Consider the following 55,234-nt stretch of genomic DNA (forward strand, 5'->3'; position numbering starts at 1 on the left):
GAGGGTGGCCGTCACACGCCGTTCTTCAAGGGTTACCGCCCGCAGTTCTACTTCCGTACCACCGACGTGACCGGCGCTTGCGAGCTGCCCGAAGGCGTTGAGATGGTGATGCCGGGCGATAACGTGCAGATGGTTGCCACGCTGATCGCGCCGATCGCGATGGAAGAAGGCCTGCGCTTCGCCATCCGCGAAGGCGGCCGCACCGTGGGTGCCGGCGTCGTAGCCAAGATCATCGAGTAATTCGAGATCGAATTAGGCTCCCACACGGCCGCCGCAGCGGATTCAATCCGCGACAAATTTGCCTGGAGCAAATTTGGACGGCCGCAGGCCGGCCCGCAGGGCGGAGGGCAGGAAGCCCGAAGCAACGCGGCCGCACCGTGGGTGCTGGCGTCGTAGCCAAGATCATCGAGTAATTCGAGATCGAATAAGGCTCCCACACGGCCGCCGTAGCGGATTCAATCCGCGACAAATTTGCCTGGAGCAAATTTGGCCGGCCGCAGGCCGGCCCGCAGGGCGGAGGGCAGGAAGCCCGAAGCAACGCGGCCGCACCGTGGGTGCTGGCGTCGTAGCCAAGATCATCGAGTAAGTCTCGGCGATCACAAGCAGTACCGAAAAGCCCGGCCATGCGCCGGGCTTTTTATTGGGGACGGATACCTATTTCCCGCTCAATTTGGTGGAAATACGTATCCGTCCCGAATGGCACAGACTTAAGTGAAAAACAGGGTATTTTGCCCTCTGTAGGGTCGAATTCATTCGACCAATAAAGGCGCTCACGGCATCAATGGCCGAATAAATTCGGCCCTACAACGGTTAAGAAAGTGCCATTCGGGCCGGATACCTATTCCCCACTCAGTTCGACGGGAATTAGGTATCCGCTCTTTTTTTGTCCGTAAAAACCGAAAGTTAGCTGCTAGTTTTTGCGATTTTTATTCTGTCCGATAGAACTATCATGGTCTCAACTCCAACGACTTGAGGACCAAACCATGAAGCAAGTACTAGTACTGAACTCCAGCCTGAACGGCGCACAGGGTAACTCCAGCCGCCTGGCCAGCCAGTTTGTCTCTGCGCTGCGGCAGCGCGGCGAGATCGAAGTCACCGAGCGCGACCTGGCCAATTCGGACCTGCCGCACCTGGGCGCCGAGGAAATGCGGGCCTGGGCGACGCCGGCGGATGAGCGCGATGCGCGGCAGGGCGAGTTGGCGAAAATCTCCGATGATTTGATTGGCGAACTGCAACTGGCCGATACCCTGGTGGTTGGCATGCCCTTGTACAACTTCGGTATACCGTCGGTATTCAAAGCCTGGATAGACCGCATCGCCCGGGCCGGCATTACCTTCAAATACACCGAGTCCGGCCCGCAGGGCTTGCTGCAGGGCAAGAAAGTCTATGTACTGGCGGCCCGCGGCGGTGTGTATGCCGGGACCGATACGGATACCCAAAGCCAGTACCTGAAGAATGTGTTCGCCTTTGTCGGCTTGAGCGATGTCGAATTCATCTACGCCGAAGGGCTGGCCATGGGCGACAAGGCTGCCGAGCTTGCCTGGGCGCAGGCCGATGAGAAGATCGGTGAACTGATGAACAGTCAGGCGGCATAAGCCACCTTAATCGGGGACGGATACCTATTTCCGCCAGGGGCCGGAATAGGTATCCGTCCCCGTTTGCTTTTTGACTCAACGCGAAAAAGCCGGATATACTCCGCGCCCTGCATCAGGTGCCTGTTCGTTCGTCCCTCGCCGGGACGTTCTGGGACAGGGTAAACGGGAAGTAAGGTGCGTCGCGGCAATTCACTGGCCGCCGCCGACAATGCCTTCGCTGCCCCCGCAACGGTCCGGAGTGCTCCGTGAGCGCTTCCAAGCCCGAAACCGGCCTGGTAGTGAGCCCCATCCGTCTGGATGGTCATCACGCGCAGAGCTACGACGGCGAAGCGGCGGGCTTCTCGGGTTGGTGCATATTGCCCCGGTGTGTCTGTGGCACCGGTACGCCCCTCCCTCATCCTCTCCATTTCGCCGTCGGGCTGATTACTTGAACAGTAATGCGGTGAAGAAGCGGAGGGCTTCGTAAGCTGGCAGCAGCCGTCGACTCAGGCGGGGCTATGGCCTGTGTTTCTCCTCCCTCTTACGCACTGCCGACAACGCGTATGAGGATCGTCATGTCACACTTGCAGCAGAATATTGCCCGGCAGCGCCTGGCGGTCGCGGTTGCGGCTGCCCTGGCGGCTGTTCCGGCCCTCGCCCAGCAGGGCGGTATGAAAGTGGCCCAGCAAGCCGAAATGGAAGAGCTTGAAGTGCGCGCGGCGTCGCTGGATCGCCGCGGCCTGGCGCTGGATTCCGCCAACGGCGCGGGCGGTCGTCTCGGCCTGTCCGCGATGGACACCCCCGCGAGTGTGGAAATCGTCAGCAAGGAGGCCATCGCGCTCAAGGGCGATTTTTCCGGCAATGCCGCGGTGACCCGTGCAACCGGTTTCGCGTCCAGCGCCAGCCCGGGCAACGGCGGTTCCTCTACCTCGGTGCGCGGCTTCAACGGCCATGGCTCCGTGGTCACCACCTACGATGGCACCCGCCTGTATGTCGGTTCGGGGACCGTGAATTTTCCCGCCGACACCTGGACCGTGGAGCGAGTGGAGGTACTGCGCGGCCCCGGTTCGGTGATTAACGGCGTGGGCGCCATTGGCGCCACCCTGAACTACGTGCCCAAGCGCCCGGAGTTCGAGCCTATCACTACAGAGTTCGACGTCACCGGCGGCAGCAACGACCTGAGGCGGTTTGCCGTCGGTAGCGGCGGCGCGCTGGGCGATAGCGTCGCCTTCCGCCTGGATGTGGTCAATCACCGCAGTGACGGCTATGTGGACCGCGCCGAGGAGGATCGCACCGCCGTGGCCGGGGCGCTGTTGTTCCGCCCCACGGACGACCTCGATATTCGCCTGAGCGTCGATTTCGCCGACACCGAAGACGCGCCCTACTGGGGAGCGCCCCTGGTTGACGGCGAGGTCCCGGGGGACATTCGCCGCAACAATTACAACGTCGCGGACGCCATCGTCGCCTACCAGGACCTGTGGCCGCGCCTGAATCTGAACTGGCGCATCAACGACAATCTGGAACTGCGCAGCGACACTTTCTATATGGACTCCGAACGCCAGTGGCGCAATGTGGAGTCCTACGACTACAACGCCGCGAGCGGCGAGGTGGATCGCTCTTTCTACCTGGAAATCCTGCACGACCAGGAGCAGCTGGGTAACCGCAGCGACCTGTTGTGGCGCGGCAGTATCGCCGGCATGGAAAACCGGTTGAGCGTGGGTGCCGAAGTCAATGTCATTAACTTCAGCCACCTCAATAACTCTCCCTACGCGGGCGGCAGCAGCGTGGACCTCGACAAGCCCGTGCCAGGTCGATGGGCCGATGGCGTGGGCAGCGAAACCACGGCGGATTTCGATACCGAGACCACCCAGGGGGCCGTTTTCGTCGACAACGTACTGGCGCTCTCCGAGCAGTGGCAGTTGGTGGCCGGTTTGCGTTACGACCGGATCGACTACGAGCGCGACGACCGCGCCCGCAGCAACGGCCAGGCAGCGGGTTCCATCGACTCCGAGCTGTCCGGCAGCAGCTGGCGCCTGGGGGCGGTATACCAGCCCAACGACTACACCAGCCTGTACGCCCAGGCCAGCACCGCGATGGATTCGATCCAGTCGATCCTCAGCGCCAGTAATCCCGACCTGGACCTCGCCGAGGGCGAGCAGCTGGAGCTGGGCATCAAGCAGCAGTTCATGGACGGCCGCCTGCAGTACACCGTGGCGCTGTACGACATCACCAAGCATGACTTGGTCAGTGCCGACCCGGGCGGCGTGCAACGCCAGATCGGCGAACAGTCCTCCCGCGGAGTTGAGTTCGAGCTGTTCTGGCTGCCGCTGGACACCCTCAGCGTGGACCTGAACATGGCCTTCACCGACCCCGAGTACGAGGAGTTTGTCAGCGGTGACAGCGACTACAGCGGCAACACCCCGCGCAATGTGCCCGAGCGGACCGCCAACCTGTGGCTGACCTGGCAGGCGATGCCGGCATGGACCGTGTCCGGTGGCCTGCGCTACGTCGGCGAGCGCTATCTCAATGACGCCAATAGCGCCGAGCTGCCCGATTACACGGTGTGGGACGCCACCTTGCAGTGGCAGGTGAACGACCAGCTGCGCGTGAGTCTGCGCGGCAAGAACCTGTCGGACAGCGAGGATTATGTACTGGCGCCCTATGGCAACCAGTGGATTCTCGGCGACGGGCGCACCGCGGAAGTCGGCCTGAACTACCGCTTCTAAGGTGTGCCGGCGCCGGGGTGTCGCCCCGGCGCCGCGATTGAACCGTGAAAATCAAACGCTGGATATACCTGACACACCGCTGGCTGGGGATCGGCATGTGCCTGTTGATGGCCATGTGGTTCTTCACCGGCGTGGTTATGATGTACGTCGGTTTCCCGGCACTGTCCGTGTCGGAGCGACTGCAGGGGCTGCCGGTGCTGGAACCCGCGCAACTGCGGGTGCCGGTTTCGCGCCTGCTCGAGCGCCTGCCACCGGAAGGGGAGGTTGTTTCACTGCGCCTGACCACGGTGCTGGAACGCCCGGCTTACGTGTTGCTCGACGGTTCCGGGAACCGGCATGTGCTGTTTGCCGACAATGGCGAATGGTTGGGCGAGGTCGGTGCCCGGCAGGCCCTGCGCGCGGCGGCGCAGTTCGCCGCGAGCCACGGCCTTGCCCTGGCGCCGGGAGCGCGGGCGGAGTCACTTGCGATGGACCAGTGGACCGTGTCCAGTAGCCTGCACGGCCACCGCCCCCTGTACCGGGTGCCCTTGGCCGATGCCGCCGGCACCGAGCTCTATGTCTCCTCGCGCACCGCCGAGGTGGTGCGTGACACCACCAGCCGCGAGCGTGTTTGGAACTGGTTGGGAGCCAACCTGCACTGGCTCTATCCCATGCAGCTGCGCCGCCACCCCACGCTGTGGCACTGGGTGATCGTGGTGCTCTCCATCATTGGCCTGGTGTCCATCGTCACCGGGGGAATCGTCGGTGTCCAGCGCCTGCGCATCCGCCGGCGCTATCGCGGTCGCGACATCACCCCCTATCGGGGGATGATGAAGTGGCATCACATCCTGGGGCTGGTGACCCTGGTGTTCCTGCTCACTTTTATGCTCAGCGGCCTGTTGTCGATGAACCCCTTTGGGGTGTTCTCCGCGCGCCAGCCCGGGGTGGATGTGAAGCGGGCGCTGACCGGTGGCACCACCGTCGCCGACCACCGGCGCGACGTTCCCGCGATGGCCCACCTTCACGGCGCGCTGTCCCGGGGGGAGCCGGTCAGGGAGGTGCGCTGGCTGCGACTCGGCGGCCGGGGCTATCAGGTGCTTATAGCCGATGCCCACCGTTACCGGGCGCTGTTGCCGCCCGACTGGCCGGCTGACGCGACACCGGCGGATCTGGCGCGCCGCGCCATTACCGCGTCACTGCCGCCCGGCGCGGTGGTCGATGCGCGTGAACTCCAACATTACGACAACTACTACTACTCACACCACCAGCGCTGGCGGCCGCTGCCGGTGTTGCGCATGCGCACATCGGGGCCACTGGGCAGCTGGTTTTATATCGATGCATCCACGGGGGAATTACTGCAATGGACTACTACCAAAAATCGCGTGCAACGCTGGCTGTACCACGGCTTGCACAGCCTGGACTTCGCTTTCCTGATCAACCGGCGCCCCTTGTGGGACGCTGTGGTGATCGCTCTGAGCGCGCTCGGAATGGCCTTGTCGGGAAGCAGCGTGATCGTCGCCTGGCGGCGCCTGCGGCCGCGCCGCGCCCCCTGATCGCCGCACTGGCGGCGGCACTGGCGACTGCCTTCGCGCTGCCCGCGCAGGCGTCCGAGGCCCCGCGGGAGGAGTTGGTGGTGACCGCCACCCGCACGCCGGTGAAGGCGGCGGACGCCCTGTCCTCGGTGACCGTGGTGTCGCGGGATGAGATCGCCGAGCTGCAACCCCTGGACCTGGTGGATATCATGCGCAAGCAGCCGGGCATGGATATCAGCCAGAGCGGCGGTCCGGGCTCCAGCGCCAGTCTGTTTCTGCGCGGCAGCGCCAGCGACCACACGCTGTTTTTGGTGGACGGCCAGCGCATCGGCAGCGCCACCCTCGGCAGCACCAGCTTCCAGTTCCTCAACCCCGAGCAGATTGAACGCATCGAGGTGGTGCGCGGCGCCCACTCCAGCCTGTACGGCTCGGACGCCATCGGCGGCGTGGTGCAGGTATTCACGCGCGACGGCAGCGGCGCGCCGGGTAGCTATGTCAGCACCACCGCCGGCAGTCACAACCAGTACCAACTCGCCGCGGGGGCCAACGGCACCAGCGGCGCGTGGCGCTATGGCCTTAACGCCTCCTACCTGGAGACCGACGGCATCGACAATCTGGAGGACGACAGCGGCAACAACGGCGACGACGACGGCTACCGCAACAAGTCCCTCAACGGCAGCCTCGGCTACCGCTTCGCCAACGATGCCGACATCAGCCTGCGCTATCTGGCGGTGGGGACCCGCAACGAATACGACGACGCCTACAACTCCGACCACAGGCCCTACAGCGACGGCTGGATGCAAAACATCAACCTGCGCGGTCGCCTGCCGGTCACCGAGGCCTGGCTGTCCACCCTGTCGCTGGGGCGCTCGACCGACGACACCGACAACTACGACGGCGTCAGCGGTACCAACACCGGCCACTTCCGCACCACGCGGGAACAGCTGTTCTGGCAGAACGACGTCACCTTTGCCGACGAGCAGGTGCTCACCCTCGCCTACGAGTACTACGACGACGGGGTCGACGCCAGTTCCCTGTACCAGGGCGCCGATGGGCGGCCGGTCAGCAACCGCAGCAACGAGGCCTGGATGGCGGAGCTGCAATTGCACTGGTCGCGACTGGACGCGGTACTGGGCGCGCGCACCGACGACAACGAGGAATTCGGCGAACAGACCACCGGCAGCATCGCGCTGGGCCTGGACATCGACGGCGCGCACCGGCTCACCGCCAGCTGGGCGGAGGGCTTCAAGGCGCCGACCTTCAACGACCTGTACTGGCCCGCGAGCGCCTACACCGCCGGCAATCCCGACCTGGTGCCGGAGACCTCGGAAAACCGTGAACTCGGTATCCGCGGCGATTACCGCCGCTGGCAGTGGTCGTTGACCTACTTCGAGAATGACGTCGAGAACCTGATCAACTGGGCTCCCGGGGAGGATTTCGTTTACCGGCCCTATAACGTCGCCGACGCCCGCATCCGCGGCGGCGAATTCATCTCCACGGCGCGGTGGGGCGAGTGGCGGCTCGAGGCCTCCTATACCTATGTCGAGGCGCGGGACGACGGCAGCGATACCCTGCTGCCCAATCGCGCGCGGTCCAATTTCGTGGCCAATCTCGATCGCGGCCTCGGCCGCTGGCAGCTGGGTCTCTCGCTCAAGGCCCAGGACAAGCGTTACTCCAACGCGTCCAACAGCGAGTCCCTGCCGGGCTACGCCACGGTCGGCGTGCGCGCCCACTACGAACTGGCCGAGGGGCTGCGGCTGAAGGCGCGGGTCGACAACCTGTTGGACAAGGACTACCAGCTCAATGCGGGCTACAACCAGGACGGCGTGAATTTTCAGCTGGGCCTGAGTTACAGCCTGTAGTGGCGCGCGGGCAGGCAGTGGAGGCCCGGCGGGGCGGGAGGGGCTGGCAGTGAGTTTGTCGCTGCTCCTCGCCCTGTTGCTCGATACCGCGCTGGGAGAGCCCCGGCGCTGGCATCCGCTGGCGGGCTTTGGCGCCCTGGCCGGTGCCCTGGAGCGACGCTGGAACCGGCCCGGGGTGGCGGCGCGCGCGCGGGTGTGGCGGGGCGCGTTGGCGTGGCTGCTGCTGGTGGTGCCGCCCAGCGCGGCGCTGTGGTGGTTGCTTGCGGCGCTCGCGCCACTGCCGTCCGCCGCCGTGGGGGTCGTGGTGCTCTATCTGTGTGTGGGCAACCGCAGTCTTGCCGAGCACGCGGGGGCGGTGAAGTTGGCCCTGGTGGAAGGCGATTTGCCGCGGGCGCGCAGATCGGTGGCGATGTTGGTGAGCCGGGAAACGGGCGCCCTCGATGAACGCGGCGTCAGCCGCGCCGCCGTGGAATCGGTGTTGGAGAACGGCAGCGACGCGGTGATCGCACCGCTGTTCTGGTTCGCCGTGGGCGGCGCGCCAGCCGCGCTGGCCCACCGCCTCGTCAATACCCTGGACGCCTGCTGGGGCTACCGCAACGACCGCTATTGCCACTTCGGACGGGTGGCGGCGCGGGCGGACGATGCGCTCAACTGGCTGCCCGCGCGCTGTTGCGCGCTGCTCTATGCCTTGGCGGGCCGGTTCCGCCCGGCGCTGCGCTGTTGGCTGCGCCAGGGGCGGCGGGCCGCCAGCCCCAATGCGGGGCCGGTAATGAGCGCCGGCGCCGGCGCCCTGGCCATCTGGGTCGGGGGGCCGGCGGTGTACCACGGCAAGCTGGAGCCCCGGCCGGTGCTGGGGCTCGGGCGCGAGGCCGAACCCGCGGATATCGCCCAGGCGGTTTACCTGCTGTGGCGCGCCACCGCGCTGTTTGTGCTGCTCGCCTGTGCGCTGCATTGGATTGCTGGGGGTGGCGGATGGCCCTGACGCATGGCGGCAACCTCAACGCGGCGATGGCGCGCTTCGGTGGCCGGCGCGAGCAGTGGCTCGATCTGTCCACCGGCATCAGTCCCCGGAGCTGGCCGGTGCCGCCGGTGCCGGAAGCCGTGTGGCAGCGTTTGCCGGAGGCGGACGACGACCTGGTCGCCGCCGCCGCCGGCTATTACGGCTGCGATGAACGCGGCGTGCTGCCGGTGCCGGGTTCCCAGCACGCCATCGCCCTGCTGCCGAGCCTGTGGCCGCGGGACGCGGTGGCCCTGCCCCGCTGGGGCTACGAGGAGCACCGCGCCGCCTGGGAGGCGGCGGGGCACCGTTGCACGTTCTACCGCGACCTGGCCGAGCTGGAAGCCCGGGTTGCCGACGAGGCCGTGCATTACGCGGTGGTCATCAATCCCAACAACCCCCTGGGTGAGCTGTTCGACCCGGCCTCGCTGCTGGCACTGGCGAGTGCGCTGGGCGAGCGCGGCGGGCGCCTGTTGGTGGACGAGGCCTTCATCGATCACGGCTCGGGCGACAGCCTGATCCCGGTCGCGCACCCGGCGGTGGTGGTGCTGCGTTCGGTGGGCAAGTTCTTTGGCCTGGCGGGGCTGCGGCTCGGTTTTGCGCTGGCGCCGAGGCGCGAAATCGCCGCGCTGGCGGCGGCCACCAATCCCTGGGCGGTGAGTCACCCGGCGCGCTGGATTGGCGCCGCGGCGCTGGCGGATACCCGCTGGCAGGCGCGGCAGCGGCTGTGGATCGAGGAAGTGGGGAACCGCTGGCGGCGGGATATCCAGGCGCTCTTGCCGGGGCGCGCGGTGCGCGGCGCCGGTCTGTTCGCCAGCGTGTCGCTGCCGGCCAAAACCGCCCTGGGACTGCAGGTGGCCGCGGCCGGGCAGGCCCTGTGGCTGCGGGTCTACGGCCCCCGGGGCGACGAGGCGGTGGTGCGTTTCGGCCTGCCGCCGCCGGGGCGGGAGCGGGATGCCCGCGAGCGCCTGCGGCGGGCGGTGGGGAATTGCGAGGATTTACGGGAATTGGGATTGGGACAATGAAAACAGTCACACGCACTTTGGCGGCAAGCGGATACAGACAGTGGCGATGGGTGCTGGCGCTGTTGCTGGTGCTGGTATCCGGGCGCGGATTCGCCGCCAGCCTGTTCGCGGTGGTCTCCGACCGCTCGGCGGCGGAGCTCGCCGCCGGCGCCGCGCTCTTCGACCGGCGTCATCCCGGGCACAAACTGGTGATGCGCACCACCAGCCAGCTGGACGAGCTCGGCGATGCCGAGCTGGCCGGGTACTGGCGCGCCGCCGACGCCGTGCTGCTGGCGGCGGCCTTTGGCGACAGTGTGGTGCCGCGACTCCAGCGCCTGGCCGCCGCCGCGCCGCTGGCGGCCGATACCCCCCTGCTGGTGGTCAATTCCGACCGGCAACTGCTGCCCCTCAGCCAGCTCGACGGGCGGCGGCCCATGGCGCGCCTGGACAAGGCTTCGCTGGACACTCTCACCAGCAACCCCGGCGCCGGCGACGATCCGGCGGCCCACTACACCAGCCTGGGCGAGCGCTTTCCGCAACAAGCGGCCTGGCTGGCTGGCCACGCCTATTGGAACAGCCGCGGCAGCGAGAACAGCGCCGGCCTGATCGCCTGGCTGCTGGCCCGCAGCGGCGCGGCGGTCGAGGTGCCCGCGCCTATCTACCGCGAAGCGCTGCGCTACTACCGGCACGGCCGCGTGGTGAAGGCCGGCGAATTGGGCCTGCGGGCCGGGACGCCCGCGGTGGCCCTGCTGGATACGGATGCCGGTGACCAGATGGGCAATCGCGGCCTGCTGGACACCCTTTGCCAGCGCCTGGAAGCGGCGGGGGCGCAGTGTTTCGCGGTGCTGGCGCGCTGGGGCGCGGCCAGTCTCACCGCGGTGGAGTCCCTGCCTGACATCAGTGCCCCCGCGGAGCTGGGCGCCATCGTCAGCCTGCAGGGCTTCGTGGTCGGCGGCGGCGACGGCTGGGAAGCCGTGGCCGCGGCGCTGGAGGGGTTGGATGTGCCGGTGTTGTCCGCCATTCGCCTGGCGACCCGCACCGAGGCCGAGTGGCGGCTGTCCGGCGATGGCATTCCGGTGGGAGAGGTCCATTACCGGGTGGGCATGCCGGAGTTCCAGGGCGTGAGCCAGCCGCTGGTGGTTGCCGCCGCCGAGGCGCCGAGCATCGACCCGCTGACCGGCCTGCGGCTCGCCGTGACCCGCCCCCTTCAGGGCGAGGTGGGGCGCCTGGTGCGCCGTATCGACAACTGGCTGGCCCTGCGGCGCAAGGCCAATGGCGACAAGCGGGTGGCCATCGTCTACTACAACCATCCCCCGGGGCGGCACAATATCGGCGCAGACAACCTCGATGTGCCGGCCTCCCTGTGGCATATCCTGAAACGCCTGCAGACGGCTGGCTACGATACCGGCGAGCTGCCGGCCACGCCGGACGCCCTGCTGGAGCAGATCCAGCAACGCGGCATCAATCTGCCGGAAAACGGCGAGGCGCTGCGGCGCATGGCGCCACTGGTGGCCAGCGTGGACGGCGCCGCCTATCGTCAGTGGTTTGACGGCCTGCCGGAGACCGTGCGCGCGGGGGTCAGCGAGGGCCCGGTGGCGCTGCTGCTGGCGCGGGTGCGCGAGGCCCTGGACCTGGAGCGGCCGGAGCGGGCCCGGGAGATCGTGCACACTGCGGTCCACGACCTGGAGCACGTGCTCGAGGCCATCCGCCATCCGGCCCGGGAGCGCGCCCTGAACCTGCTGGCGCAGCTGGAGGCGGTGCTCGACGCGCTTGCGGAGCGCGAGGGCGACTGGGGCGAGGCCCGGACCCTGGCGCGCGCACTGGAAGCGACCGGGGTGCCGGGCCTGCGGGGCTGGGGCGACCCCCCCGGCTGGGTGATGACCCACGGCGACAGCCTGCTGGTGCCGGGGCTGCGTTTCGGCAAGGTCTTTGTCGGCCCGCAGCCGCCGCGCGGGTGGGAGGTGGACGAGGAGTTGCTGCACGCCAACCTCAGCTTCCCGCCGCCGCACCAGTATCTGGCCTTCTACCGCTACCTGCAGGCGGATTTCGGGGCCGACGCGCTGATCCATCTCGGTCGCCACTCCACCTACGAGTTCCTGCCCGGGCGCGCCCTGGGGCTGACGGCCTCGGATTATCCCTCCCTGGTGGCCGGCGACGTGCCCGGCATCTACCCCTACATCGTCGACGGGGTCGGCGAGGGCCTGCAGGCCAAGCGCCGCGGGCTGGCGGTGATTGTCGACCACCTCACGCCGCCGCTGCGCACCACGCCGCTCTACGACGAACTGCTGCAACTGCGGCAGCTGGTGGAATCCTTCGAGGCCAGCGCCACCACCGGCTCCCCGGCCCGGGAGGAAGCGGTGGGCGAGATCCGCCGCAAGCTGTCGGTGCTGGACCTGGAGTCGGAGATCGCCGGGGAGATCGCCGCCGAGCACGGGGTGGAGAGCGTGGTGCTGGATCAGATCGACAACGAACTGCTGGTGCACGAGGTCGGCCACTACCTGACCGAAATGCAGGAGGCCTTCATGCCCCATGGCCTGCACATCTTCGGCCGTGACTGGAGCGCCGAGGCCCTGGACATGATGGTGGAATCCATGGCCGGCGAGGACGCACCGGACAGCGATCGCAATGCGTGGCGAGTTGCCCTGGCGGACTCGCCGGAGCGGGAAATGAACGCGCTGCTGGCCGCGCTCGATGGTCGCTTCGTGCCCCCCGGCAAGGGCAATGACCCGGTGCGCAGCCCGGAGGTGCTGCCCACCGGGCGCAACTTCCACGGTCTCAACGGCAGCCTGCTGCCCACCCGGGTCGGCTACGCCCTGGGGGCGCGGCTGGCGGCGCAGGCCCGGGCGCAGAGCCCGTCGTCCGACGGCAGCGAGGCGGTGGTGCTGTGGGCCTCGGATACGGTGCGCGACGAGGGCGCCGTGGTGGCTTTCGGCATGGACATGCTGGGGGTGCGCCCGGTGTGGAACAGCCGCGGTATCGTCGAGGGCCTGGAGCGGGTGCCGCTGTCCGGCGAGCGGGAGCGACGCGACGCGGTGTTTACCACCTCCGGCCTGTTTCGCGACCTCTACGGCGAACTACTGGTGTGGCTCGACAAGTCCGTGCGCCTGGCCCTGCAGGGTTCGGCGGCGACCATCGTGCGGGACTACCCGGCCCTGGCGCCGGCGCTCGAAGCCGCCCTGGCGCCGGTGGCGGACCTGGGCGAGCCCGGCGACGAGCCGCTGGCGCGCAACCGGGTGGCCCGGCACTGGGTGGAAGACGCCCGCGCCGCGCTCGAGGGGAATGCGCCGCCCGCCGAGGCCGGGGTGCGCGCCGTCTACCGGGTATTCGGGGACCCGCCGGGCAGCTACGGCGCCGGCATCAACCGCCTCGCGGAGCGCTCCGGGAGCTGGAGCGAGCGCGGCGAACTCGCGGCAACCTACCTCAACCGCATGGGGCACGCCTACGGGGTGGGCACGCAGGGCATGCCCGCACAGGCGGACTTTCGCGGCCGGCTCGCCACCGTCGAGCGGACCTATCTGGGGCGGGCCAGCAACCTCTACGGTCTGCTGGACAACAACGATGCCTTCGACTATCTCGGCGGCCTGAGCCTGGCGGTGGAGCAGGTGACCGGCAGCGCGCCGGACAACCGGGTGATCAACCACGCCGACCCGGGCAATGCCCGCATCGACCGGCTGGAGACGGCCCTGCTCGCCGAGCTGCGCGGTCGTTTCCTCAACCCGGCCTGGATCGAGCCGCTGATGGCACACGGCTACGCCGGCGCCCGCACCATGGGTAGCGAGTTCCTCGAATACCTCTGGGGCTGGCAGGTGACCAACCCGGAGATCGTGCGCTCCTGGGCCTGGGACGAGGTGAATGCCGTTTACTTCCAGGACAAGTACGAACTCGGGCTGGATGAATTCCTGGGGGAGGGCAGCAATGCCCACGTCAAGGCCAATATGTTGGCGGTGCTGTTGGTGGCGGCCCACAAGGGCTACTGGGAGGCCGACCAGGAAACCCTGGCCGCGGTGGCGGGGGAGTTCGCCACCCTGGTGGCGGCCAATGGCCTGCCCGGCAGCGGGCACACCGGCCCCGATCACCCGATGCTGGCCTGGATCGAGCCCCTGCTGGGCGAGGCCCAGGCGGCCGGTTTGCGGCAGGCGATGGCGGCCGCGCGCGGCGCCCCCCGGCGGCCGGAGAACAAGGCGGCGTCGACCATCGCCGAACTGCGGGCGCAAGACGGGGCGACGCAGGGCGAGGCCCCGGCAAAAACCGCCGATGACGCGTCGGGCGAGGCGCGCGAATCCGGCGAGTTGGCGGACCGGGCCCCCTGGCTGTTGCTGGCCGCCGCGCTGCTGATCGCCGGCGGCATGTTCGCCGGTGCCCGGCGCCGGCGAGAGCAGGTATAACAGGAGAGGTGTCCCATGTTTGATTCCGGATTGATAGCCCTGATGCACCCGCTGGTGAATATCCTGCTGCAGCCGGTGATTGCCGCGTTGATGCTGGTGGTGGCGCTGGCGCTGTGGGAGTTGGGCACCGCGGCGGGTGAGCGCCTGCTGGCCCTGCCGCGCCTGGTGGCGGCCGGCGACGCCGCGGAAGTGGAGCGGCTGGGCCGCCGGCGCATTCAGCGGGTGGATGTCATCACCCGCATCGGGCCGATGTTGGGGCTGATGGGGACGCTGATCCCGCTGGGGCCCGGCCTCGCGGCCCTCGGTCGCGGTGAGCTCGACATCCTGGCCACGGCCATGAGCGTGGCCTTCGACACCACCGTCCTGGGCCTGCTGGCGGGCATCGTCGGCTTCGTGCTGGGCCGCGCACGGCGCCTGTGGTATGAGCGTGCCCTGGAACATATCGAGGCCGCGGCGCCGGCCGGGGAGCGGGCCTGATGGCGCGCCGCGGGCTCACCCACAGCCGTTTCGACGAGCCGGAGGAGGAGCCCCTCGGCGGCTTGTCCAACCTGGTTGATATTGTGCTGGTCTTCGCCTGCGGATTGATGGCCGCCCTGGCCAGCCGCTACGGCTCGCTGCCCGAACAGCAGGCGCCGAGCGGGGGGCAGGAAGTGGTGCGCGGCACCGAGATGCCGCAGCTACCCCGGGGCGTGGGCGAGGCGGGCAGCGGCTACCAGTCGGTGGGCACGGTGTACCGGGACCCCGAGTCCGGCAAGCTGATCCTGGTGGGGGATAGCTCCGCGCCCTGAAACCATGGGGACGGATACCGAATTCCCGGGTATTCGGTATCTGTCCCGAATGGCAGTGACTTAACCGATGTAGGGCCGGGTTTATTCGGCCATTGATGCCGTGAGCACCGCTTTTGGTCGAATAAATTCGACCCTACAGAGGGCACAATACCCTGTTTTTGGCGCCAGTGAGGGGCCGTTTCTTATTCTAGCGTCGGCGGTTGAGTTCGGAGATTTGGCCGTTGAGGGTGAGCAGGTCGTACAGCAGGCCGATGCCGAACAGGCCCAGGGTCAGCAGGTAGAGCAGGCCGGTGAATATCTTGCCCATGTAGAAGCGGTGGATGCCGAACACCCCCAGGAAGGTGAGCAGTATCCAGGCCAGATCGTAGTCGGTGGGGCCGCTGTCGTACTTGAAGTCGGCATCGCGGGCCATGCCCGGGATCAGCAGCAGGTCGATGATCCAGCCGATGAAGAACAGCCCGAGGGTGAAGAACCAGATGGTTCCGGTGATTTGCTTGCCGTAGTAGAAGCGGTGGGCGCCGATAAAACCGAAGATCCACAACAGATAGCCCATGAAAACCGAATGGCTGGGGGGTTGGTGTTGCACGGGGGCGGCCTCCTTGCAAAACAATGGTGGAAATATAGTGTGGCGGCGGGCCGGGACGGTCAAGTTATAAAGGTCTTGTTTCTTATATGTTTATTGGCAGGTCGGCTGGCTAGCGGCCGCCCCGTAGCGCCTCTGCGCCATGTAGGGTCGAATTCATTCGACCAAAAAGCGGCGCAATAAATTGCGCCCTACAGGTGCCCGCGATGTAGGGGCGACAGCGGGCCCCGCTTTTTGGCATTTATTCGACCAGCCGACCGCCCTCTCTGGAGCCGGTCCCCGGGCCCGATCAAAAAACCGGCAAATTACCCTTGCATCCCCCCGCCGAATTGCCATAATACGCGCCGGCAAAAGCCCATGGAAACAAGTCGGATCCTCCGAAACTATTTACCATCGCCTGGTTGACACCCCACAGGTCGGTCTATAGAATTCGCGTTCCTTTTTTCGGGGGGCTCCGTTGCGGGTTCCTGGTTTTTTTATTAATTGGAGTTTGGTCAGGTGCAGAATCAACGCATTCGTATTCGCCTAAAGGCTTTTGACCATCGACTGATCGATACCTCGACTCAGGAGATTGTGGAAACGGCGCGCCGTACTGGCGCCCAGGTCAGGGGGCCGATCCCGCTTCCCACGCGGAAGGAAAAGTACACCGTGCTGGTTTCGCCGCACGTAAACAAGGACGCACGTGACCAGTACGAGATTCGTACGCACAAGCGTCTGCTTGACATCGTGGAGCCCACTGAAAAAACCGTGGACGCACTGATGAAACTGGACCTGGCAGCAGGTGTGGAAGTTCAGATCAGTCTTGGTTAACGAAAACTCGTAGCAAGACCCGCCCGGTCGCATCGGTGCGGCCGGGTGTGTAACAGCCCTTGCTGTAAGAAGTAGTGGGCTGGCCGTAGAGGGTAAGCCCCGTACACTGAGAGGTTAGCAACAATGACTATTGGCTTAGTCGGCCGTAAATCCGGTATGACTCGTGTTTTTACCGAGGACGGCGTATCCATTCCAGTAACCGTAGTGGAGATTGCTCCAAACCGCGTTACTCAAATCAAAGAGTTAGATAGCGACGGCTATCGCGCAATCCAGGTCACTGCGGGCTCCCGCAAGGCCTCCAAAGTGAGCAAGGCGGAAGCCGGACACTACGCCAAGGCGGGTGTCGAGGCGGGCCTCGGCCTGTGGGAGTTCCGTCTGGACGGTTCCGACGAGGCCTTCGAGGTTGGCGCGGAGCTGACCGTTGAGCGTTTCGAGGCGGGCCAGAAGGTCGACGTCGCCGGTAAATCCAAGGGCAAAGGCTTTCAGGGCGCGGTTAAGCGCTGGAACTTCCGTACCCAGGACGCCACTCACGGCAACTCCCTGTCTCACCGGGCGCCGGGCTCCATCGGTCAGTGCCAGACCCCTGGTCGGGTGTTCAAGGGCAAGAAGATGGCCGGTCACATGGGTGCCGAGAACGTAACCACGCAGGGCCTGGAAGTCGTGCGTGTCGATGCCGAGCGCAACCTGCTGCTCATCAAGGGCGCCGTCCCTGGTGCGCCGGGCGGAGACGTGATCGTGCGTCCTGCGGTCAAGGCTTAAGGTTAGGGGGTCTAACGTGGAATTGAATGTAGTTAAGCCGGGCAATGCTGAAGCGGGCAAGGTGTCTGTTTCCGACGCTGCCTTCGCTCGTGAATTCAACGAGGACCTGGTTCACCAGGTAGTGACTGCGTACCTGGCGGGTGCCCGTCAAGGTACTCGCGCGCAGAAAAATCGCGCCGCTGTCAGCGGTGGCGGCAAGAAGCCCTGGCGTCAAAAGGGTACCGGTCGCGCTCGCGCGGGGACCATTCGCTCCCCCATCTGGCGCTCCGGTGGCGTGACCTTCGCGGCCCAGCCCCAGGATCACTCCCAGAAAGTGAACCGCAAGATGTACCGCGCTGCGCTGCGCTCCATCGTCTCCGAGCTGGCTCGCCAGGATCGCCTGATGGTTGTGGAGAGCGTTGATATCGAGCAGCCCAAGACCAAGCTGCTGGCCAAGCAGTTGGGTGAATACGGTCTGGACAACGTGCTGATCGTGACCGCCGAGGTTGGCGAGAACCTGTACCTCGCGGCCCGCAACCTGCAGAAAGTTGATGTGCGCGATGTGGACGGCGTGGACCCGGTCAGCCTGATCGCCTATGACAAGGTGATGGTCACCGTGGACGCAGTGAAGAAGTTTGAGGAGATGCTGGGATGAACCAGGAGCGCGTATTTCAAGTGCTGGTAGGCCCGCACGTATCCGAAAAAGCGGCTGTGATCGCGGACGCAAGCAACCAGTATGTGTTCAAAGTCGCCGTTGATGCGACCAAGCTCGAGATCAAGAAGTCAGTCGAGCAGCTGTTCAAGGTCAAGGTCGACAATGTGCGCACCCTGAAGGTCAAGGGCAAGGTCAAGCGCAACCGCTTTGGTTACAGCACCAAGCCGACCTGGAAGAAGGCATACGTTCGTCTGGAGCAGGGTCAGGAAATTGACTTTGCTTCCGCCGAATAAGGAGTAGGTTGAACATGGCAATTCAGAAGACAAAGCCCACTTCCCCCGGTCGCCGTCACGTCGTCCGTGTGGTCAGCGACGAGCTGCACAAGGGCGCACCTTACAGTCCGTTGCTGGAGAAGCAGTCTCGCAACGGTGGCCGTAACAACAACGGCCGGATCACTACCCGTCACGTTGGTGGTGGCCACAAGCAGCACTACCGTGTGATCGACTTCAAGCGCACCAAGGACGGTATTCCCGCCAAGGTTGAGCGTCTGGAATACGATCCGAACCGCACCGCGCACATCGCGCTGCTGCTGTTCGCCGACGGCGAGCGCCGCTACATCATCGCGCCCAAGGGCGTGAAGGCTGGCGACGTGCTGCAATCCGGTTCCGCGGCGCCGATTAAAATCGGCAACTGCCTGCCGCTGCGCAACATTCCGGTGGGCTCCGTGATTCACGCGCTGGAGCTGAAGCCCGGCAAGGGCGCCCAAATGGCACGCTCCGCTGGCGCGTCCGTGCAGCTGGTGGCTCGCGAAGGCCGCTACGCCACCGTGCGTCTGCGCTCCGGCGAGATGCGCAAGGTGCTGTCCGATTGTCGCGCGACCCTGGGCGAGGTATCCAACTCCGAGCACAGCCTGCGCAAACTGGGTAAAGCGGGTGCCGCGCGCTGGCGCGGCGTACGTCCGACCGTTCGCGGTGTTGCAATGAACCCGGTTGATCACCCCCATGGTGGTGGTGAGGGTCGTACCTCCGGTGGCCGTCATCCGGTCAGCCCCTGGGGTACCCCGACCAAGGGTTACAAGACCCGCAAGAACAAGCGCACCGACGGCCTTATTGTCCGCCGTCGTGGTAAGAAGTAACGGTTGCCGTTAAACCAGATTTAGAGGAAAGAGATTGTGCCGCGTTCATTGAAAAAAGGTCCTTTTATCGACCTGCACCTGATGAAGAAGGTCGAGGCCGCGATCGACAGTAATGATCGCCGCCCGATCAAAACCTGGTCGCGTCGTTCCATGGTATCTCCGGATATGGTGGGCCTGACGATTGCCGTACACAACGGTCGTCAGCACGTACCGGTACTGATCAACGAAGACATGGTTGGTCACAAGCTGGGCGAATTTGCGGTAACCCGCACGTTCAAGGGCCATATCGTGGACAAGAAGGCCAAGCGCTAGGGCGCGGGTCTCAAGCGAGGTTAAAGGAAATGGAAGTTGCAGCAAGATTGAAAGGCGCGCGAATTTCCGCGCAGAAAGCTCGCCTGGTCGCCGACCAGGTTCGCGGCCTGCCCGTGGAAAAGGCGCTGGACCTGCTGGAATTCAGCCCCAAAAAGGCTGCTCACATTGTCAAGAAGGTGCTCGACTCTGCCATTGCCAATGCTGAGAACAACGAAGGTGCCGACGTGGACGAGTTGAAAGTGTCCAGCATCTTTGTGGACGAAGGTATGACCATGAAGCGCCTGCGTCCGCGTGCCAAGGGCCGCGCGGACCGTATTCTCAAGCGCAGCTGTCATATCACAGTTAAAGTAGCAGACGGCGAAGGCTAAGGTTAGGAGAAGACCACATGGGTCAGAAAGTAAATCCGGTCGGCATCCGGTTAGGTATCGTTAAGGACCACAACTCCATCTGGTATGCGGACAGCAAGAACTACTCGAAGAACCTGATCAGCGACCTCGAAGTTCGCACGTTCATCGAGAAGCAGCTTGAGCACGCCTCTGTCAGCCGTGTGGTTATCGAGCGTCCGGCACAGACCGCGCGCATCACCATCCACACCGCGCGCCCCGGCATCGTGATCGGCAAAAAGGGCGAGGACGTGGACAAGCTGCGCAAGACCCTGACCGAAAAGATGGGTGTGCCGGTGCACATCAACATCGAGGAAATCCGCAAGCCGGACCTGGATGCCAAGCTCGTGGCCCAGAACGTGGCCCAGCAGCTGGAGCGTCGGGTGATGTTCCGCCGCGCCATGAAGCGCGTGGTACAGAACGCCATGCGCCAGGGCGCCGAAGGTATCAAGGTGCAGGTTGGCGGCCGTCTGGGCGGTGCCGAGATCGCGCGCTCCGAGTGGTATCGCGAAGGCCGTGTGCCCCTGCACACCCTGCGTGCGGACATCGATTACGCGACCTATGAGGCGTCCACCACCTACGGCATCATCGGTGTGAAGGTTTGGATTTTCAAAGGCGAGGTTATCGGTACCGAAGACGCGACCGACAGCGCCAAGAAGACAGCAACTAATTAAGGGTTACGCAGATGCTTCAACCTAAGCGTACAAAATTTCGCAAGACTCAAAAGGGCCGTAACCGCGGCCTGGCCCATCGCGGCAGCAAGGTGAGCTTTGGCGAATACGGTTTGAAAGCGACAGGTCGCGGCCGCATTACCGCGCGCCAGATTGAGGCGGCCCGTCGTGCCATGACCCGTCACATCAAACGTGGCGGTAAAATCTGGATCCGCGTCTTCCCGGACAAGCCGATCACCGGCAAGCCCCTGGAAGTACGTCAGGGTAAAGGTAAGGGTAACGTGGAATACTGGGTGGCCCAGATCCAGCCGGGCAAGGTGCTCTACGAGGTACAAGGCGTATCCGAAGAGCTCGCGCGTGAAGCTTTCGAGCTCGCGGCGTCCAAGATTCCCGTTGCTACAACATTTGTAAAACGGTCGGTGATGTGATGAAAGCAAGCGAATTGCGTGAGAAGTCCGCTGAGGACCTGAACAAGCAGCTGCTCACCCTGCGTGAAGAGCAGTTCAAGCTGCGCATGCAGAAGTCCACTGGTCAGCTGGGGCAGACCCACCTGCTCAAGCAGAACCAGCGCGACATCGCACGCGTCAAGACTGTGCTGAAACAGAAGGCAGGTAACTAATCATGTCAGGTGCAGAGAAGCGTATCCGTACGGCAACCGGCAAGGTTGTCAGCAACAAGATGGACAAGACTATCACCGTGCTGATCGAGCGCCGGGTGAAGCACCCCGTGTACGGCAAGTACATCACCCGCTCGTCCAAGATTCACGCTCACGACGAGAACAATGAGTGCGGCATCGGCGATACCGTGAAGGTGATCGAGTCCCGTCCGCTCTCCAAGAGCAAGACCTGGAAGCTCCAGGAAGTTGTAGAGAGCGCCACCCAGGTCGTTTAAGCGCAGGATAGCGCGGCGAGATGCCGCAGTTTGGAGTAGAAAATGATTCAGACACAGTCGTATTTGGAAGTCGCTGACAACAGCGGTGCGCGCCGGGTGATGTGCATCAAGGTGCTCGGCGGCTCCAAGCGTCGCTACGCGCGGGTTGGTGACCTGATCAAGGTGACCGTGAAGGAAGCGATTCCCCGTGGCAAGGTCAAGAAAGGCCAGGTTATGACCGCCGTGGTAGTGCGCACCAAGAAGGGCGTGCGTCGCGCTGATGGTTCCATTATCCGGTTCGACGACAACGCCGCGGTTCTGCTGAACAACCAGGAAGCGCCCATCGGTACCCGTATTTTTGGCCCGGTGACTCGCGAGCTGCGCGGTGAGAAATTCATGAAGATTATTTCTCTGGCCCCGGAAGTTATCTGATCAGGCCGAGGAGAGGAAGAGAGATGTTGAAGATCAAGCGCGATGACGAAGTGATTATCCTCGCCGGCAAGGACAAGGGTAAGCGCGGCAAGGTTCGCAAGGTGCTCGCTGACAATCGCGTGATTGTTGCCGGCATCAACATGGTGAAGAAGCACACCCGTCCCAACCCACAAATGGGTGTGGCCGGTGGCATTGTGGAGCGCGAGGCCCCGATCCAGGTGTCCAACGTGGCGATTTTCAACCCCGCCACCAGCAAGGCCGACCGCGTGGGCTTCAAGGTGGACGGGGATAGCAAGGTGCGTATCTTCAAGTCCAACGGCGAAGCGATCGACTGAGTCCGCCGCGGGCTGGCTAACCGAGTTTACAGGTAGAAGACATGGCAACGTTGAAAGACAAGTACAAGAGCGAAATCGCTCCCCAGCTGAAAGAAGAGCTGGGTCTGGCAAATGTGATGGAAGTGCCCCGCATTACCAAGATCACCTTGAACATGGGTGTGGGCGAGGCCGTGGGCGACAAGAAAGTGCTGGAAAATGCCGTCGCTGACATGGAGAAGATCGCTGGTCAGAAGGCGATCATCACCAAGGCGCGCAAGTCCATCGCGGGCTTCAAGATTCGCGACGGCTGGCCCATTGGTTGCAAGGTGACCCTGCGTTCCGACCGTATGTACGAATTCCTGGAGCGCCTGATCTCCATTGCGATTCCGCGTATTCGTGACTTCCGCGGCATCAGCCCGAAGTCTTTCGACGGTCGCGGTAACTTCGCCATGGGCGTGAGCGAGCAGATCATTTTCCCGGAAATCGATTACGATCAGGTGGACTCCCTGCGGGGGATGGATATCACCATCACCACCACCGCTCGTACGGATGATGAAGGCCGTGCCCTGCTGCGCGCTTTCAACTTCCCCCTGAAAGGTTAAGAGGCTTTATACATGGCTAAAAAATCGATGATTGCGCGTGAAGACAAACGTGCACGTATGGTAGCTAAGTACGCCCAGAAGCGCGCTGCCCTGAAGGCGATCCTGAAGGACGAAAGCGCTTCTGACGACGCCAAGTGGGAAGCGCAGATCGCCCTGCAAAAGCTGCCTCGTGATTCCAGCCCCGTGCGCCGCCAGCGTCGCTGCCAGCTCACCGGTCGCCCTCACGCGGTATATCGTAAATTTGGCCTGTGCCGTAACAAGCTGCGCGAAGCTGCCATGCGCGGCGATGTACCTGGTCTGGTTAAGTCCAGCTGGTAACGGAGAGAAACGAACATGAGTATGCAAGATCCGCTGTCCGATATGCTGACCCGTATCCGCAACGCGCAGATGGCTGGCAAGACCAAGGTCGAAATGCCCGGCTCCAAGCTGAAAGCGGCCGTTGCGAACGTGCTGAAGGAAGAAGGCTATATCTCGGATTTCAACGCTTCCAGCGAAAGCGGCAAGCCCCGGCTGAGCATTGAGCTCAAGTACTTCCAGGGCAAGCCCGTTATTGCAGAGATCGACCGCATCAGCCGTCCCGGCCTGCGCAACTACGCGGCCAAGGACGAACTGCCTTCCGTGCGCGGTGGGCTGGGCGTGGCCATTGTGTCCACTTCCCGTGGTGTGATGACCGACCGTGCCGCCCGCGCTGCTGGCGTCGGCGGTGAAGTGCTCTGCACCGTTTTCTAAGATTGATTGATTTAAAGAGCATCCAACATGTCTAGAGTCGCAAACAATCCGGTACAACTGCCCGGCGGCGTTGAGGTCAAGGTAAACGGCCGCGACCTGACCGTGAAAGGCAGCAAGGGCTCGCTGCAGCACTCCCTGGGAGAGGGTGTGCAGATCAGCCAGGAAGACAACGTTCTGACGGTTGCCTACGACAGCGACAAGTTCAAGGCGCTGGCCGGTACTACCCGCGCGCTGCTGAACAACATGGTCAAGGGCGTAAGCGAGGGCTGGGAGAAGAAGCTGGTGCTGAACGGCGTTGGCTATCGTGCCAAGGCCTCCGGCAATTCGGTTAACCTGACCGTCGGCCTGTCCCACCAGGTGGACTACGAGCTGCCGGAGGGTGTGAGCGCCGAGACGCCGACCCAGACCGAGGTCGTCGTCAAGGGCATTGACAAGCAGGCTGTTGGCCAGGCGGCGGCGGAAATCCGCGCATTCCGCCCGCCGGAGCCATACAAAGGCAAGGGCATCCGTTACGCGGACGAATTCGTCCGTCGTAAGGAAGCCAAGAAGAAGTAGGTAGGTACTAGAGATGAGTGCAAAGAACGATTCACGGCTGCGTCGCGCGCGTCGCGCCCGCGCCCGCATGCGTACCCAAGGCGTGACCCGCCTCAGTGTACACCGTACTCCGCGCCATATTTACGCCCAGGTCATCGCGCCTGCCGGCGACAAGGTACTGGCCAGCGCTTCCACCCTGGACAGCAGCCTGCGTAGCGGCAGCACCGGGAACGCCGACGCCGCGGCAGCCGTGGGCAAACTGGTCGCCGAGCGTGCCAAGGCCGCGGGTATCGAGAAAGTGGCTTTTGACCGCAGCGGTTACAAGTACCACGGACGCATCAAGGCCCTGGCCGACGCCGCCCGTGAAAATGGACTGGAATTCTAGGTTATAGATATGGCGTTTAACGATCAGAAAAAGCAGCAGCAGGACGGCGACCTCCAGGAAAAGCTGGTTCAGGTCAACCGTGTGGCTAAAGTGGTCAAAGGCGGCCGTATCTTCGGTTTTACCGCCCTGACCGTGGTCGGTGACGGCAATGGCCGTGTGGGTTTCGGTCGCGGCAAGGCCCGCGAAGTGCCGGTTGCCATCCAGAAGGCCATGGAAGCCGCCCGTCGCAACATGATCCAGGTTGAGCTGAACAACGGCACTATCCAGTACCCCGTGAAGGCCGCCCACGGCGCCTCCAAGGTGTATATGCAGCCGGCATCGGAAGGTACTGGTGTCATCGCCGGTGGCGCGATGCGAGCGGTACTGGAAATCGCTGGCGTACACGACGTACTGGCCAAGTGCTACGGCTCCACCAACCCGGTGAACGTGGTTCGCGCCACCTTTAACGGCCTGCGCGACATGGCGGCACCGGACGACGTGGCTGCCAAGCGCGGCAAGACTGTCGAAGAAATTTTGAACTGAGTATTGGGTTGGCTTGTCATGGCTAAAGCAACTATCAAGGTAACGCAGATCAAGAGCGTTCACGGTCGCCTGAAGAACCACAAGGCCTGTGTCGCCGGTCTTGGCCTGCGCCGTATCGGCCACACCGTGGAGGTTGAGGACACTCCCTCCGTGCGTGGCATGATCAACAAAGTGAACTACCTGGTACGGGTTGAGGACTAAATCATGTCAGAAGTAATGCGACTGAACACCCTGGCACCCGCGCCGGGCGCCCGTAAAGATGCCAAGCGCGTCGGTCGCGGCATCGGCTCTGGCCTGGGCAAGACCGCCGGGCGCGGTCACAAGGGTCAGAAATCCCGCTCCGGTGGCACCGTTAAGCCGGGTTTCGAGGGCGGCCAGATGCCGCTGCAAAAGCGTCTGCCGAAGTACGGTTTTACCTCGCGTATTTCCCGTACCACCGCGCAGGTTCGCCTGGGCGAGCTGAATGCGGTTAGCGGCGACGTGGTCGACCTGGAAGCGCTGAAGGCGGCCGATCTCATTCGCGGCGACGTGCTGCGCGCACGGGTGTTCCTGTCCGGTGAACTGAAGAAAGCCGTCACCGTGAAGGGCATTGCGGTCACCAAGGGTGCCCGTGAAGCCATCGAGCAGGCAGGCGGAAAAGTAGAGGACTAAATGGCGACAGGTCAACTGCCCGGCGTTAGCAAGGCAGGCATGGGCGAGCTTTTTGCTCGCCTTCGCTTTGTCTTGCTGGCGATAATCGTTTATCGCATCGGTACACATATCCCGGTACCCGGGATTGACCCCAACCAGCTGGCGGCCCTGTTTAACCAGAACCAGGGCACCATCCTGGGGCTGGCCAACATGTTCTCCGGGGGGGCCCTGGAGCGCATGAGTATCCTCGCGCTGGGGATCATGCCCTACATCTCTGCATCGATCATTATGCAGTTGATGTCGGCGGTGACTCCGCAGCTTGAGCAGTTGAAGAAAGAAGGCGAGTCCGGTCGCCGCAAGATCAGCCAGTACACGCGTTACCTGACGGTGGCGCTGGCGCTGGTCCAGGGCACCGGGATGACGGTGGGCATGGCCAACCAGGGCATGGCCTACAGCGTGACCCCGCTGTTCTATGTCATCGCGATCACCTCGTTGGTTACCGGCGCGGTGTTCATGATGTGGCTTGGTGAGCAGATTACCGAGAAGGGCGTCGGCAACGGTATTTCGCTGTTGATTTTCGCCGGTATCGTGGCGGGCCTGCCCTCCGCGATCGGGCAGTCGCTGGAACAGGCGCGGCAGGGCGAGCTGAATATTCTCGTGCTGTTGTTCATCCTGACCCTGGCGATTGCCGTGATCTACATGATCGTGTTCATCGAGCGCGGCCAGCGCCGCATCACGGTGAACTACGCCAAGCGGCAACAGGGCCGCAGGATGTACCAGGCGCAGAGCTCGCACCTGCCCCTGAAGGTGAATATGTCCGGGGTGATTCCGGCCATTTTCGCCAGCAGTATCCTGCTGTTCCCGGCGTCGCTGGCGCAGTGGTTCGGCTCCTCCGGGGGCGCGGACTGGCTGCAGGACCTGGCCGTGGCCATCGGTCCGGGCCAACCGCTGAACATCCTGTTGTTCACGGCACTGATTGTATTTTTCTGCTTCTTCTATACGGCGTTGATGTTCAACCCGCAGGAAGTGGCCGACAACCTGAAGCGGTCCGGTGCCTTTGTCCCCGGTATCCGCCCCGGACAGCAGACCGCCAACTATATCGACGGCGTGCTGACCAGGCTGACGGTGTTCGGCGCCGCGTATATCGCGCTGGTCTGCCTGCTACCGCAGTTCCTGGTGGTGATGTGGAACGTGCCCTTTTACCTGGGCGGTACCTCGCTGCTGATCGTGGTGGTTGTAGTGATGGACTTTATGGCCCAGGTGCAGAGCCACCTGATGTCACAGCAGTACGATTCTGTGATGAAAAAGGCCAACCTGAAAACTTATGGTGCTTCCGGACGCGTGCGCTAGTCGCCGCCCGGTGAACGGAGAGAAAGAGAGATGAAAGTACGTGCATCGGTCAAGAAAATCTGCAGAAACTGCAAGATTGTCCGTCGCAACGGTGTAGTGCGCGTGATCTGCAACACGGATCCCCGCCACAAGCAGCGCCAGGGCTGAGACCCCGCCCGGCGGGTAGATGCCGCCTGACGGTTGATTTTTGTTGAACATGTCGCTAGAATGCTGCGCCTTTCGCGCCTTGCCCCCGAAATCTGAGTCAAATCAGGGGCTTGGCGCTGCGCTGTCGAAGGCGAAGAACTGAGTATTTGGAGAAAGTCGGATGGCTCGTATTGCCGGTGTCAACATACCCGATAACAAGCATGCTGTTATCTCGCTGACCTACATCTACGGTGTGGGCAAGACCCAGGCTCGCCGCCTGTGCGCCGAGACCGGCGTCACCGAGAGCGCAAAGATCTCGGAGCTGACCGAGGAACAGATGGATGCCCTGCGCACCAAGATTGGCGAGATGACCGTGGAGGGCGACCTGCGTCGCGAAGTCTCCATGAACATCAAGCGCCTGATGGACCTCGGCTGCAACCGCGGCCTGCGTCACCGTCGCAGCCTGCCGCTGCGCGGCCAGCGCACCAAGACCAATGCGCGCACTCGCAAGGGCCCGCGTAAACCGATTCGCCGGTAGTGAAACATCGCTAAAGCGGCGCAGGGACGTGCCGCCGCCAACCAAAAGTTGGCGCGAGCCCGGGAAATGCCAGCAGATCCGCGTATCTGCGCCCGCATTTCCCGGGCGACGTTCCAATAAATCATGGATGATTTATTGGAACAAAAAACCTTAGTGTAGCTGCACCTTTGTGCAGTGTTGATATTAAAGTAGGAATGACAACATGGCTAAGCCAGGTGCCAAAAGCACTCGTAAAAAGGTCAACAAGACCGTCGTGGACGGGATCGCGCACGTACACGCGTCCTTCAACAACACCATCATCACCATTACCGACCGCCAGGGCAACACCCTGAGCTGGGCCACCGCGGGTGGTTCCGGTTTCCGTGGCTCGCGCAAGAGCACGCCGTTTGCCGCCCAGGTCGCGGCCGAGCGCGCCGGCGAAGCCGCCAAGGAATACGGTCTGAAAAACCTCGACGTACAGGTCAAAGGCCCCGGTCCGGGTCGCGAATCCGCTGTGCGCGCGCTGAACGCCTGTGGCTACAAGATCAGCAACATCACCGATGTTACGCCGATCCCCCACAACGGCTGTCGCCCGCCCAAGAAACGTCGCGTATAACGCTTACAGGAAGATTAGACATGGCTCGATATATTGGTCCCAAGTGTAAGCTCTCCCGTCGTGAGGGAACCGACCTGTTCCTGAAAAGCGGTGTGCGTGCACTGGAAAGCAAATGTAAACCCGAAACTGTTCCCGGCCAGCACGGCGCCCGTCGCGGCCGCCTGTCTGACTACGGCGTCCAGCTGCGCGAAAAGCAGAAGGTACGTCGTATCTACGGCGTCCTGGAGAAGCAGTTCCGCAACTATTACAAGGAAGCGGCCCGCCTGAAGGGCGCGACCGGCGAAAACCTGCTGCAACTGCTGGAATCCCGCCTGGACAATGTCGTTTACCGTATGGGCTTCGGTTCCACTCGCGCCGAATCGCGCCAGCTGGTGAGCCACAAGGCCATTCTGGTTAACGGCAGCGCCGTGAACATCCCGTCCTACCAGGTGCAGCCCGGTGACGTGGTGTCGCTGCGCGAAAAAGCGAAGAAGCAACTGCGTGTGCAGTCCTCACTGGCCCTGGCCGCCCAGCGCGGCGAGCCCGAGTGGATCGAAGTGAACGCGGACAAGTTGGAAGGTGTATTCAAGTCCAAGCCAGAGCGTCAGGACCTGTCCTCCGAGATCAATGAAAACCTGATCGTGGAGCTGTACTCCAAGTAATCCGACTTTGGACCAACTACTTTTACAGGTGCCAGAATGCAGACTGCAGTAAATGAATTCTTGACCCCGCGCGTGATCAATGTTGAAGAGAAATCCAACTCACGCGCCCAGGTGACCCTGGAGCCCCTGGAGCGCGGTTTCGGCCACACCCTGGGCAATGCATTGCGTCGCATTTTGCTGTCCTCCATGCCCGGTTGCGCCATCACCGAGGTGGAAATCGACGGTGTGCTGCACGAGTACAGCGCGATCGAGGGCGTCCAGGAAGACGTGATCGAGATCCTGCTGAACCTCAAGGGCGTCGCCCTGGTGATGAATGGCAAGGACGAGGCCGAGCTGACCCTGACCAAGAAAGGTCCGGGCGCCGTGACCGCCGGCGACATCCAGGTGGATCACGATATCGAGATCCGCAACCCGGATCACGTGATCTGCCACCTGAACGGCAGCAGCGAGATCAACATGAAGCTGACCGTGGCACGCGGCCGTGGTTACTCTCCGGCGGACTCCCGCGAGAACCCGGAAGAGGAAACCCGCAGCATCGGCCGTCTGCAGCTGGACGCCACGTTTTCGCCGATCCACCGCGTGTCCTACGTGGTCGAGGCGGCTCGCGTTGAGCAGCGCACCGACCTGGACAAGCTGGTGCTGGACCTCGAAACCAACGGCACCATCGATCCGGAAGAGGCGATCCGTCGCGCCGCGACCATTCTGCAGCAGCAGCTGGCCGTGTTCGTCGACCTGGAGAGCGAGTCCGAATCCGAGTCCGTGGAAGAAGAGGATGAGGTCGATCCGATCCTGCTGCGCCCGGTGGACGACCTGGAGCTGACGGTGCGTTCCGCCAACTGCCTGAAGGCGGAAAACATCTACTACATCGGTGACCTGGTCCAGCGCACGGAGGTCGAGCTGCTCAAGACCCCGAACCTGGGTAAGAAGTCACTGACCGAGATCAAGGACGTCCTGGCGTCGCGCGGCCTGTCACTGGGCATGCGCCTGGACAACTGGCCCCCCGCCAGCCTGAAAAACGACGATCGGGTGCTGAGCGTCTGAGCCAGCCCCGGTACTGATACCAGTTAGCAGTGCTGCGATAGCACAGAACAGATAGGATTGGAAAAATGCGTCATCGTCACAGTGGACGTCAGTTGAATCGGAACAGCTCCCACCGCAAGGCCATGTTCCGCAACATGACCGTGTCTCTGGTGGAGCACGAGTTGATCAAAACCACCCTGCCCAAGGCGAAGGAGCTGCGCAGCTACGCTGAGCCGCTGATTACCCTGGCCAAGAACGACAGCGTGGCCAATCGCCGCCTGGCTTTCGACCGCGTGCGCAACAAAGCCGCCGTCGGCAAGCTGTTCAGCGAGCTGGGACCGCGTTACCAGGAGCGTCCGGGTGGGTACATCCGCATCCTCAAGTGCGGCTACCGCGCCGGCGACAAGGCCCCCATGGCTTATGTCGAGCTGGTGGATCGCCCGCAGGTTGAGGACGTGGAGGGCGACGAGGAGTAAGCTCCTCGGCGTACCCCGAACACAAAAAAGCCCGGCCCAATGCCGGGCTTTTTTGTTTCCGCGCGGAATCAAGCAAAGAAACAGGCGGCTAGAAATAGGGGACGGATACCTAATTTCGCAGGAATTAGGTATCCGACCCCTATTTTTTTCTGTCTTTACTGGTTTGGGGTGGGCTCGGTGGCGGCCGGGTTTTAGAGAAAGCGGCAGTACTCCCTGGGCGTCATTCCGGTCCAGTGTTTGAAGGCTCGTGTAAAAGAGCGGGCATCGGCAAAGCCCACGGCCTCGGCGACCGCGTACACCGGGCGCTGTTCCTGGATCAACAGGTTCAGGGCGAGATCCCTGCGAATACCGTCCTTTATTTTCTGGTAACTGCTGTCTTCGTCTCGCAAGCGGCGGTGCAGGGTCTGTTGCGACATATGCAGGCGGCGGGCGACTTCGCGCAGCGGGGGGAATTCCAGACTGCCCGCCGGCGATGTGGTCACGAGCCCCGCCACCCGGGTCTTCAGACTTCGATCATGCCCGGGAATCGTCAGCAGGTTATAGGGCGAGCGAACTAGGAATTCATCCACCTCCGCTTTGTCGCGAATCAGCGGGCTGTCGAGGTAGGCCGGTGCAAATACCAGCTGATTTGCCGTGGCTTCGAACCGGTGTTCGCCCGGGAACATGGTCATCAGCTCGGCGGCATGGGGCGGCCGCGACTGGGCGAAGGCGGTTTCAATGAGGGGGATGGGGATACCGCACAGCCAGCTGGCCAGGCGATGCCAGATCACCATCCAGAAATCCTGGTAGAAATGCTGGTCGTCCAGTTCGGGCCGCCGAAAGCGGATGGTGATTGTCGCCCTGTCGTCGGCCTCCGTCAGTTCGGTGCGAATGTCATCGGTGAACAGATTGTAGAAACGCATCCCCATGCGCAGTGCCTCGCGCAGGTCGTGGCAGCGGCGGACGGCGTGAAGCATGAAGGAAAAGGCGCCCCGCTTGCAGGGGGTTTCGGTAAACCCCATGAACTCATCCCCCAGTCGCTCCCAGATCAGCTGCACCAGGGCGGTCATCTGGTTGTCGTTGATCCGCGCATCGGGCCGGGAGGCCAGTTGCGGGTTGATGCCCACTACCTTGAGTAAATCCGCGCGGGTGTGGCCTTGCCGGGTGGCGCCCGCCAAACTGCTGAGGGCGTGGTGGCTGGAAACGGTTGCCATGGCTAAAAATAACCATTAAATGGAGAAGACTTCGGAAAAACCCAGTATATGCCATGAATAAGTGGAAAAAAATGTGAGTTTTGTTGAGAGCCCTGGACATGTATCTACCGGCATTCGAGGCCTAAGATTGCCGCTGGACACTTTGCGGGAAACGGGGCACGCCCCATTCGGAATTCCGGGGCGGCGATGTCGTTGTCGTCCCCGTTGCCGCGCACAAGACCCGGGAGAAATCGATGAAACTTTCACTGACCGAAGAACAGGCCATGATCCAGGACATGGCCCGCAAGTTTGCGCGCAATACCCTGGCGCCCGTCGCCGCGCGACTCGACCGGGCCCAGGACAAGGACGCCGACAGGGCCCTGTTCCTGGATAACCTCAAGCAATTGGCGGCGCTGGGCTTCATGGGCCTGAACGTCAACTCGGCGTACCGCGGCAGCGAGGCCGGCGTCGTGGCCTTTAGCCTGGCGGTCACCGAGGTGGCCAGGGCCTGCGCATCCACGGCGGTGACCATGTCGGTCACCAACATGGTGGGCGAGGTGATTCAGGCCATTGCCAGCGAGGAGCAGAAGCTGCGCTACCTGCCCCGACTGTGCGCCGGCGACTATCCTGCCGGGGCGTTCTGCCTGTCCGAAGCGGGCGCCGGTTCCGATCCAGCAGGCATGAAAACCACGGCGGTGAAGGACGGCGACGAGTGGGTGCTGAACGGCACCAAGATGTGGATCAGTAGCGCCGAGTACGCCGGTGTCTTTGTGGTTTGGGCGGTGACCGATCCCGGAGCGAAAAAAGGCAGGGGTATTTCCTGTTTCCTGATCGAGGCGGGCACCCCCGGCCTGATTATCGGCAAGGCCGAGGAAAAAATGGGGCAGCAGGCCTCCGCCACCAATACCGTGATCTTCGAGGACTGCCGCGTGCCGGCCTCCGCCCTGATGGGCAAGCTCAATGATGGCTTTCGCATTGCCGTGGGCGAGCTCGCCGGTGGTCGCATCGGTATCGGCTCGCTGGCGCTCGGGGTGGGGCAGGCCGCCATGGATTATGCCCGGCAGTACACCACGGAACGGGCGCAATTTGGCAGTGCGATCGCCAGCATGCAGGGCCCGCAGTGGATGATGGCCGATGCCTATACCCAATTGGAAGCGGCTCGCCTGCTGTTGATGAATGCCGCCTACCTGAAGCAGGAGGGGCTGCCCTACTCCAAGCAGGCCGCCATGGCCAAGCTGCATGCCACCGAGACCGCCAACCAGGTGTGCTATACCGCGATCCAGCTGATGGGCGGCCTGGGCTATACCCGGGAAGTCCCGCTGGAGCGTTACGCCCGCGACGCCCGGGTGACATCGATTTACGAAGGTACCAGTGAAATACAACGGGTCATCATCGCCCGCGAACTGCTGCAGGAAATCTGACAGCGCGAAAAGCACACCGCGAGAGGAGGAAACACATGGAATTGAAAGACAAGGTAGCCGTGATCACCGGTGGCGCCTCGGGACTCGGCGAGGCCACCGTGCGCCGCTACTGTGCCCAGGGTGCCCGGGTCGCCATTTTCGACATGAACGAGGAGCGGGGCCGGGCCATCGCCGAAGAACTTGGCGAGAGCGTCATATACTGCAACGTGAATGTCTGCGACGAGGCGTCGGTCAGCGCCGGGATCGAGACCACGCTGACGGCCTTTGGGGCGATTCACCTGTGCTCCAACTATGCCGGCGTCGCCGATGCCGCGAAAACCGTGGGCCGCAACGGCGCCTTTCCGCTGGAGCTGTTCCAGAAGGTCATCAATATCAATCTGCTGGGTACCTTCAATGTCCTGCGGCTGGTGGCCGAGGTGATGAGCCGGCAGGAACCGGTCACCGAAGACGGCACCCGCGGGGTCATCATCAATACCGCGTCGGTTGCGGCTTTCGAGGGGCAGATGGGGCAGGCCGCCTACAGCGCCTCCAAGGGGGGCATCGTGGGCATGACGCTGCCGGTGGCCCGGGACCTGGCGGCCTACGGCATCCGCGTCAATACCATCGCGCCGGGCTTGATCCATACCCCCATGTGCGATTCCCTGCCCGCGGAAACCGTCGCCGCGCTGTCGGACAATGTGCCCTTCCCGTCGCGGCTGGGCAAGCCGGACGAGATTGCACGGCTGGCCCAGAGCATCGTGGAAAACGAGTACATCAATGGCGAGGTGATTCGCTGCGACGGCGCTGTGCGCATGCAGCCCCGGTAATCAGGCAGGCCGCGCTCAGTCCACGCCAGGCGCCAATTGCCGCAGCTGAAAGCGGGTGCCGGCGCGGCCGCTGATTTCCACCTTGCACTCCTTCCAGCCGCCGGGCACGGACCAGGGCTCGGTGGTGGGGTAGGGCAGGCGCTTCTCGTTGCCCAGGCAGGCAAGATAGAGCCAGTCGATGTCGCCCCGCACGCCCTCGAGGCGAAAACGGTCCCGGGTAAGGCGCGCCTCCCAGCTGCCCGTGCCGCCCCGGTAGAGCGGTGTGAGTTCGCCCTGGCTGTCGGCCCTGGCCGTGGCCAGGAAATCGGCCTGGCCCGCCTGCTGCGCGGCCTGCACCCGTTGCGTAACCTCTTCCGAGGTGCCGCGCATCATAATGCGGTTGAAGGTGGCCTGGGCGTCCGCGAGCTGGTTATTCGCCAGCTGCAGGCTGTGGATGCGCTCCAGGATAAGCGCAAACTGGTCGGGGTCCACGTAGGGGTGCCTAAACCCGTTGCGCCCGGCCAGGTTTTCGAACTCGACGATGCGCTGCAGGTGCTGCATTTCCGCCGCGGGATCGTCCCAGCGACTGGCGATGGAAGCGGCCAGGATCTGGAATTTCACTTCCTCGAAACCGTTGCGACCGGGCATTTCCTTGAGTTGCGCGGCCAGCTTGAAGGCCTGGTCGTAGTCCCCGGCGCGAAAGTGCTCCCAGGCCCGGTCGTAGACGTCGCCGAAGCGGGGGCGCATTTCGCGGGGGATATCGAGAATCCAGGTGTAGATCACCGGTCCCACCGGTACCTTGACCGGCTGGCCGTTGCGGGTGGCGGGGCGGAAGCGCATGGCCTCGATCTGTTCCAGCATGCGCCGGTTCACCGCCTCCACCTGGTTGGAGCTGTGGATGGTGGCGTTGACGACCCTGCCATCGGTATCGATCTCGTAGGTGTAGACCAGCCAGGCCTCCATGTCGAAACCGGCATCCAGGGCGGGCTTGTTCTCCGGGTGGAGGTTCTGCGGCGGCACGAAAGCGGATTGGGCCCACAGCCCGCCAGGGAATAGCAGCGCGGCGACGCACAGCCAGCGGCACAGGGCCCGCCCGAGCGCGAAAGGGGGGTGGTGGGGGCGGCTAATGCTCATGAATCGCTTCCTTGTGGCTTGTTCTTGGGGGGTGGTTCAATACGCGCCCAGGCGGCGGTGATCGCTCGCTTCGAGGACCTCGACTTCCTCGCGCAGCCGCGCCCACACCGCCAGTTCCGGGGCGATCACCAGGCCCTCGTCGATCAGCGCCTGCGCGGTATCGTAGGACTGCACCTCGATGGCTTTCTTGACCCCGGCGGTGTAGGCGGCCAGCAGGCGCCGGCGCACGTCGCGGGTGACCTCCATGTCCGGGTATTCACTGGAGAGGGCGGTGTAGTGGCGTCGCGCGGCACCGAGATCGCCATCGGCGATCGCCCGCACCGTGGAATTGGCGCGGCGGTCGGCGTCCGCCTCGCGCCGGGCGATGGCCGCTTGCTCGTCCCTCCAGGCCCGCTCCAGCGCGGGCAGTTCCGCCTGCAAGGCAGCGGCGCCGGTGTTGTCGGGCTGCCAGGCCAGGGCCGCAGCCAGTTTTTCCCGCGCGCTGTCGTAGCGGTGCCGCTGCGCGTCGGCGCGAGCGGCTTTCAGTATCCCGGCGGCACTGGCCGCAAGCCCTTTTCGCGCCCCGGCCGACGCCGGGGCCTGCTCAAGCGCGCCGCGAAATTGTGCCGCCGCGCCTGTGAACTCCCCTTGCGCCAGCAGGCGTTGCCCCGCTTCAATACGGCGGGCCAGTGCCCACTCCGCCCGCTGCGCCGGCAGTGCCGCGCGCCGTTGGGCCAAATCCTCGCGATCGGGCGCCAGGGCCAGGGCCTGGGCCAGCGCGCTGTCGGCGCGGTCGAACGCCCCCACCGCCGCGGCTTCCGCGGCCGAGGTGGCCAGGCTCTCCACGGCCTCGTCCAGCTCGCTCCGTGCCGCTTCGCCATCGGGGCCCGACGCCGGTGCCGAGACGGATTTGCCGCCAGCCGCCGCGTGGTCGCCAGCCGCCGCCGGTTCGCCGACCGCCGGATCGCCGGCCGCTGGATCGCTAGCCGCTGGAACGCCAGCCGCTGGGACGCCAGCCGCTGGAAGAGCGCCCGCAGCGCCCGGGCCGGTGTGTTGCCAGTAGTAATACCCGCCGCCGGCCAGAAGTAGCGCCAGGATCGCGAGGGCGGTCCCGCCGGCACCGCGACGCCGCCGGCGGGGGGCGGTGACCCGCGGCTCGTTGCGGATGCCGCTGAGTACCTCGTCGTCGCGACAATGATCGCGCACCTCCGCAAGGGCCCGGTACATCTCCCCGCCGCTCTGGAAGCGATCCTCGGGGCGCCTGGCCAGGCCCCGGTCGAAAAAGGACCGGTAGACCGCGAGCTCCCCCGGCAGACGGGGTGCTTCGCCGGCCAGGTGCCCGGCCGCGGAGTCCGCTTCTCGGGGCACCTGTTTGGTGAGCATCTCGCGGCACACCACGGCCAGGCTGTAGAGGTCGGACCGTCGGTCGGGCACGGCGCCCCCGGCCTGTTCCGGACTCATGTAGCCGGGGGTGCCCGCCGGCGGGCCAGCCCGCGTTGTCCGCTCGCTGGCGCCCGCGGCCTCGGCGATGCCGAAGCCCGCCAGCACAAAGTCCTCCGGAGCGCGCATCAGGATGTTGCCGGGCCCGATATCGCCGTGCACATAGCCCTTGTCGGCGGCGTAATCCAGGGCCGCGGTCATTTGCCGCATCAGCAGGTGGATGGTGCGCTGGGGCATGGCGCCGCGGATGATCGCTGCCAGGTTGCCGTCGCGCGCCAGCTCCATGGCAATGTAGTTCAGGCTACCGTGCGCATTGACGTCGTAAACCCGCAGGATATGGGGGTGCGACAGCCCCGCGCAGACGCGGGCCTCGCGGACGAAACGCTCGGCGAGGGACGGGTCGGCGACGCGTTCGGTATCGATGACCTTGAGCGCCACCTCCCGGTCCAGGGTGATATGCCGCGCCCGGTACACGGTGGCCGGGCCGTCGCGCCCCAGCTGTTCGTAGATGTCGTATCCCGGAATGTCCATCGAGGCCATCGGTTCGGCTTGTCTGTGTGGTGCCGGCGCTATACCCGGCAGGGTGGGGGCCAGCGCGTATCCGTCCCTGCAAAATACCGGATTGGCCCTTTTCACGCCACAGGTGTGCGCGAAATCGCGCGCATGCGGGGTTTCTCGGTTGTCGGTCGCTCATTGACCCGCGCCGCCAGGGCCTGAATTGACTGGCTTTGACCTGGATCAATGCGTGCGCGACCCCGTCGACCCATGCTGCGGGAACAGACTGGCAGCGGTTCCCCGCGATGAGAGGGTAGGTATATGACCACACACCTGTTGCAGGAAGACACGCTCGAGGATCGGCGCACGCTGTGCCGGCTGGCGATGGTCATTGGGTGCTTTGTGCTGGCCACGGCCGCCCTGGCCGTCACTCTGGGCTTTGCCGTCGGATAATTTCGTCGCCGGCAGTATCGTAGCGCGGGGCAATGGATAAAGTCCGCCTGGCGTCCCGTACCCGCGGCGCGCCCGGTTCAGTCCCGTGACCGGAAGACAAAGCACAGGCGGCCCAGCTGCAGCCTGTCGCCATCCTCCAGGGGGTGGTGTTCCACGACCCTGCGGCCATTGACCAGAATGCCGTTGCTGGAACCGGTGTCGAGCACCTGCCATTGTCCGTCGGTGTGGCGCAGCTCGGCATGGCACTTGGATACGCTCCTATCCTCCAGGTGGATATCGCATCCGGCGGCGCGTCCCATGCGATAGTGTCGATCGAGCAATAGCGGCACATCCCGGGGGCCGGACTGGTCAGCCCCGGCGAGCAGGTGGAACCGGGCCTGTTCGGGCTCCGTTACCGCCCCCGAATCCGTCCGGTGACGGTGCTCCCGTGGTTCTTGCCCGCGGGAGTCTTCCCTGGCGGGGTCTTCCAGATCATCTCGCAACTGCGTGCGATCGGCGGCGTCTTCGGGCGCGCGGGCCACGGCCGGGCCGACCACCAGAAAGCGCTGTTGGTCAAATCGCAGTTCATCTCCGGGACGGGCGACGCCGGTGCTGATTCGTTGGTCGTTCACGAAGGTGCCGTTGGATGAGCCCAGGTCGACGACCCGGAGGTGGTCTCCCTCGATAAACAGTTCGGCGTGCCGGCGCGAGAGCAGGTTGTCGTCGATGGTCAGCTGGCACCCGGCTTCCCTGCCGACGACGGTATGGGCCTGCAGGGGGTGCAGCTGGCTGGCCAGCTCGCCCGACGCGGTGCGCAGGGCCCAGCCTTCACCGCGCTGCGCCTTGGGGTCGACTACCAGCAAATCCACGGCCCCAAGCCGAATGACATCGCAGGCGTTCAGGGTGTGGCGACCGGCCACCGGTTGCCCGTTGACGAAGGTACCGGCGGCGCTCAACAGGTCGACGATATAGGGCGCATCGGCCCCGCTTACGATCTCGGCGTGGAAGTCGGAGACCGAGGCTTGGTCGACGACCAGGTCGTTGCCGGGATCGCGGCCCAGGGTCAGTGTGCCCACCGTCAGTTTGATCACTCGTTCCGGGTTGTCGCGAAACTGCAGCTTTAGCATGGGGGCACCTCGGGCATGACCACGGCGGCACGCGGGAAGAGGGGGTCGTTTCAAGCCTGCGATATGTGCCCCCGCAAGTCAATGCGGGGCGCCTGGCGCCGCGTCCGACAATGCCATTATGGGCTATCCTGAAGCTAGGCGGTGCACGGAGCCGTGCTATGGGTAGGCACGAAGAACTCACTCACATTCTCGGGCAGCACCAGCGCTGGCTCCAGAGCGAGCGCCAGCAGGGCGCCAGGGCGGATTTGTCGGGCGCGGAACTGGACGGCGTGGAGCTGGCCGGCGCCGATCTGAGCGGCGCGGTGCTGCGCGGCGTGCTGTTGCGCAATGCCGACCTGTCCCGAGCGCGGCTGATACACGCCGACTTGAGGGACGCTTCCCTGCAGGACGCCAACCTGTCCGGGGCCAACCTGATGCTGACCGATTTCAGCGGCGCCGACATGCTGGGCGCCAATCTGACCGGCGTCATTTCATCAGGGGATTTGGGACAGGTTCGACGCGGCCCGCGGTTCCGGGACGCCGACTTGCGCAATGCCCTCCTGGCTGGCGCCCACTGCTATATCTCCGATTTCACCGGGGCGAACCTGGCGGGGGCCGAAATGGCCGGGGTGATGCTGGAGCGCGCCAAGCTGGCGGATACCGACCTGTCGGCGCTGGACTTTAGCGGCGCTAATCTCTGCCAGGCCGATCTGCGCCGCTGCAATCTCAGCGACGCCAATCTGCGGGGCGCCAACCTGATTCACGCCAACCTGGAGGAAGCGACGCTCAGCCGGGCGGACGTCTCGGGGGCGGCGTTGCAGTCGGCAAACCTGGCCAACGCCAAGGTGGACGGCATTCGCTACGACCGCAAGGCGCGGTTCCAGGGTATCCGTGTCGATAGCTGTTACGGTAGCAGCCGCTTCAAGCGACACGCGCAGGACCAGGACTATATCGAGGAATTCAAGGCAGCCCACCCGTACTACTACGCCCTGTGGCGTGGGCTGACCGATTGCGGCCGTTCGATGACCCGGGTCGTGGTGTGGTCGGCGACCCTGGCGGTATTTTTCGGCCTGGTTTTCTACAGCCTCGGCCGCGAGGCCTTCGCGCTCAGCCACCCGGATACGCTGCCCTGGAGCCTGTTTTCGATGATGTATTACAGCGTGGTGACCTTCACCACCCTCGGCTTCGGCGATATCACCCCGCGCACGCCGCTGGCGGCGGCGCTGGTCATGGTGGAGGTCGTGACCGGTTACCTCATGCTGGGCATTCTGATTTCCATACTCGCCACCAAGGTGGCGCGGCGCAGCTGATGTGCCCGGCGCCGGTGGTATAGGGCGCCGCGGGCGGGAGACCGGTATGCGACTGGTGCTGCGGGTGGTGGACGCGCGAACCGAAACCGATCTCGAGCTGGAGGGCGCGGCCTGCCTGCTGGACCGCGAGGCGCCGTTCGTCGGCGTACAGCCCGATGCCGCGCCGGCGGGGCGGGCCTGTGTCTACGAAGCGCAGGGTGCGGTGCTGCTGCAGCGGCTGGGCGCCGCCGATGCGATCCGGATCAATGACCGGCCGGTCGGCGAGACCCCCTGTCAGCTGTTCGACCATGACCTGGTGCAGGTGGGTGCGTGTACCTGGCAAGTGGCGGGCGCCGTCGATCGGGACAGCACGGGCGCCACGGAGATCTATCTCTACCCCGAGGAACAACCTTCCGGCACCGGGGCGATGCACGGCGAAAGCGTGGACCAGGCGCTTACCCGCCTGGCCCGGGGCGATGGGGAATACCCGGCGGCGACGGCGATCGCACCCGCGAGCGGGGGGGAAGGGGACGAGACCCGGCTAGTGACGGCGGAAGCGGATGAGCGGGAGGTCACACGGCTTTTGCCCGCGGAGGGGCGCGCGCAGATGCTCGACGGCGGTGACGCCACGCAGATGAACCGCGACACGGGCCCCCTGTTTGCGGTTCCCGGGGAAACCCGGTTATCCGCGGACCGCGGCGGGGATAGCGGAGCCACCGTTCTGGATAACGGATCCCCGGCGCAGACAGGCGCGCAACACCGGTCGCGCTCGCAAGCGCCTCTGGCGACACGCCTGCACCCGCCCCACGCGGGCGGTGGCGGCGGCAGGCGACGGCGCCTCAGGGTGTGGCTGGTTCTCGCGGGCCTGACGCCGGCGATGATCTATATCGCGTGGCTGGTTCTTCAAGGCAATGTCCCGCCGCCACAAACGCCCCCCGCGCCCGCCGCCATGGACCTGGTGCGGGAGCATCTCGCGACCGGCCAGGTCGCGGCCCTTCCGGCGCAATTGCTGCGCCTGCAACGGGCGCAACCCTCGGACGTGGAGACGCGGCGCCTGTTGGAAGATGCCAACCGGCTGCAGGACCTGTTGTACCTGCGCGACACGCGTCAGTGGGGAGCCTTTGCCGTGCTCCGCGATCGCTCTTTTCACACCGACCTGTTTGAACAGGCGGCCCGCCACCGGGTCGACCGGGAGGTCATGGGTGTTGACAGTTTGCGTCGCTACAACAGGGCCGCCGAAGCCTGGCGCGAGGGCCAATTGGTCGACGCCCTCAACGGCATGCGCGCGCTGGCGCGGGGCGCGTCCGGGTCGGCGGGGGTTGAGGCCCTGGCGCACTACCGGGGTGTTGTCGAGGGGTCGCACAAGCTGGCGGCGCTGAGGTCCGACCCGCGCTACGGAGCGGCGCTGGTCGCGCACTACCTGGATCTGGAGCCCGTGGAAGACGCATTTTACTGGGCGCGACTGCCCGCGGATCTCGCGGCCGCCAACCCACCGCTGGCCTCCGCTCCCGGTGAAGTGCTGGCCGAGTTGGCCGGGCTGTGGCGCGGCTACCGACAGGGCGGGGGAATCTCCAGCGCCCTGCGGCAGCGACCGGGAAGCAGCGAGGAGTTCCGCCAGCGTGCCGCGGAACTGGAAGGCGCCTGCCGCGCCCTGGCGCGGCTGGCGGCTCAATCCCCGGCGGTGGGTGAGCCGGCGGCGCTGTACTCCCGGTACCTGCCCCGCCGTTTGCGGGAGGAACGGGCCTACCAGCGCGGCCGCCTGCAATCCCTGCTGGCCGTGAACGCGGACCCTGACCTGAAGCGGCGACTGCAGGCCCTGCGGCCCAATCCGGGGTGCGACGATGTCTGAGCCCCGGCCGGATTGGGGGAGCGCTGGCGCGGCGGTTCTGGGTCTGGCATTGCTGCTGGGACTTGTCGCCTGCGCCACGCCTCCGGCGCGGGAGCTGGCGGCGCGCCACGGCCTGTCCGGCGAGGTGGTGAGGGGCGACCCCTTTCTGCACCAGGTGTATCGCAATCGAGCCGGGGGGCGGCGCTTGCATGTTTACCTCGAGGGGGACGGGACACCCTGGCAAACCCGCCACGAGGTGGCCATGGATCCGACCTCCAAGCGGCCACTGATGCTGCAACTGATGCTGCTCGACCCGCAACCCGCCTTGTACCTGGGCCGGCCCTGTTATCACCGTGTCGCGGATGTCCGATGCGAACCGCGGTGGTGGACCTGGCAGCGCTACGCGCCGGAGGTGGTGGTCAGCCTGAACCGGGTATTGCAGCACTATGCGTCCCGCTACGACGAAATCGTCCTGATCGGGCACAGTGGCGGTGGCACGCTCGCGATGTTGCTCGCCGCCCGGCGTTGCGACGTGGCGGCGGTCCTTACCCTGGCGGGCAACCTGGACCCCGATGCCTGGGCATTGGCGCACCACTACACCCCCCTGCAGGGCTCCCTCAGTCCGGCGCGGGAGCCGCCGCTGCCGGATTCGATCTGGCAGCTGCATGTTCTGGGGGAAGAGGATGCCAACATCACGCGGGAGATGATCGCCCCGGTGGTGGCCAGGCAGGGGCGGGCGCGCCTGCTTGTGGCGCCGGGCCAGGATCACGGCTGTTGCTGGTCGGCGCTCTGGCCCGCCCTGCTGGCGCGGCAGGAGGCCGCCCTGGCGGCGCCCGGGCGCCAGGCAAGACACTGCCCCGGCCCGCCGGTCGGGTGAATCAGCGGAGTGAATGGAATGAAATGGCAGATCGCGACCCAGACCCACCGCGGCAATGTGCGTCCGGGCAACGAGGATGCGCTGTTGGTGGACAAGCGCTTTCCCCTGCTGCTGGTGGCCGACGGCATGGGGGGGCACGAGGCGGGGGAAGTCGCGAGCCGGATGCTGGTGGACGGGCTCGGCGCCCTGGCCCTGCCCGTCGCACCGGGCCTCGCGGAGGCGCGCCGCGCTCTGGAGGACGCTATCCAGCGCTGTCACCGGGAGGTTATCGACTATGCCGCCCGGCACCAGGCGGGCCGGACGGTGGGCAGCACGGTGGTGACCATGCTGGTGGTGGAGGCGGGCGCGATCTGTGTGTGGGCGGGCGATTCGCGCCTGTACCGCGTCCGCCATGCGCAACTGCGGCAGTTGACCGAGGATCACAGCCGCGTGGCCGAGCTGGTGCGCGTCGGTGCGCTGAGTTCGGAAGAGGCCCGCCAGCACCCCGCCGCCAATATCATTACCCGGGCCGTGGGCGCCTCGCCGCGACTGGAGCTGGCCGCGGACGAGTTCGATGTTTGTCCCGGCGACACCTATTTGCTGTGTAGCGACGGCCTCTACAACGAGGTGAGTGCCGCGGAGTTGCTGCAGGCGATGGAGGCCGCGGATTTGTGGCTCAGCTCGCTGCAATTGTTGCAGCTTTGTCTGTCCCGGGCGGCGCGGGACAACATCACTTTCATCCTGGCGCGGCCGCTGGCATCCGCGCGCGATGGCCTGGATGAAACCCTGACGTTCTATCCCGGGGAGTGAAACCGTCAAGCGGGGGCGGCGTTTGCTCCCCCCGAGCCGTACTGGCCGTGCGCGCGAGCTGCCCCCGGCAAGCTATTTCACCCGGGCGCGATTTCCAGTTGCGCCAAGGCCTCATTGTCCGGGAACAGGCGGCGGGCCAGTGACAGCTGGCTCCTGGCGGCTTCCAGCTCCCCCTGCTCGATCATCTGCTGCAATTTCCGCAGCAGGCGATCCTGGATCTCGGCCAAGCCCCGTCGGGCCTCGGCATTGCCGGGGTCGACTTCCAGCACCATCTGGTAGGCCGCGTAGGCATTGCTACCCTCCGGCAGTATCAGGCGCCCTACCCGCAGGTGGATATCGGCGATTTTCAGCAGGCGTCCCGCGCGTTCCTGCTGCGCCGGCGACAGTACCTTGTCCCGCGGGTCCGTGTTCGCGGTGTTGCCATCCGCTGGCAGCCAGCCGACCACCAGGGGCCGCTGCCACCAGAGGAGTCCGGCGCCGATTCCCACAAGCACGGCGACGGCCGGTAGCCACAGGCGCTTCCTGCGTCGCCGCGGGCTGGTTTCCGGCCGGGCGATCAGCGGTTCCAGGTCGGCGAGAAATGCCGACGCGCTCTGGTAGCGGTCGGCTGGCTCCCTCTCCAGGGCCCGTGTCAGCACCGCCTTGAATTGCGGCAGTACGTCCGGCGGCAGGTTGTCCAGTTTGGCGAGGTGCTCCGGGGTGAGCCGGTGGTTTTTGCCCGGGTGGCTTTGCCCGGCGAAGGGTTTTTCTCCGGTGAGCAGTTCGTACAGTACCAGTCCTGTGGAGTACAGGTCACTGCGTGCGTCGGTTTTCTGGCCGGCGCGTTGTTCCGGCGACAGGTACTGAGGCGTGCCCATGACGCGGCCCGTCGCGGTGAATTCGGACTCCTCCATGCGCGCGATGCCGAAATCGGCGATTTTCACCGTATCCTCCTCGGTCAGCAGGATGTTGGCGGGTTTGACATCGCGGTGTACCACGCCGTGGCAGTGCGAATAGTCCAGCGCACTGAGCAGCTGCGAGGTAATGTGCAGGGTCATCTGCAGATTGAAGTGCATGCCCCGGGTCAGGAACTCCTTCAGCGAGCGGCCCTCGACGTACTCCATGACAAAATAGGGGGTGCCCTCGTCGTCTTCCCCGAAATCGTAGATGGCGACGATATTGGGGTGGAGCATGCGGCCCTCGGCCTGGGCTTCCCTGCGGAAGCGCTCCCGCAGTTCGAGGCCGGCGCGGCCCTGCAGCAAGCCGCGGCGAATGGTTTTGATGGCTACCGGGCGATTGAGGTCAGGGTCGATGCCCATGTAAACAATGCCCATTCCCCCTTCGCCGAGAATCCTGCGAATTGTGTACTTCCCGAGTTGGTCCGGGTCTCTCAAGGTGCCCTTCCAGTGCCCCACGGGCAGGAGCCATCCTGTTTATCCAGCCGCCGGGCAGGCCCGGTGGCAGTTCATACCGGTTTTATAGCACGAGTGTATGCAATGCGGGCGCAGTAGGGAAATGGTGATTGGGCCCCCGGGAGAACCGCAAGGGGGCGGTTCGCGGCTGGAAGGTGGTGCCGGCCGGCACCCCGGGGCGCCGGCCGGCGGGCTAGATTGCCTTGAAGAAAAACTCTCCCGATTCATGGCCGGCCAGGTGGACCGGTGCATATTGCGGTACCTGGGGCTGGTCGAGACCGGGGCTTTGGCGACTCATGCGCTCGAGGACATGGGTATAGAGCTGGTAGCCCTCGAGCAGGCCGTCGTTCTGTCGCAGGGCGGTGAGGAAGGCCCGGGAGAAGACCGAGTGTTGACCGCCGCCCCCGTCGAGAACCGGTTGCACACCGCCCGAGGTCAGGGTAATCCGCGCCCGGGTCTGGGCCATGACCTTGACCCATTCGTTGCGCAGGTCGTCATCCATGTCCTCTTCAAGCCTGGCGATAGGTGTCTGGGTCAGGGTGCCGGAGTAACAGGAGTCCGCCACCACCAGGATGTGCTTGGCCTCGATGGCATTGAGAATGTCGGTGATGGCCGTGTTGGAGATCCAGTTGATGTTGTTGTCCTGCTCGGCATCCACGGGTAACCAGTAACCCATGCCGTTGCGTTCGTCCAGCCGGCCGTGGCCAGCGTAATAGATCAGCAGGTTGTCGTCCTCGCCCAGGGTTTCCCGCAGCCGGTTGAGGGCGGCGAGAATCTCGTAGCGGCTGGCGTTGAGCAGCAGGGTGGTCTTGAACCGGTACTTGTCGCGCAGCAGGCGCTCGGTTTCCCGCGCGTCGTTCACCGCGGTGACCAGGGTGGACATGTGCTGGTAGTCGTTGTTGCCGATGACCAGGGCGTGGTAGTTGCCCAGCGGAACATCAAAGCCAACGCCCAGGGTGCTGTGGCGCTGGGTGGCGACAATCGGGGTGCGGGTGTTGCGCTCGCCGATGGTGTGCTGGTCGACAAAGGCGAAGGACACCGCGGCCCGATGGCCCTCGCGGTCAACCAATACCACCTCGACGGGTGTCGGGTCCTCGCCGATGGGCACCGAACTGCGAAACAGGTTGTTGTCGGTGACATCCACGGGTTGCCCGTTCACACTCAGGGACAACAGGCCGGCGGGCGCGGTAATGCGGCCGATGACCGGGCGCTCGCCCTCGAAGCTGCGCAGCCGCACCTGGGCCTGGCTGCGCGTCAGTACCACCGGGGGTTCGATGATCTCGATGGCGGGAACGTTGTCGGCCATGGCAATTAACTCGCCGGCTGGCGAGTCGACGCTGGACAGTTCGAACTGGTATTCGCGCGCCTGTTGCTCCAGTTCGGCAATCTGCGAGCGCTGCGATTTCACCAGGTCGTACTGGGACTCCAGCTGGGTCATCAGTTGTTCCAGCTCGCGCTGCTGGCGCTCGAGCGCCTTGCGGTGGGAGGCGTCCTGTCGCTCCAGCGCCTGCTGTCGTTCCGATTGCGCCATTTGCAGTTCGGCCCGGGTCAGCAGCAGCTGATGCTGCAACTCCTCGAACTGTTGTTCGCGGTCGGCGAGCATCGCCTGCATGCCGCTTTTCTCCCGCTGGTAGTCACTGCCCGCCGCCGCCATCCGCGAGGCGAGCTGTTCGGCGGACTCGCGCGCCCGCGTTAGCTGTTGCTGCTGGGCGTGGCTTTGGCTCTCAAGTTCGGCGAAGCGTATCTTTTCCCGGGCCAGGGCTTCGCTTTTGGCTTCCAGTTCACTCTGCAGGCGGGCCAGCTCCGGGGAGAGGCTGGCGTCGCGGGACTGCAGCTCCGCCAACTGCTGGCGCAGGCCCTCGACTTCGCCGCGTGACGCCGACAGTTCAGCGCCGGACGCGGCCAGGGCCTGTTGTAAGTCGTCCACTTGCCGGCGGTAGGCCTGTTGCCGCTGTTCGGAGGTGGCGAGGGTGGATTCCAGCGCCTGCCGCTGTTGCTCGAGCTGCCGATACTGGCGCTGCCGCTCCAGCAGCGCCTCGCTTCTTTGCGCCAGTTCCCGCTGCGCCGCCTGCAAGGCCTGGTTGGGTACAGCCTGGCTGGCGTGTTGATCCGCCAGGCGCGCGCGCAGGGCGCTCACTTGCTGCTTCGACTGATCGAGGCGCTGTTGTTCGGCGGCGATCCGCGACTGCAGGGTGTCCAGCTGGCGGCGATAGTCGGAGACCTGCCGTTCGCTGCTGGCCAGTTCGCCGGCCAGCGTATCCCGTTCCGTTTCGAGCTCGGCCTGCCGCATGCGCGCGTCGGTCAGTGCCGAGGTACTTGCCGTGAGGTCGCGCTGCAGTGCCTGCAGACGCGGCTCGGCGCTACTGCTGAGACGGGTCAGGGCCGCGCTGGTTTCGTCCCGGTCCTGCTCGGCACGCTGAACCTTGCGACGGGAGTCCCCCAGATGGCGCTGCAATTCCGCGATCTGCTCTTCGTAGCGGGCCTGCTGCGCTTCGCTGCGGGACAGTTCCGCCACCAGCGATTGCTGGCTGCTGCCCAGTTCCGCGTTTTGCCGGCTCAGCTGGCTCATCTGCAGTTCGAGTTCGCGGCGGTAGCCCTCCATTTGCTCGACCTGCGCCCGCAGTTCCCGCTCGCGGGCCGAGGGTTCGCCGCCGCCAGCCCCGAGGCCCTGTTGTGCGGCCAGGGCCTGCTCGAGACGGCCGCCGGTGCGCTGTAGCTCGGTGCGCGCGGATTGCAGGCGCGAGGACTGTTGTTGCAGCTGGGTCTCGACCCTGGACAGTTCGTGTTCCAGCGCGACGCTGCGCCGTTGTTCCTCGGCCAGCGCGGTCCGCACATCCTCATACTCGCCCCGCGGCACGTAGTCGCTGACCAGCGAGGACGCAAACATCAGGTTGTCGGAGACCAGGCCCGAGGCACTGCGGTAGAGATTGAGCGCCCGCTGTTTGTCCCGGGTAACGCCCAGGCCCTTTTCGTACAGGTGGCCGAGATTGATCTGGGCGCGGGAAAAGCCCTGGTCGGCCGCCTGCCCATACCAGCGGGCGGCGAGCTGGAAATCGGGCTGCAGGCCCAGGCCCTTCTCATAGATTTCGCCGACATAGGTCTGGGCGGCGGGATCGCCACTTTGCGCCAGTGGCATCCAGAAGCGCAGGGCGGTGCTGTAGTCGGCGCGGTCGTAGGCGACGTATTCGCCGCCCCGGATCTCGCAGTCGCTCTGGGCGGTCTTGATGGGGCGCCGCTGGGTGACGTAGCTAAAGCTGCCCCCCAGTTTGCGGACCTGGCCGGGTAGCAGGCAGTCGACGATATAGAACTGCCCGGAATCGCCGGATTGCCCCGCCCGACTCGCGCCGGTGTCGCGTGCCGCCGTGGTATCGCAGGCGCTGACTAGCAGCGCGCCGCACAGGAGAAAGGCCAGCCCCAGGGCTACAGGGTGTCCGGAGGCCGGTATGCATCTGCCAGTGACGTGACCGTTCATAGGAATTGCCCCCCTCGCGACCAGGAATCTAGGATAGCGCAGGCCCCGGAAGGCCGAAACCAAAGCGCTAGAGCGAAAAGTTTCGAAGACATAAAGCTTAATTGCCAACCAGTATAGGTACGGCCGGTCCAGGTACGGCCGGTCCAGGCACGGCCGCTGAGGGACCGGCACCCGGGCAGGGGGCGGTAGCGTCGGTATTGAGGTGGCAATCCTCATTCGGCGCTCGCCACAGTCGGTGGGCGCCGCCCGACCCGCGCGCCCGTTCGGCGCGCAAGATCGCGCGCAGCCGCGTACTCAACTCCAGGTAGTGCGTGAAGCCTATCCGGGGTGCCCGCGCACCCTGCATGCCGCTTGCGTAAAACTCGGCAAATCGTGCCATCCTGTTGCCTCCTCCTCGGGCGAGCTGTCCTGAGGGAATATGCAGGTGGCGTGCCAGGCTTCTCTCCGCCGCCGATGGCGACAGGCAAGTCTTTGAGATACCGAGGTTTTTCGGAATATGCCGAACGGTGCGACGGCGCGGTAACAGGCCCGTGTCGCGGTGCGCGTTGGCTTGGCGCCAACAGTTTTCTCCAGACTGTTGGCGCGGCGGCGAGAGCGTCAGAACGACACCCGGAAGCCCCCGGTAAAGATGTGCTGACTGACATCGTCCAGGCCCAGTACGGTGTCGTAATTGACGAACCACTGGGTGCCGTTGGCCAGTACCGAGCTGACACCGACGCTGAGTCCGAAGAAATCCTCGTCGGCGGCGCTGGAGCGGAAGCGCAGGACGTCATTGGTCGGGTCAAACACGTACTTCGCCGTAATGAGCCGCGAGTCGTCCTCGAATTCATGGTGCCAGGCGGCGGTGACATAGGGAGTTAATACCCCGTAGTCGACGCTTTGTACGTAAGTGAGATTGACGCCGAGTACACTCTGCCAGGATTCGATTTCCTGGTCGTCTACCTGCATGATCAGGGAGTCGAGATCCTGCGCCGGGTTGGCGGGGTCCGCGCCCTCGGCGCTGCGCTGCCGGGCGCGCTCGCGGTAGGCGTCGACCTCCGCGTCCACATAGTCGCTGCGCAGGAAATAGCGCGTATTCCAAGGCCCGCCGAGATGGTGGTTGAAACCGCCGCCGACACTGATGGCCAGCTGGTCGGAGTCGGTCGACATCTCCGCTGCCTGGTTGACGAAGCCGTACTGGATGGAGCGTTCGCCGTCGATTTCCGACTGGCTCCAGGCGACCGAGCCGTCGAAGTAAACATTGCCACTGTACCAGGTGCCGTACAGGGCGAGGGTGTGTGTCTCGGTGTCCTGCTCGCTGTCCCCGGCGCCGCCATTGCCGCTGGATACCGCGCCCTTGCCGTCGTCGATGTCGGCATCGGCGTCGACGTAGCCGTAGGCCACGCCCACCACCAGCGATTCACTCAGTCGGTAGTCGAGCCCGGTGGTGAGGCCGTAGGCGTCGAAATCGAACTGGTCCTCGTTTTCGTCGCCGTCCTTGTCGCCCGTGGAGTACACGCCGTTGAGGAAAAAGCCCCAGGGCGCCCCGTCGTCGACACCGGCGCTACCGCCGGTGTAGATGCCGTGCTCGGCCTGTGCCACGCCGCCGATGCTGACCCCGGTAACCCCGGCCCTGAGCGCCGAGAACCGGGTGCCCAGCTGGTCCTTGAGGGCGGTGTCGGTGTGATTGGAGCCGATGGTCAGGGTTTCTTCCGGTGACAGCCGCTGCAGTACTCCGGTGGCGTCGCCCTCGGTGAAGCCCTCGCGACCGATGTTGAATTTGGCCCCGCCGCAGCGATTGAGCAGGCGTTGTTGCGGCGCGTTGAGCTGGCCCTGGCGGTTCAGTTCCGCCATCTGCGGGCAGATCGTGTCGATATAGGTCCCGGTCTGGTGCTGCACCTCGTTGTCGGCGGGCACGTCGCCCAGCTTGCCATCGTCCCCCACCTGCTGCGCCTGTGCCGGCAGCACCAGGCCGGCAATACCGGCGGCGAGACAGAGCGTGGGTACAGTGCGAGCCGGCGTAGCCCCGCGCCACGGTCCTTGCAACGTTGTTGGAATTTTCATGGCGATCGTCCTTGTTTGATGATGTGAACAGACCATGGGTCAAGCAGAAACCACACCACAGCTGTTTGCGGCTCTTGCCCGCAAACATGGACACTGCATATCAATCACTGTCTCGATTGATGGCGTCATCGACCACCCGTGGCCAGTGACGCCGGCCGTTTTGCGACAGCCTGTTAAGAGTCTAGACCGGAAACGGCTCGCGTCCACCCCGACACTCCGGGGCGCGCGAGCCCGTCTGTTGGCGGGCCTGGATGGAAGGGGAGGGGCGGGACCGCGACCGCGGACGGGCGCGGCCTGTGTGCCGGCCCGCTAGCGCCGGGGTTTCAGCCGGAACAGCCGCAGGGGCTGGGGGGTCTTGCCCTGCCGGGCCTGCTGCCTGGCCAGCCGGTCGCGGGCGCTGCGTGAACCGCCGAGGATGGCGCGCATGGCCTCCCGGTCCAGCTCGAGGTCTTCGTTCAGGTCGTCGATGATGATTTTGGCCATGGTGCGAATCCGGATTTTCGAGGGGCGATCGCGGCCCGGGTTCATGAACAGTGTAGCACCCGCAACGGGAAAAGGAGGCCCGAGGGCCTCCCTGTGGTATCGCGGGCGGGGCGGCTAGACCGAGGTATTGCCGATGCCGCTCAGGTACATGTTGTTGTGCTGGTGCTGGTCCTGGTGCACCGGCGCGTAGCTCGTGCCGTTGCCGCCCAGGATCGCCTGGTTGTTGGTGACGGCGCCGGCGTTGGCCTGCTCCAGTTGCAACGCGAACAGCTGGTTCACATCCGCCACGCGGTTGTCGATGTGGGTGGAGGCCAGGACCGCGAAGGGATCAAAGCCGCCGCGGACTCCGGACAGTGCCTCGCGGTCCAATTCTTCGCAGTGTTGCAGTTCATTCAGTTTCAGCATGACGTCTTTCCTCGATGGTAGGGTGGGACCGCGCGGCATCGGCCGGCGCGGTCGGTGTTGCCCAGGGGGTTCAGCCGACGTGGATGTTGCCGATGTCGCTGACATCCATCCAGTTGTCCTGGTACTGGTCCTGGGTCACCGGCGCCCAGGTCGTGCCGTTGCCGCCCACCAGTTCCTGGTTGTTGGTCACGGTGCCCGCGTTGGCCTGGGCGAATTTGAAATCAAAGCCCTGGGTCGCGTCGGCAACCTTGCTGTGGATGCTTGTGGAGAAGTCCAGTCCGGGAAAGGGCAGGGCGCTGATACCACCGCGCACCGAGCGCATCTCGTCGCGGCCCATTTCCTTGCTCGTGCTCAGGTCAGTCATTTTCAACATGGTCGGTTCCTCTCGGATTGTGAAGCGGGTTGTCGGGGTGGAACGTACTGGCGTTCACGCCAAAGGTATTGCAGCAGCCGTGCCAAAAGCCGTGTTCAGCGGTAAAAAAACTTTAAGTCATTGAAATTTCGAAAGAAAAAATTTTCGATTCGATTCGGCATGGATTCCCCGGCCGTGTCGGCGTGCTTTATGTGGTGGTTCCAGGCAAACGCTACGGCAGAGCTGTTGGCTTGGGGCAAACGGGGCGCGCGCCGGTTCAACGGGATGTGCCCGCGGTTGATCGTCTTGCCGCGATGATGGGCGGGTAGGGGATGTCCCGGAGGAAGGCGACGCATCAGGTGGCGAGGGGGGGGTCGCGGGTCGCCTGGAGAGCGTTGTTGGCGGTGCGCGGGGCGAATGCGGGCGCCCCGGGGCGCAGGTGGGCGCTCCCGGGGCGGAGGGCGGGAAGGGGAGCGAGGCCCGGGGTCAGGCCACGTCGGTGTTGCCGATCCCCTCCAGCGCCATGCTGTTGGCCTGGGTCTGGTTCTGGTACACGGGGGCGTACACCACACCATTGCCGCCGTAGATCGCCTGGTTGTTGGTCAGCGTGCCGGTGTTGCTCTGCGCCAGGCTGAAACCGAATACCTGTTGGACGTCGGCCACCCGGTTGTAGATCGAGGTGGAGGCGTCCAGCAGGGCGGACAGCCGGGCCAGCCCGTCGCTGCCACCGCGCCGTTCGCGCATGTCGTTGTGGTCCAGTTTCTCGCAGTGCTTGAGGTCGGTCATGTGCAACATGGATGGGTCCTCGCGGGGATGGGTGAAATTGGCTTGCCGGAAGACCATTGCAGGCGGCGTGCCAAATCGAAGAAAACCCGCCCGAAAAATGACAAGCTATGAAAATCAAAGGGTTTTTTTGGGAGTGCCCGGCGGCGGGCCGCGGTCTGGATCGACAGCCGTCAACGGCTTGTGATCGCGTAGCCCCAACAGCTTTGTTGCCGGTGTTGGTTTTGGAAGAACACTAAGGCCAGCTCCGGGCGTCCGGCCGGGCGACCGGCGGCCATCCCGGCCCCGTATTGACGGGGCCGCGGGGAGATGCTGGACGCGGTGGTGTGTTTGGCACGCAATCTGCATCTGTACTTGCAGTAACGGTTTCTGGCGCGTGCGGAAGCCGCCCGCGGCAATGACGTCGCGGGGTGAAGCCCCGACCAGGGAGTAAAAACGATGAGCAGCCGAATCAACATTGATGACCTGTCCCTCAGCAGGGACCTCGACCGGCGCCAGCAGGCCGGTATTCGCGGGGGTGTGGCCGAGGCTTTCCTGTTTATGCGGCCGCCGGCCCGGCCCCAGGCGCCGGTGTTCAACCAGTTCGTGTCGATCGACACCTTCGAGGTGAACAACTACGAGACCCACAATTACATCGACCGCCTGATCAACCAGACGGTGAACCAGAACCAGCTCAACCTGGTCAGCGTCGAATCCGGCGGCGGCAGCGTCAGCGTCAGCGTTGACCAGGCACAGGCCGGCAGCAACGCCAATATCTAGCCGCGGTATCTCAGTCCGCCGAGGTACCCGACGTCTTTGCGTTTCCCGGGCGGTAATCCCGGGAGCGGATGCCGTGCTTTTTCAACAGTGTCTGCAGGTGCGAGCGATTCATGTCGATGCGGCGCGCCAGTTCCGCGACCTTGCCCTCCACCTCCCCCAGGGCGAGCTCCAGGAATGCCTTTTCCGCCTCGTCGCTGGCGGCCTTCTTGAATGCCGTCAGGGCGCCACCGGCGACCTCCACCGGGGGGCGGTCGCCGACTTTGACCGCGGCGGCGCTGGGGCGCAGGTGGTCGGGCAGGTGCACGATGTCCGCCGTGTCGCCCGCCAGGCAGGACAGGCGGAAGATGATATTGCGCAACTCGCGGATATTGCCGGGGTAATCGTGATGCAGCAGAAAACGCTGCAAGCGCGGGGTGATCTTGATCGGCGGCCGCTGCAGGCTCTCGGCAGCCTCGTCAAAAAAGAACTCGCACAGCAGGGGGATTTCGTCCTGGCGTTCCCGCAGCGGCGGCAGGGTCACCTGGATGACGCTCAGGCGGTAAAACAGGTCCTCGCGGAAAGCGCCCCGCTGGCTCAACTCCCGGAGGTTCTTGTTGGTCGCCGCCACGACGCGGGTATCCACCTGGGTGAGCTGGTCCGAGCCGACCCGCTGGATTTCGTTGGATTGCAACACGCGCAGCAGTTTCACCTGGCTCTGCAGGGGCAGCTCCCCCAGTTCGTCGAGAAAGATGGTACCGCCGTTGGCGCTCTCGAACTTGCCCCTGCGATCACTGGAGGCGCCGGTAAAAGCCCCCTTCTTGTGCCCGAACAGCTCCGATTCCAGCAGGTTGTCGGGAATGGCGCCGCAATTCACCGACACGTAGGGGCCGTCGACGCGACCGCCGTTGGCGTGGATGACCTTGGCCATCAACTCCTTGCCGGTGCCGCTTTCGCCGTCGATCAGTACCGGCAGGTCGGTGGGGGCGGCCTTCTCGGCAATTTCCAGGGCCTCCAGCAGGCGGGCGTTGTCGCCGAATACCCCCTCGAAAACGAAACTGCGGTCCAGCAGCGCCTGGCGGCGCTCGGCGGTGGTGCCGGGCTCGGGCGTATCGGCGCCGGTCGCGGCCTCGATGAAGCGCTCCTTGTGGGACAGGCGCATGACCTCGTCGCGCAGCGCGTTGCACTGTCCCAGCAACTTCTGGATTTCGGGACGCTCCAAGTGCGAGGCCCAGCGCAAGGTGGAGCTGAGAATTTCCACCTTCTCCAGCAGGCCCCCATAGGAAACCGACGCGGTGCGGTTTTTGACGTTGTACAGTTTCATCGGTCCGACATCTGCTTCTGCACCAGTTGGTAGTACATGCCCTGGCGGCTGACCAGCTCCTCGTGGTTGCCCTGCTCGACGATGGCGCCCTGGTACAGCACTACGATTTTGTCGGCGCCCATGATGGTGCTCAGGCGGTGAGCGATGACCACCGCCGTGCGGCCGTGCAGAATGTCGCGCATGTTGGCGAGGATGTTGCTCTCGGAGTGGGTGTCCAGGGCCGAGGTTGCCTCGTCGAAGATCAGTAGCTTGGGGTCGTGATACAGCGCCCGGGCGATACAGACCCGCTGCACCTGGCCGCCGGACAGGCCCATGCCCCGCTCGCCCGCGACCTGCTCGTAACCCAGGGGCATGTTGCTGATAAAGTCGTGGGCGTCGGCCATCTTGGCCGCTTCCACCACCCGGCGGCGGTCGGGGTTTTCCTGGCCGGCGGCGATGTTTTCGGTGAGGGTGCCGGAAAACAGCAGATTGGATTGCATCACGTAGCCAACCTGGGCGCGAAAATACTCCCGATCCACCTGGCCGATGTCGTAACCGTCGACCGTGATCCGGCCCTCCGTGGGCAGGTAGAAACCGACCAGCAGCTTTGCCAGGGTGGTTTTGCCGGAGCCGCTCTGGCCGACAATCGCCACCAGCTCGCCGGGCTGGATGTCCAGGCTGATCGCCTCCAGGACATAGGGTGTCTCGCTGCCGCCGTAGCGAAAGTAAACATCGTCCAGCTGGATGTGGCCGCGCATGTCGGGGAGCATCACCCGTGAACCGATATCCGCGGGCTTCTGCTCGGGCTCCATGTCGAGAACATCGCCGAGGCGTTCCATCGCGACCCCCGCGGCGTGCACCTGGTTCCACAGCTGGACCAGTCCCATCAGCGGCGCCATCACACTGCCCATCAGCGCGTTGAAGGCGATCAACTGGCCGATGGTCAGCTCCTGGGCCAGCACCAGGTTGGCGCCGACCCATAGAATGACCACCGTGGTTGCTGCGTTGAGGATCTGGCTGGCGAGACCGACGAAAATGCGGAACTTCTGCGCGCGGTACTGCACGCCCAGGGAGTGGGCGTACTTGCGTTCCCACTTCAGTCGCATGGCGCGCTCGATACCCATGCCCTTGATGGTTTCCACGCCACCGAGGGTCTCCATCAGCGCGGCCTCGGCCTCGGTGGAAGCGGTGAAGGCCTCCCGGGCGTACTGCTTCAGTCGCGGCGTTACCGCCACCGTCAGTACCAGGATCGGCACCACGAACGCCAGCAGCAACAGGGTCAGCTTGACGCTGTACAGGAACAGGATGGTGAGATAGATGAACACCATCAGCAGGTTGAGTATCGTGCTGATGGTGGATTCGGTGAGAAAGGCGCGAATGGTCAGGTTTTCCTGGAAGCGCGCGAAAATATCGCCGGTCTTGCGCTTGGCAAAAAACGACATGGGCAGTGACATCGCGTGCTTGAAGAAGTGCGACATCATCATGAAGTCCATGTTGCGCACCATGAACGCCGACAGGAAGGAGCGCAGCACCGCGGTGAGCTGGGAAAACAGGCTGGTGATGACAAGGCCGGCGATCAGCAGGTTCAGCAGCGGCACGTTCTGGTGCACGATCACCCGGTC

59 protein-coding genes, 1 pseudogene and 1 riboswitch (1 of these 61 cut by a window edge) are annotated in these 55,234 nt (G+C 64.7%); of the genes and pseudogenes, 46 read left to right on the forward strand and 14 right to left on the reverse strand.

The features are described 5' to 3' along the window. The 10 genes and pseudogenes from tuf to JYP50_RS00050 form a co-directional block, all read left to right on the forward strand. A pseudogene (gene tuf / locus JYP50_RS00005) lies at positions 1 to 240 on the forward strand (elongation factor Tu); the annotation flags it as partial. Between the two features lie 743 nt (positions 241 to 983). After that, a complete protein-coding gene (locus JYP50_RS00010; RefSeq protein ID WP_206558404.1) occupies positions 984 to 1,595 on the forward strand; it encodes an FMN-dependent NADH-azoreductase in 612 nt (203 codons plus the stop codon). A gap of 97 nt (positions 1,596 to 1,692) precedes the next feature. Further along, a riboswitch (cobalamin riboswitch) is annotated at positions 1,693 to 1,885 on the forward strand. 264 nt (positions 1,886 to 2,149) lie between these two features. Then, entirely contained in the window at positions 2,150 to 4,300 is a 2,151-nt protein-coding gene (locus JYP50_RS00015) for a TonB-dependent receptor (RefSeq protein WP_206558405.1), read from the forward strand. 44 nt (positions 4,301 to 4,344) lie between these two features. Continuing rightward, positions 4,345 to 5,832, forward strand: coding sequence for a PepSY domain-containing protein (locus JYP50_RS00020; protein WP_206558406.1), 1,488 nt, complete (start codon positions 4,345 to 4,347; stop codon positions 5,830 to 5,832). Between the two features lie 80 nt (positions 5,833 to 5,912). Continuing rightward, positions 5,913 to 7,673 (forward strand): TonB-dependent receptor domain-containing protein, encoded by a 1,761-nt coding sequence (locus JYP50_RS00025; protein WP_206558407.1) that lies wholly within the window; start codon positions 5,913 to 5,915, stop codon positions 7,671 to 7,673. A 49-nt stretch (positions 7,674 to 7,722) separates the two neighbouring features. Beyond that, positions 7,723 to 8,655, forward strand: a complete 933-nt coding sequence (gene cbiB, locus JYP50_RS00030) for an adenosylcobinamide-phosphate synthase CbiB (protein WP_206558408.1) — start codon at positions 7,723 to 7,725, stop codon at positions 8,653 to 8,655. After that, complete coding sequence (cobD, locus tag JYP50_RS00035; RefSeq protein WP_206558409.1) at positions 8,646 to 9,695, forward strand: threonine-phosphate decarboxylase CobD; 1,050 nt, start codon at positions 8,646 to 8,648, stop codon at positions 9,693 to 9,695. The genes cbiB and cobD overlap by 10 nt, the downstream gene beginning before the upstream one ends. Continuing rightward, on the forward strand, positions 9,692 to 14,059 hold the full coding sequence (locus JYP50_RS00040) for a cobaltochelatase subunit CobN (RefSeq protein WP_206558410.1): 4,368 nt from the start codon (positions 9,692 to 9,694) through the stop codon (positions 14,057 to 14,059). Before cobD ends, JYP50_RS00040 begins: the two co-directional genes overlap by 4 nt. A gap of 15 nt (positions 14,060 to 14,074) precedes the next feature. Next, positions 14,075 to 14,536: a MotA/TolQ/ExbB proton channel family protein gene (locus JYP50_RS00045; protein ID WP_241262672.1), complete on the forward strand. Its 462-nt coding sequence runs from the start codon at positions 14,075 to 14,077 to the stop codon at positions 14,534 to 14,536. Continuing rightward, positions 14,536 to 14,847, forward strand: coding sequence for a DUF2149 domain-containing protein (locus JYP50_RS00050; protein ID WP_206558411.1), 312 nt, complete (start codon positions 14,536 to 14,538; stop codon positions 14,845 to 14,847). The genes JYP50_RS00045 and JYP50_RS00050 overlap by 1 nt, the downstream gene beginning before the upstream one ends. A 187-nt stretch (positions 14,848 to 15,034) precedes the next feature. Here the strand turns inward: JYP50_RS00050 and JYP50_RS00055 are convergent, their stop codons facing one another. Further along, a complete protein-coding gene (locus JYP50_RS00055) occupies positions 15,035 to 15,433 on the reverse strand; it encodes a TM2 domain-containing protein (RefSeq protein WP_347136694.1) in 399 nt (132 codons plus the stop codon). Between the two features lie 495 nt (positions 15,434 to 15,928). Here JYP50_RS00055 and rpsJ point away from each other — a divergent pair, with 495 nt between their 5' ends. The 28 genes from rpsJ to rplQ all read left to right on the forward strand — a co-directional run bounded on the left by rpsJ (position 15,929) and on the right by rplQ (position 29,898). Beyond that, the gene (gene rpsJ / locus JYP50_RS00060) at positions 15,929 to 16,240 is read left to right on the forward strand and encodes a 30S ribosomal protein S10 (RefSeq protein WP_206558412.1); all 312 of its coding nucleotides are present in this window, start codon (positions 15,929 to 15,931) and stop codon (positions 16,238 to 16,240) included. Positions 16,241 to 16,363: 123 nt separating this feature from the next. Further along, on the forward strand, positions 16,364 to 16,999 hold the full coding sequence (gene rplC / locus JYP50_RS00065; RefSeq protein WP_206558413.1) for a 50S ribosomal protein L3: 636 nt from the start codon (positions 16,364 to 16,366) through the stop codon (positions 16,997 to 16,999). 16 nt (positions 17,000 to 17,015) lie between these two features. Then, on the forward strand, positions 17,016 to 17,633 hold the full coding sequence (rplD, locus tag JYP50_RS00070; RefSeq protein WP_206558414.1) for a 50S ribosomal protein L4: 618 nt from the start codon (positions 17,016 to 17,018) through the stop codon (positions 17,631 to 17,633). Continuing rightward, entirely contained in the window at positions 17,630 to 17,926 is a 297-nt protein-coding gene (rplW, locus tag JYP50_RS00075) for a 50S ribosomal protein L23 (RefSeq protein ID WP_206558415.1), read from the forward strand. The genes rplD and rplW overlap by 4 nt, the downstream gene beginning before the upstream one ends. A 14-nt stretch (positions 17,927 to 17,940) precedes the next feature. After that, positions 17,941 to 18,768 carry a 50S ribosomal protein L2 gene (gene rplB / locus JYP50_RS00080; RefSeq protein WP_206558416.1) on the forward strand — a complete coding sequence of 276 codons (828 nt, stop codon included), beginning with the start codon at positions 17,941 to 17,943 and terminating at the stop codon, positions 18,766 to 18,768. A 36-nt stretch (positions 18,769 to 18,804) separates the two neighbouring features. Continuing rightward, positions 18,805 to 19,080: a 30S ribosomal protein S19 gene (gene rpsS, locus JYP50_RS00085; protein ID WP_206558417.1), complete on the forward strand. Its 276-nt coding sequence runs from the start codon at positions 18,805 to 18,807 to the stop codon at positions 19,078 to 19,080. A 29-nt stretch (positions 19,081 to 19,109) separates the two neighbouring features. Further along, positions 19,110 to 19,448, forward strand: a complete 339-nt coding sequence (gene rplV, locus JYP50_RS00090; RefSeq protein ID WP_206558418.1) for a 50S ribosomal protein L22 — start codon at positions 19,110 to 19,112, stop codon at positions 19,446 to 19,448. 17 nt (positions 19,449 to 19,465) lie between these two features. Next, on the forward strand, positions 19,466 to 20,137 hold the full coding sequence (rpsC, locus tag JYP50_RS00095; RefSeq protein WP_206558419.1) for a 30S ribosomal protein S3: 672 nt from the start codon (positions 19,466 to 19,468) through the stop codon (positions 20,135 to 20,137). A gap of 11 nt (positions 20,138 to 20,148) precedes the next feature. Next, complete coding sequence (gene rplP, locus JYP50_RS00100) at positions 20,149 to 20,562, forward strand: 50S ribosomal protein L16 (RefSeq protein ID WP_206558420.1); 414 nt, start codon at positions 20,149 to 20,151, stop codon at positions 20,560 to 20,562. Beyond that, entirely contained in the window at positions 20,562 to 20,753 is a 192-nt protein-coding gene (gene rpmC / locus JYP50_RS00105; RefSeq protein ID WP_206558421.1) for a 50S ribosomal protein L29, read from the forward strand. Before rplP ends, rpmC begins: the two co-directional genes overlap by 1 nt. Positions 20,754 to 20,755: 2 nt before the next feature. Beyond that, a complete protein-coding gene (gene rpsQ / locus JYP50_RS00110; protein WP_206558422.1) occupies positions 20,756 to 21,025 on the forward strand; it encodes a 30S ribosomal protein S17 in 270 nt (89 codons plus the stop codon). A gap of 42 nt (positions 21,026 to 21,067) precedes the next feature. Beyond that, on the forward strand, positions 21,068 to 21,436 hold the full coding sequence (gene rplN, locus JYP50_RS00115; protein WP_206558423.1) for a 50S ribosomal protein L14: 369 nt from the start codon (positions 21,068 to 21,070) through the stop codon (positions 21,434 to 21,436). Between the two features lie 23 nt (positions 21,437 to 21,459). Then, positions 21,460 to 21,771 (forward strand): 50S ribosomal protein L24, encoded by a 312-nt coding sequence (rplX, locus tag JYP50_RS00120; protein ID WP_206558424.1) that lies wholly within the window; start codon positions 21,460 to 21,462, stop codon positions 21,769 to 21,771. Positions 21,772 to 21,812: 41 nt separating this feature from the next. Further along, positions 21,813 to 22,352 carry a 50S ribosomal protein L5 gene (rplE, locus tag JYP50_RS00125; protein WP_206558425.1) on the forward strand — a complete coding sequence of 180 codons (540 nt, stop codon included), beginning with the start codon at positions 21,813 to 21,815 and terminating at the stop codon, positions 22,350 to 22,352. Positions 22,353 to 22,364: 12 nt separating this feature from the next. Further along, positions 22,365 to 22,670 carry a 30S ribosomal protein S14 gene (gene rpsN / locus JYP50_RS00130; RefSeq protein ID WP_206558426.1) on the forward strand — a complete coding sequence of 102 codons (306 nt, stop codon included), beginning with the start codon at positions 22,365 to 22,367 and terminating at the stop codon, positions 22,668 to 22,670. A 15-nt stretch (positions 22,671 to 22,685) separates the two neighbouring features. Further along, positions 22,686 to 23,081: a 30S ribosomal protein S8 gene (rpsH, locus tag JYP50_RS00135; protein WP_206558427.1), complete on the forward strand. Its 396-nt coding sequence runs from the start codon at positions 22,686 to 22,688 to the stop codon at positions 23,079 to 23,081. A gap of 27 nt (positions 23,082 to 23,108) precedes the next feature. Beyond that, positions 23,109 to 23,636, forward strand: a complete 528-nt coding sequence (gene rplF / locus JYP50_RS00140; RefSeq protein WP_206558428.1) for a 50S ribosomal protein L6 — start codon at positions 23,109 to 23,111, stop codon at positions 23,634 to 23,636. Positions 23,637 to 23,649: 13 nt separating this feature from the next. Then, positions 23,650 to 24,000 carry a 50S ribosomal protein L18 gene (gene rplR / locus JYP50_RS00145; RefSeq protein ID WP_206558429.1) on the forward strand — a complete coding sequence of 117 codons (351 nt, stop codon included), beginning with the start codon at positions 23,650 to 23,652 and terminating at the stop codon, positions 23,998 to 24,000. Positions 24,001 to 24,009: 9 nt separating this feature from the next. Next, positions 24,010 to 24,522, forward strand: coding sequence for a 30S ribosomal protein S5 (gene rpsE / locus JYP50_RS00150; RefSeq protein WP_206558430.1), 513 nt, complete (start codon positions 24,010 to 24,012; stop codon positions 24,520 to 24,522). 18 nt (positions 24,523 to 24,540) lie between these two features. Next, positions 24,541 to 24,723, forward strand: a complete 183-nt coding sequence (gene rpmD / locus JYP50_RS00155) for a 50S ribosomal protein L30 (RefSeq protein ID WP_206558431.1) — start codon at positions 24,541 to 24,543, stop codon at positions 24,721 to 24,723. Positions 24,724 to 24,738: 15 nt separating this feature from the next. Beyond that, entirely contained in the window at positions 24,739 to 25,173 is a 435-nt protein-coding gene (gene rplO / locus JYP50_RS00160) for a 50S ribosomal protein L15 (RefSeq protein ID WP_206558860.1), read from the forward strand. Further along, positions 25,174 to 26,502 (forward strand): preprotein translocase subunit SecY, encoded by a 1,329-nt coding sequence (secY, locus tag JYP50_RS00165; RefSeq protein WP_206558432.1) that lies wholly within the window; start codon positions 25,174 to 25,176, stop codon positions 26,500 to 26,502. A 30-nt stretch (positions 26,503 to 26,532) separates the two neighbouring features. Beyond that, positions 26,533 to 26,649: a 50S ribosomal protein L36 gene (rpmJ, locus tag JYP50_RS00170; RefSeq protein WP_116366734.1), complete on the forward strand. Its 117-nt coding sequence runs from the start codon at positions 26,533 to 26,535 to the stop codon at positions 26,647 to 26,649. 160 nt (positions 26,650 to 26,809) lie between these two features. Next, on the forward strand, positions 26,810 to 27,166 hold the full coding sequence (gene rpsM / locus JYP50_RS00175) for a 30S ribosomal protein S13 (protein WP_206558433.1): 357 nt from the start codon (positions 26,810 to 26,812) through the stop codon (positions 27,164 to 27,166). Positions 27,167 to 27,368: 202 nt separating this feature from the next. Then, the gene (rpsK, locus tag JYP50_RS00180; protein ID WP_206558434.1) at positions 27,369 to 27,761 is read left to right on the forward strand and encodes a 30S ribosomal protein S11; all 393 of its coding nucleotides are present in this window, start codon (positions 27,369 to 27,371) and stop codon (positions 27,759 to 27,761) included. Between the two features lie 20 nt (positions 27,762 to 27,781). Beyond that, entirely contained in the window at positions 27,782 to 28,402 is a 621-nt protein-coding gene (gene rpsD / locus JYP50_RS00185; RefSeq protein ID WP_206558435.1) for a 30S ribosomal protein S4, read from the forward strand. A 36-nt stretch (positions 28,403 to 28,438) separates the two neighbouring features. Beyond that, complete coding sequence (locus JYP50_RS00190; RefSeq protein WP_206558436.1) at positions 28,439 to 29,443, forward strand: DNA-directed RNA polymerase subunit alpha; 1,005 nt, start codon at positions 28,439 to 28,441, stop codon at positions 29,441 to 29,443. A 65-nt stretch (positions 29,444 to 29,508) separates the two neighbouring features. Next, on the forward strand, positions 29,509 to 29,898 hold the full coding sequence (gene rplQ / locus JYP50_RS00195; RefSeq protein WP_206558437.1) for a 50S ribosomal protein L17: 390 nt from the start codon (positions 29,509 to 29,511) through the stop codon (positions 29,896 to 29,898). A 191-nt stretch (positions 29,899 to 30,089) separates the two neighbouring features. Here rplQ and JYP50_RS00200 read toward each other — a convergent pair whose 3' ends face one another. Then, positions 30,090 to 31,091, reverse strand: coding sequence for an AraC family transcriptional regulator (locus JYP50_RS00200; protein ID WP_206558438.1), 1,002 nt, complete (start codon positions 31,089 to 31,091; stop codon positions 30,090 to 30,092). A gap of 233 nt (positions 31,092 to 31,324) precedes the next feature. On the opposite strand from JYP50_RS00200, the gene JYP50_RS00205 reads away from it, so the two are divergent. Further along, positions 31,325 to 32,491 (forward strand): acyl-CoA dehydrogenase family protein, encoded by a 1,167-nt coding sequence (locus JYP50_RS00205; RefSeq protein WP_206558439.1) that lies wholly within the window; start codon positions 31,325 to 31,327, stop codon positions 32,489 to 32,491. 35 nt (positions 32,492 to 32,526) lie between these two features. Further along, positions 32,527 to 33,297 carry a 3-hydroxyacyl-CoA dehydrogenase gene (locus JYP50_RS00210; protein ID WP_206558440.1) on the forward strand — a complete coding sequence of 257 codons (771 nt, stop codon included), beginning with the start codon at positions 32,527 to 32,529 and terminating at the stop codon, positions 33,295 to 33,297. Between the two features lie 15 nt (positions 33,298 to 33,312). Here the strand turns inward: JYP50_RS00210 and JYP50_RS00215 are convergent, their stop codons facing one another. After that, positions 33,313 to 34,410 carry an energy transducer TonB gene (locus JYP50_RS00215; RefSeq protein WP_206558441.1) on the reverse strand — a complete coding sequence of 366 codons (1,098 nt, stop codon included), beginning with the start codon at positions 34,408 to 34,410 and terminating at the stop codon, positions 33,313 to 33,315. Positions 34,411 to 34,446: 36 nt separating this feature from the next. Next, a complete protein-coding gene (locus tag JYP50_RS00220; protein ID WP_206558442.1) occupies positions 34,447 to 36,360 on the reverse strand; it encodes a protein kinase domain-containing protein in 1,914 nt (637 codons plus the stop codon). 285 nt (positions 36,361 to 36,645) lie between these two features. Between JYP50_RS00220 and JYP50_RS21925 the strand changes: the two genes are divergently transcribed. Beyond that, positions 36,646 to 36,777, forward strand: coding sequence for a hypothetical protein (locus tag JYP50_RS21925; protein ID WP_277602388.1), 132 nt, complete (start codon positions 36,646 to 36,648; stop codon positions 36,775 to 36,777). A gap of 77 nt (positions 36,778 to 36,854) precedes the next feature. Here JYP50_RS21925 and JYP50_RS00225 read toward each other — a convergent pair whose 3' ends face one another. Beyond that, positions 36,855 to 37,883 (reverse strand): FHA domain-containing protein, encoded by a 1,029-nt coding sequence (locus tag JYP50_RS00225; protein ID WP_206558443.1) that lies wholly within the window; start codon positions 37,881 to 37,883, stop codon positions 36,855 to 36,857. Between the two features lie 158 nt (positions 37,884 to 38,041). Here JYP50_RS00225 and JYP50_RS00230 point away from each other — a divergent pair, with 158 nt between their 5' ends. Genes JYP50_RS00230 through JYP50_RS00245 form a run of 4 tightly spaced genes read left to right on the forward strand, consistent with a single transcriptional unit; the run spans position 38,042 to position 42,645 of the window. Next, a complete protein-coding gene (locus JYP50_RS00230) occupies positions 38,042 to 39,172 on the forward strand; it encodes a pentapeptide repeat-containing protein (protein WP_241262674.1) in 1,131 nt (376 codons plus the stop codon). 46 nt (positions 39,173 to 39,218) lie between these two features. Continuing rightward, on the forward strand, positions 39,219 to 41,000 hold the full coding sequence (locus tag JYP50_RS00235; RefSeq protein ID WP_206558445.1) for a hypothetical protein: 1,782 nt from the start codon (positions 39,219 to 39,221) through the stop codon (positions 40,998 to 41,000). After that, on the forward strand, positions 40,993 to 41,856 hold the full coding sequence (locus JYP50_RS00240; protein ID WP_206558446.1) for an alpha/beta hydrolase: 864 nt from the start codon (positions 40,993 to 40,995) through the stop codon (positions 41,854 to 41,856). Before JYP50_RS00235 ends, JYP50_RS00240 begins: the two co-directional genes overlap by 8 nt. A gap of 18 nt (positions 41,857 to 41,874) precedes the next feature. Then, complete coding sequence (locus JYP50_RS00245) at positions 41,875 to 42,645, forward strand: PP2C family protein-serine/threonine phosphatase (protein WP_206558447.1); 771 nt, start codon at positions 41,875 to 41,877, stop codon at positions 42,643 to 42,645. A gap of 77 nt (positions 42,646 to 42,722) precedes the next feature. Here JYP50_RS00245 and JYP50_RS00250 read toward each other — a convergent pair whose 3' ends face one another. From JYP50_RS00250 to JYP50_RS00280, 7 genes are all read right to left on the reverse strand, one after another. Next, entirely contained in the window at positions 42,723 to 44,039 is a 1,317-nt protein-coding gene (locus JYP50_RS00250) for a serine/threonine-protein kinase (protein WP_347136695.1), read from the reverse strand. Positions 44,040 to 44,229: 190 nt separating this feature from the next. Then, positions 44,230 to 47,508 carry a caspase family protein gene (locus JYP50_RS00255; RefSeq protein WP_206558449.1) on the reverse strand — a complete coding sequence of 1,093 codons (3,279 nt, stop codon included), beginning with the start codon at positions 47,506 to 47,508 and terminating at the stop codon, positions 44,230 to 44,232. A 597-nt stretch (positions 47,509 to 48,105) separates the two neighbouring features. Beyond that, a complete protein-coding gene (locus tag JYP50_RS00260) occupies positions 48,106 to 49,551 on the reverse strand; it encodes an autotransporter outer membrane beta-barrel domain-containing protein (protein WP_206558450.1) in 1,446 nt (481 codons plus the stop codon). Between the two features lie 309 nt (positions 49,552 to 49,860). Then, positions 49,861 to 50,034 (reverse strand): hypothetical protein, encoded by a 174-nt coding sequence (locus tag JYP50_RS00265; protein WP_206558451.1) that lies wholly within the window; start codon positions 50,032 to 50,034, stop codon positions 49,861 to 49,863. A gap of 114 nt (positions 50,035 to 50,148) precedes the next feature. After that, positions 50,149 to 50,439: a hypothetical protein gene (locus JYP50_RS00270; protein ID WP_206558452.1), complete on the reverse strand. Its 291-nt coding sequence runs from the start codon at positions 50,437 to 50,439 to the stop codon at positions 50,149 to 50,151. A gap of 70 nt (positions 50,440 to 50,509) precedes the next feature. Continuing rightward, on the reverse strand, positions 50,510 to 50,812 hold the full coding sequence (locus JYP50_RS00275) for a hypothetical protein (RefSeq protein WP_206558453.1): 303 nt from the start codon (positions 50,810 to 50,812) through the stop codon (positions 50,510 to 50,512). Between the two features lie 465 nt (positions 50,813 to 51,277). Further along, on the reverse strand, positions 51,278 to 51,586 hold the full coding sequence (locus JYP50_RS00280; RefSeq protein WP_206558454.1) for a hypothetical protein: 309 nt from the start codon (positions 51,584 to 51,586) through the stop codon (positions 51,278 to 51,280). A 426-nt stretch (positions 51,587 to 52,012) separates the two neighbouring features. On the opposite strand from JYP50_RS00280, the gene JYP50_RS00285 reads away from it, so the two are divergent. Next, positions 52,013 to 52,333, forward strand: coding sequence for a hypothetical protein (locus JYP50_RS00285; protein WP_206558455.1), 321 nt, complete (start codon positions 52,013 to 52,015; stop codon positions 52,331 to 52,333). 10 nt (positions 52,334 to 52,343) lie between these two features. Here the strand turns inward: JYP50_RS00285 and JYP50_RS00290 are convergent, their stop codons facing one another. Both JYP50_RS00290 and JYP50_RS00295 read right to left on the reverse strand, forming a co-directional pair. Further along, the gene (locus JYP50_RS00290; RefSeq protein ID WP_206558456.1) at positions 52,344 to 53,633 is read right to left on the reverse strand and encodes a sigma-54 interaction domain-containing protein; all 1,290 of its coding nucleotides are present in this window, start codon (positions 53,631 to 53,633) and stop codon (positions 52,344 to 52,346) included. Continuing rightward, positions 53,630 to 55,234, reverse strand: partial view of a peptidase domain-containing ABC transporter gene (locus JYP50_RS00295; RefSeq protein WP_206558457.1) — the 3' portion only. 1,455 nt of this gene lie beyond the right edge of the window; the window shows 1,605 of its 3,060 coding nt (coding positions 1,456–3,060); the start codon falls outside the window, past its right edge; its stop codon occupies positions 53,630 to 53,632. The genes JYP50_RS00290 and JYP50_RS00295 overlap by 4 nt, the downstream gene beginning before the upstream one ends.

The sequence above is a fragment of the Parahaliea mediterranea genome, from assembly GCF_017255185.1.
Taxonomy (GTDB): domain Bacteria; phylum Pseudomonadota; class Gammaproteobacteria; order Pseudomonadales; family Halieaceae; genus JAFKCZ01.

Bases quoted from the DNA above. Each gene is read 5' to 3' on its own strand.
- JYP50_RS00215 (WP_206558441.1), bottom strand. From the start codon at position 34,410: ATGAGCATTAGCCGCCCCCACCACCCCCCTTTCGCGCTCGGGCGGGCC.
- secY (WP_206558432.1), top strand. From the start codon at position 25,174: ATGGCGACAGGTCAACTGCCCGGCGTTAGCAAGGCAGGCATGGGCGAG.
- rplE (WP_206558425.1), top strand. From the start codon at position 21,813: ATGGCAACGTTGAAAGACAAGTACAAGAGCGAAATCGCTCCCCAGCTG.
- JYP50_RS00240 (WP_206558446.1), top strand. From the start codon at position 40,993: ATGTCTGAGCCCCGGCCGGATTGGGGGAGCGCTGGCGCGGCGGTTCTG.
- JYP50_RS00205 (WP_206558439.1), top strand. From the start codon at position 31,325: ATGAAACTTTCACTGACCGAAGAACAGGCCATGATCCAGGACATGGCC.
- JYP50_RS00235 (WP_206558445.1), top strand. From the start codon at position 39,219: ATGCGACTGGTGCTGCGGGTGGTGGACGCGCGAACCGAAACCGATCTC.
- rpsK (WP_206558434.1), top strand. From the start codon at position 27,369: ATGGCTAAGCCAGGTGCCAAAAGCACTCGTAAAAAGGTCAACAAGACC.
- JYP50_RS00210 (WP_206558440.1), top strand. From the start codon at position 32,527: ATGGAATTGAAAGACAAGGTAGCCGTGATCACCGGTGGCGCCTCGGGA.
- JYP50_RS00285 (WP_206558455.1), top strand. From the start codon at position 52,013: ATGAGCAGCCGAATCAACATTGATGACCTGTCCCTCAGCAGGGACCTC.
- rpsM (WP_206558433.1), top strand. From the start codon at position 26,810: ATGGCTCGTATTGCCGGTGTCAACATACCCGATAACAAGCATGCTGTT.
- rpsD (WP_206558435.1), top strand. From the start codon at position 27,782: ATGGCTCGATATATTGGTCCCAAGTGTAAGCTCTCCCGTCGTGAGGGA.
- JYP50_RS00040 (WP_206558410.1), top strand. From the start codon at position 9,692: ATGAAAACAGTCACACGCACTTTGGCGGCAAGCGGATACAGACAGTGG.
- JYP50_RS00265 (WP_206558451.1), bottom strand. From the start codon at position 50,034: ATGGCCAAAATCATCATCGACGACCTGAACGAAGACCTCGAGCTGGAC.
- rpsC (WP_206558419.1), top strand. From the start codon at position 19,466: ATGGGTCAGAAAGTAAATCCGGTCGGCATCCGGTTAGGTATCGTTAAG.
- JYP50_RS00270 (WP_206558452.1), bottom strand. From the start codon at position 50,439: ATGCTGAAACTGAATGAACTGCAACACTGCGAAGAATTGGACCGCGAG.
- JYP50_RS00290 (WP_206558456.1), bottom strand. From the start codon at position 53,633: ATGAAACTGTACAACGTCAAAAACCGCACCGCGTCGGTTTCCTATGGG.
- rpsE (WP_206558430.1), top strand. From the start codon at position 24,010: ATGGCGTTTAACGATCAGAAAAAGCAGCAGCAGGACGGCGACCTCCAG.
- rplB (WP_206558416.1), top strand. From the start codon at position 17,941: ATGGCAATTCAGAAGACAAAGCCCACTTCCCCCGGTCGCCGTCACGTC.
- rplN (WP_206558423.1), top strand. From the start codon at position 21,068: ATGATTCAGACACAGTCGTATTTGGAAGTCGCTGACAACAGCGGTGCG.
- JYP50_RS00010 (WP_206558404.1), top strand. From the start codon at position 984: ATGAAGCAAGTACTAGTACTGAACTCCAGCCTGAACGGCGCACAGGGT.
- cobD (WP_206558409.1), top strand. From the start codon at position 8,646: ATGGCCCTGACGCATGGCGGCAACCTCAACGCGGCGATGGCGCGCTTC.
- rplW (WP_206558415.1), top strand. From the start codon at position 17,630: ATGAACCAGGAGCGCGTATTTCAAGTGCTGGTAGGCCCGCACGTATCC.
- JYP50_RS00200 (WP_206558438.1), bottom strand. From the start codon at position 31,091: ATGGCAACCGTTTCCAGCCACCACGCCCTCAGCAGTTTGGCGGGCGCC.
- rplC (WP_206558413.1), top strand. From the start codon at position 16,364: ATGACTATTGGCTTAGTCGGCCGTAAATCCGGTATGACTCGTGTTTTT.
- JYP50_RS00260 (WP_206558450.1), bottom strand. From the start codon at position 49,551: ATGAAAATTCCAACAACGTTGCAAGGACCGTGGCGCGGGGCTACGCCG.
- JYP50_RS00220 (WP_206558442.1), bottom strand. From the start codon at position 36,360: ATGGACATTCCGGGATACGACATCTACGAACAGCTGGGGCGCGACGGC.
- JYP50_RS00280 (WP_206558454.1), bottom strand. From the start codon at position 51,586: ATGTTGCACATGACCGACCTCAAGCACTGCGAGAAACTGGACCACAAC.
- rplO (WP_206558860.1), top strand. From the start codon at position 24,739: ATGCGACTGAACACCCTGGCACCCGCGCCGGGCGCCCGTAAAGATGCC.
- JYP50_RS00225 (WP_206558443.1), bottom strand. From the start codon at position 37,883: ATGCTAAAGCTGCAGTTTCGCGACAACCCGGAACGAGTGATCAAACTG.
- JYP50_RS00255 (WP_206558449.1), bottom strand. From the start codon at position 47,508: ATGAACGGTCACGTCACTGGCAGATGCATACCGGCCTCCGGACACCCT.
- rplF (WP_206558428.1), top strand. From the start codon at position 23,109: ATGTCTAGAGTCGCAAACAATCCGGTACAACTGCCCGGCGGCGTTGAG.
- JYP50_RS00050 (WP_206558411.1), top strand. From the start codon at position 14,536: ATGGCGCGCCGCGGGCTCACCCACAGCCGTTTCGACGAGCCGGAGGAG.
- JYP50_RS21925 (WP_277602388.1), top strand. From the start codon at position 36,646: ATGACCACACACCTGTTGCAGGAAGACACGCTCGAGGATCGGCGCACG.
- JYP50_RS00190 (WP_206558436.1), top strand. From the start codon at position 28,439: ATGCAGACTGCAGTAAATGAATTCTTGACCCCGCGCGTGATCAATGTT.
- rplQ (WP_206558437.1), top strand. From the start codon at position 29,509: ATGCGTCATCGTCACAGTGGACGTCAGTTGAATCGGAACAGCTCCCAC.
- rplV (WP_206558418.1), top strand. From the start codon at position 19,110: ATGGAAGTTGCAGCAAGATTGAAAGGCGCGCGAATTTCCGCGCAGAAA.
- JYP50_RS00045 (WP_241262672.1), top strand. From the start codon at position 14,075: ATGTTTGATTCCGGATTGATAGCCCTGATGCACCCGCTGGTGAATATC.
- JYP50_RS00015 (WP_206558405.1), top strand. From the start codon at position 2,150: ATGTCACACTTGCAGCAGAATATTGCCCGGCAGCGCCTGGCGGTCGCG.
- JYP50_RS00275 (WP_206558453.1), bottom strand. From the start codon at position 50,812: ATGTTGAAAATGACTGACCTGAGCACGAGCAAGGAAATGGGCCGCGAC.
- rplP (WP_206558420.1), top strand. From the start codon at position 20,149: ATGCTTCAACCTAAGCGTACAAAATTTCGCAAGACTCAAAAGGGCCGT.
- rpsQ (WP_206558422.1), top strand. From the start codon at position 20,756: ATGTCAGGTGCAGAGAAGCGTATCCGTACGGCAACCGGCAAGGTTGTC.
- rpmD (WP_206558431.1), top strand. From the start codon at position 24,541: ATGGCTAAAGCAACTATCAAGGTAACGCAGATCAAGAGCGTTCACGGT.
- rpmC (WP_206558421.1), top strand. From the start codon at position 20,562: ATGAAAGCAAGCGAATTGCGTGAGAAGTCCGCTGAGGACCTGAACAAG.
- rpsH (WP_206558427.1), top strand. From the start codon at position 22,686: ATGAGTATGCAAGATCCGCTGTCCGATATGCTGACCCGTATCCGCAAC.
- rplR (WP_206558429.1), top strand. From the start codon at position 23,650: ATGAGTGCAAAGAACGATTCACGGCTGCGTCGCGCGCGTCGCGCCCGC.
- rpmJ (WP_116366734.1), top strand. From the start codon at position 26,533: ATGAAAGTACGTGCATCGGTCAAGAAAATCTGCAGAAACTGCAAGATT.
- JYP50_RS00245 (WP_206558447.1), top strand. From the start codon at position 41,875: ATGAAATGGCAGATCGCGACCCAGACCCACCGCGGCAATGTGCGTCCG.
- rpsN (WP_206558426.1), top strand. From the start codon at position 22,365: ATGGCTAAAAAATCGATGATTGCGCGTGAAGACAAACGTGCACGTATG.
- rplX (WP_206558424.1), top strand. From the start codon at position 21,460: ATGTTGAAGATCAAGCGCGATGACGAAGTGATTATCCTCGCCGGCAAG.
- JYP50_RS00230 (WP_241262674.1), top strand. From the start codon at position 38,042: ATGGGTAGGCACGAAGAACTCACTCACATTCTCGGGCAGCACCAGCGC.